The organism is Enteroscipio rubneri, assembly GCF_963929405.1.
GTDB classification, from domain to species: domain Bacteria; phylum Actinomycetota; class Coriobacteriia; order Coriobacteriales; family Eggerthellaceae; genus Enteroscipio; species Enteroscipio rubneri.
In genome coordinates, this window is sequence record NZ_CAWVIN010000003.1 from 1,422,717 (window position 1) to 1,480,387 (window position 57,671).

A 57,671-nucleotide genomic window follows, 5' to 3' on the forward strand; every position below is an offset into this window, starting at 1 on the left:
CTGGGCCGCCGCTCAAGGCTGGCAGGGTCCGCGAGACGAGTCCGGGCGCGGCTCGCGGCGCTTCGGGCTCAACCTGGGCTACGGCTTCGGTGACACGACGGCAGCCTCGGAGAACATGGCGTTCGTGGACGGTATTGCGCACAAGCTGCACCGCGTGAGCTTCGGCATTCCCGAAAAGCCGGGCGCGGCGCATGCGAAGAAGCTGGGCGATCGTTACGACCTTATGCAGCCCTGGCGCATAACCGACGACGAGGGCCGTCTCGACCTCGCGTTCAGGCCGCTCCTCGATCGGTCCGATTGGATGGATTACAAACTGGTTCGCACCGATCAGCACCAGGTGTTCGGCACGTACGACGGCACCGTCGTGCTGGACGGCCATCAGCCGTTCGCCGTGACGAACCTGCTCGGCTTTGCCGAGGTTGTCCACAACGTGTATTAGGCTCCGACGGCCCGCCGCCTTTCGGCGGCATGTTGGCCGTCGGGATTCTTACAGGCCTGCGGCTGCAAAGCGCTTCTCAAGCGCTTCCTGGTGGATGGCGTACTGCATCGCCATGTTCTTGCCTACGCGGCCGCTCTTCACGAGCTCGAACAGACTCTGGTCCATCGTGCGCATGCCCTCGGCGCTTCCGGAGGCGATGACGCTGTCGATCTGGTGCGTCTTCTCCTCCCGGATGAGGTTGCGGATGGCCGTGTTCGCGAACATGATTTCGAAGGCAGGCACCACACCTCCGTCGCGGGAAGGAACCAGCTGCTGGCTCACAATGGCCTGCAGCACCATGGAGAGCTGGATGCGAATCTGGCGCTGTTGCGAAGCGGGGAATGCGTCGATGATGCGGTCGACGGTTCCGGCGGCGCCCGTCGTGTGCAGCGTCGAGAACAGCAGTTGCGCCATCTCGGCGGCGGTAACGGCCGTGCCGATGGTATCGTAGTCGCGCATCTCGCCCAGCAGGACCACATCGGGGCTCTCGCGCATGGCCGAGCGCAGCGCTTCGCCGTAGGTGGCGATGTCTGTGGGCACCTCGCGCTGCGTCACGATGCAGCTGCCATGCTTGTGGATGTACTCGATCGGATCCTCCATGGTGATAATATGGCCCGTGCGCTGGTGGTTCAAGCGATCGATGATGCAGGCGAGCGTCGTGGATTTGCCCGAGCCTGCCGGACCCGTGACCAACACGAGGCCCTTCTTGAACTGGGCGAGCCGGAGCACTTCGTCAGGGATGTTGAACTCGGCCGGATTCGGCAGCCCAAAGGGGATCACGCGGATGACCGCACCGTACGAGCCGCGCTGGCGAAACACGTTCGCGCGGAAGCGGCCGATGCCGGGCAGGGCGAACGAGAAATCGTCGTCATGGTTGCCGTTCGCAATGAAGCGCTCCATGCTGCGGTCGGATACCTCGTAGATGGCGCGCACGAACATTTCGGTATCGGCGGGCGTGAACGGCGCCGATTCCAGCCGGATCTGACGACCGCCCACCTCGTACGTCAGGGGGAGCCCGGCGATGATGAAGACGTCGGACGCCTTCGCGTCGACCATCTCCTGCAGCAGTTCTTCAAGTTTCATCTTCGTTGCTCCTATCGTGTCTGCGCAGCGCCCGACCACAGCGTTTCGCCTGCGCCGTTCTCCGTCCAATTCGTAGTCGTTTTCCACGAGGTCACGCGGTATGTCGCATCGTCGAGAATCTCCAATTCGATGGCGAGGGAGCGCCCGCTGTCCGAGGCGAACTCTGCCTCGATCTTCGTCCCGTCGATGACGCCGCCTCCTGGCAGCGCGCGCTCGACCGCCGAGATCGCCTCGTCCAGGCCGCCTCCCGCCGCGCGAACGGGGGCGAGTGCGGCGTCCACCTCGGCCGTGAACTCCTGGGCGGCGCGTTCGTTGGCGTACGTATCAGCCGTGAATGCCCCCTGTTTCTCGGCGGCTGCGAACGTGGCCTGCGCCGTCGTCACCGAGAGCACAGCCATGACGGCCAGGCATACGATGATGACGAGCGTGAACAGGCTGATAGGCCCGATGCGCACCGATCCTCGTCCGCGCGCGGTCATGCGCCATCGCCTCCTCGGCCTCCGTCGCTCAGGTAGCGCGCCGTCTCCAGCTCGTAGATGGCCTCGCCTTCGCAGGACACGATGATGCTCGCGCGGTACAGCGTGCCCCCCGGCATCTGTTCGGAGGCCGTCTCCCGTTCCACGACGAACGTATCCGCTTGCTCGCTGCCGCCGGTTGCCACCGCGTTTCCCTCGGCATCGTACAGCGCAGCGCCGTATCCGGCTTGGGGGTCGGCGGCGAACCGTTCGGCTTCGTTCGACGCCAGGAGCACGGCTTGCGTCAGCTGGCGCTCCTCCACGCTGCGCGCGTGCGCCGAGCCGAACAGCTGCATGAACACCGCGAGGGAGAACGCCAGGAAGGCGAGCAGCAGAAGCGCCTCTACGATGAACGCGGTGCCGTGCCAGGCGGTGTCCTCGCTGCGCCGCGCTGCGAGCAGGGTGTTCGCACGTCTCTCCGCCATGCTAAGCGCCTCCTCTCACGCTGCGCAACGCCACCTGCACCGTGCCGTCATCGGTGTACACGGTGAGCAGCCCGTTCTCGTAGGAGAATGAGAAGCGCACGGAATCAACGATACGTGCGGCCTTCTCCGGCGTGTACGCTGCATCGGCGGGCGCGTACTCCTCCACGATGACGCCCTCGTACGAGTAGATGCGCGTCTCGAACGTGCCGCCGTCCAGGCGTTCTGTCAGCACGAGCGAGCGCCCTTCGGGCCCCTGACCCGTGCCGATGGCGTCGACCGCGTCGGCGGCGCGCACGCTGTTCGCAATGAGCCCGGTAGCTATGCGGGACGTATCGGCCTGGTCGCGCACATCGCCGAGCGTGCGGTAGAGATTCGTGCCAGCCGAAAGGGCAATGAGCAGCGCGATCAAGAACAGTGCGAACAGAAGCGCGGTGAATAGGCGTCCGAAACCGTGCTCGCTTTCGGCGCGCCGCGCGATCCGTCTGCTCGTCAGAGCATCCATAACCGCATCCTCGTCCAGATCATCGGGTTGTCCGCCCCTCATCGTGGCACCACCACCACGCTTGGCAGGATATTCTCAGCGAACACCTCGTAGGTGATCACGTAATCGTCGCGGTTCACCCGCAGCCCGTAGTCGCTTTCCAGATGTTCGAGCGAAGCGGGGTACGAGCCCTCGATGGCGCAGCATTGCTTCGCGCTGTTGAGGATGGCGTTGCGTACCGAGACGGCGCCCTGCTCGCGCAGGTTCGCCTCGACAGCTCCCGCTGCGAGCCAGCCGCCCGCGATAAGCGCGAGCGCCAACGCGAGCGCGACCATCCTCCTGCCGCGCCGTCGTTTCAGCTGCGATGTCGTCTGCTCGCGATACATGCGCCTCCCTAGCCGATCGATCCCATGATGCCGATGAGCGGCAGCATGACCGACACGAGCGTGGCGCCCACGGCAATGGTGAGGAACGCTGCAAGCGCGGGCTCTACGCCGTCCACGAGGCGATCCATCTTGACGACGGCGTCGTCGAAGAACGTGAGCGACAGGCGTCCCAGCACGCTTTCAACGCTGCCGGAGCGTGCACCGATGGTGAGCATGCGCGCGTATACGGGTTCGAACACGCCGCTGGCCGACACGGCCTGGGTCAAGCTCTTGGGTGCAGACACGTCGAGCATCGTCGCGCGAGCCTCTTCGAGCTGGCTTTTGAGAGAGCGGTGGTCGACCAATGCCACGGCCTCCTTCATGGCCGTGTCGGTATCGACGCCGGAGGCCACGTAGATGGCGAGCGCCGAAGTGAAGCGACTCAGGGCGAGCTGGCGCATGGTGCTGCGCGTGAACGGCAGCTTCTCGGCCAGTCGCATGAAACCGCGCCGCCCGCCTTCGCTGCGCATGGCCGCCGCCATGACGAGCACCGCGGCCGTGCATACGAGCGTGACGGCAAGCGCCGCCCAGCCGATGCCGATGGCCGCGCCTACCGTGGCGAACGATCCGGTGGCAAGCTCGCCCGACAGGCTTTCGTACACGTTTACGAACACGGGCAGGATAACGGCTACCGTGAACGCGAGGATCACCGACATCACGCACAAGAGCGCGGCAGGATAGACGACGCTCGAGCGCATCTTTGCGAATAGGCGTGCTTCTTCGTCGTAGTACATGGCCAGCGTGCGCAGCGTGGGCTCCAGGCGCCCCGATACCTCGCCCGCCCGCACCATGTCCACCGCATGGCGGGGGAAGGCGCCCGTTCGTTCCAGGGCGGCCGCGAGCGGTTCGCCTCCGGCAAGCCGCGCGTACACGGCATCGCATGTGCGCTTAAACGCGCCGTCCTCCATGTCGTCGCCCAACAGGCTTACAGCCTCGTCGGTTTGGATGCCAGCGGCCAGCATGATGGCGACGCTTTCGCAAAACGCGCTCACGGCGCTGCTCTCGAGCACGGATGTGGCCATATTCGCTCCTTGTCCTCAAAGCGCGTACGATCGTCGTCGTTCGTCCGTGCACGTCGGCTTCTAGTAGATGAACCGGTCGGTGTACTCTGTTGCATCGCCCACGTAGCGCTCCGATCCCCCCGCAGCGGCGAATGTCAGGTCGATGCGCGTCCAGGAGCCGGCCTCCACGCTTACCTGTACGCTCCTCCAGCTTCCATCAAGATATACCAAATTCCAGGCATGGTAAATATTATCTGGGGAAACATATCCGGTTACGATCTTCGTGGGTATGCCCTGGCTGCGCAGCATGGCCGCGCCCAAGCTTACGTAGTCGAAGCAGATGCCCGTGCCCTCGGCCAGCGTAGCGTCCGGATCCGGCACATAGCCCGTCGCGTCGGCCAGGTGCTCGGCTTTCTCGGTGTCGTAGCGCACGTTATCGGCGATCCACGTGTAAACGGCGCGCAGCACGTCGCCTTCGTTCTGGGCGCCGGAGGCGAGCTCGTTCGCCTTTGCCACGCAGGCGCTGTTCGCATCGTAGTCGCAGAATACGTTGGGGCGCAGGAAGGGTTCGAACTCGGTGTCGAGCGCCACGTCGACGGCTATGGCGTTGATGGATGCATAGCGGTCTCCCTCTGTGTTCTGCATGACCTGCACCTCGTAGGCGCCGTCACCCAGATTGAGAGGGGCCACCACCGGCGTCCCGTCGCCGGGAAGGTCGTAGTGGTACTTCATGCCGTCCTTTTCCACAAGGAATTTGAGGCGGCTTGCATTCTGGGCGGACGCAGCCACGTAGCCCTGCGAAGCATGCGAGACATCGATCAGACTGTCGTGGCTAGACGTTGCCGCATCGGCATCGAACTGCGCAACGGCGAGCTCGGGGCGTTCGAAGGCGGGCCCGCTCGTGGAGCCTTCCGCCGTTTCGCCGGCGGTCGTGCCGGGGCCGGAGCTGCCCGAGACCGTGCCGCCATCGAAGCCGTCGCATCCCGCCAGCGGGGACAGCGTGGCAGCGAGCAGAAACGCGAGCGCGGCTGCAGAGGCGCGGCGCAACGCCGTCGCCGGGCGGATCCTGCATGCGCCGGGACGTTTCACGGACGATCCTTCGTGTTCGGGTTCGGCAGGGCCCAGCGCGACAGGCAGGACCCTGGAATGTGTTCATTATAGCGTGTCCGAAACCGGGTCCTTCACGCGTTCCATACGTCCACAAACGTCCCGGCGCTGTCTCTTGCGAAGGTGAGTGCGGCGATGCGAACGGTCGCTCGTCGCCCGTGAGCGGTATTCGACAGGGGGGTGAGCGGTAAATCACCCTTCGACATACGGGTGGAGGAGGCGAGTTTCGTCGACCTGATCTCCATAATTGCGTGCTTTTGGGCAGCAATTATGGAAATAACGTTGCCAATGGATGCTCGAGGAGCTTCGGGCATTCGATATGTTAGCGTATTTGTGGTAAAATTCCCTATGAGCTTTACCGTGCTTTTTCGCATGGTCGAGCCTACCACATCAAGGATGCAGAACGGCATGTCAGAAAACGTATGAGCCAGTCTAATGGTAGCGGCTGCAAGGGTGACAGGATGCCCCGGAAGTAGCGTTTTGAGGATTCGGTGATACGTATGAGCATGCTGGAGAAACTGTGCGATGCGAGGAACACGTTCGAGGGCAAGGCGCTGGCCGTCTTCATGTCCTTGGTGATGGCATTCTCCTTCATCAACCTTTCTTCCTCCGCCGATGCGGCTGAGACCGGCGCGGCGCCCGAGGCTTCTGAGGCTCAGGTCGATAATTCGTCGAGCGAGTCCGCCGAAGCTCCGGCACCCGAATCCGCCCCCGCGGCCGAGTCCGAGGCGGCCGCCCCGGTTGAGGCGCCGACGGCTTCCGAGCCTCCCGCGCAGAACGAGACGGCCGTCCCGCCGACGTCCGAGCCTGCAGCCGACCTTCCCACCGCCGAACCCGGCGTGGCCGTGGTGAGCCTGGACTTCGCGCATGCGTACATCACGTACGCTGGTCAGGACATCATGCTGCCCACGAAGTCGTTCAATTTCCCCCTGAGCAAGGAGCTGGCGTTCAAAGCCGGCGCCGATACGGGCTATGAGGTGGGCGCTGTGATGGCCGTCGTGAGCGGCGTGGAAACCGAGCTGGCCGCCGACGAGCAGACCGGCGAGTACAAGGTTCCCGCCGACCTGGTAACCAGCAACCTCACTCTCAAGGTGGAGGGCAGGGCGGTGGAAGGCGATTCCGGCACCTTCGAGGACACCGCCGCGGAACCGATAACCTCCGACACGAAGATCGAGAGCGAAGAAGCTGCCGAAAGCGAAGGCGAAGCGCCTTCCGAATACGATGACGTCGCAGGCATCGAAGCCGACGCGAGCCGTCCTGCGTTCGAAGGCTACGCTCAAGCGGGCGACGTGCTTGTGAAAGTGACCGCTCCCGAAGGAGCGCTGCCCGAGGGAACCACGGTGCAGGCGATCCAGATCACCAGTCCGGCCGTGATTGGTGCCGTCGAGGCTACGGTCGAGGATCAGGGCAAGGCGCTTGAGGACGCGCGTGCCATCGACGTGACGCTCCTCGGTCCGACGGGCAACGTCATTCAGCCGGATGCCGCCGTGAACGTCTGCTTCTTCAATGCCGGCATCGAGGGTGAGACCATGGGTGTGTACCATGTGGCCAACGATGGCTCGAGCGTCGACTTCGTTTCGGCCCGCCAAGCCGATGCCGCCGCGCAAAGCTTCGACGTGAGCCACTTCTCCATCTATGTCGTGACGGCCGAGGGGTCGCCGCGACTCGCCACCTACAACTTCTACGGCACAGATGGCACGACGCTGGTTGATCGACAGATCGTGAGGACCGGTGACACCCTGTACGAGCCCGAGCCTCCCTCCGTTGCCGATGGCGAGAGCTTCCACGGCTGGTATGCAAAGAACGGTACCGAATGGGCAGATAGATTCGAAGATTTCGGCGAGCAAACGGTTGGCGAAACGGCTACGTACAACCTGTACGCAAAGGCTTCCGAAACGTTCTACGTGCACTTTATGGACGAATCGGGAGAACGCGTTTTTGCTACCAAGTCGGGGGCTTCCGGAGACGTGGTGCCGGTTGACGTCACGCTTCCCCTTGGTCCTGATGAAAGCGTGACGGGGTGGTACGCCGATGCGGATCTCTCGCACAAGGTCGATTCCGTCGAGTTGAAAGATGCGAACGTCACGCTTTATCCCAAGGTTGAAAAAGGCACATGGTTGACCTTCGATGCCAGGGGCGGGTCGTATACGGAGCCGGAATTTGTAGGCGTGGCGGGCATTTCAACCGAACCTGCCGAGCCGACTCGCGCGGGTTACGTTTTTGCGGGTTGGTACGACAACGATTCGTGCGAAGGGGAAGCCTATTCATTCGGCGGCGTGCTTCAACGGGATACGGCGCTCTATGCGAAGTGGGAGCCGGCTGAAGCGGGTTATCGCGTCGTCGTGTGGCTGGAGGGAGCCGATTCGACGGTTGATGCGGTGCAGTACGACTATGTGACCACCCTCGACTACAAGGGCAAGACGGACGAGTCCGTCGCGCTTCCCACTGCCACGGAGATCAAGGAGGCTGTTGGGACCTTCGCAATTGCGCAGAAGCATATTCTCGACGAAGTTGACGCTTCGAGCGATATGGCGGTGACGGTCAAGGGCGATGGCTCTGCGATTGCCAACGTATACCTCAATCGCGCCGAATACACCATCGATCTGCGTTGCACGGAAAAGGAAGTCGTCGGCACCAAGGCAGACTATACGGACTCTTACCCTATCAAGGCGAATTACGGAGCTGATATCTCCACGTTGTGGGATAGCGCATCGAACGAGATTAAGGCTAAGTACGGAGATCGCGTTTGGGTTGAGAAGCTGGCGAATATTGGAACGAACGGCAATCCCGTTATCGCTCCTTTCCAGACGATGACCCAAAACAAGGTTTTCTACTACGTCCGGAATGGCGTCAAGCTGCATTATCTGGAGATCAAAGTTGAGAAGGTCGGCAATACTAAAACTATTGCAAAAACCAATCCCAACGACCCCGCCTATAACCGCGGTGGCTATCGGTATTTCAAGACCAACGACGTTTCTATGTTCGAGCTTCAAAACACGATCACGTTGAATGCGACGGGCGTGCATGCGAATCCTGCGAATTACGTAAACGCTCTCAACGGGTTCGAATGGGTTGGTGCTGATCTTGCGAACGAATACGGATTCTTCCAGCCGGGGGGCAAGTATGGGCAGAAGTTCGTTGCCCGTCAGTACTTCCAAAGGAAATCGTACACCATCACGTTCAACAACGGTAGCTCGGTAAGCCAGAGTAAACCCATCAAATACGGTTGGTCTATCGAAGGTGAGGGCGCGGAGCCGAGCGCTGCTGATGCCGGCATGCCGGAAGGCTCGAAGTTCGAGGGCTGGTACACGTCGCCGACGTACTCGGAGGAGACGAAGTACGACTTCGACGATGCTACCATGCCGGCGCAGAACCTGGTTCTGTACGCGAAGTGGAAGCTTCCGACCTACCAGGTTACCTTCTACAAAAACATGGAAGGCTCTGCGAAAGCCGTTACCAGCGATGTTGATTATGGGGAATCGGTGGTTGAAGAACCGTCTTCGATCGCCGACGTTCCCGAGGGTTACAAATGGATCGGGTGGATGACGCGCTCCGGCTCTGACGGGGATTACACGTATCTGCCCTTCAGCTTCTCATCCCGGGCCTTTGGCGCTATCGAGCTCTATCCTTACTACATTAACAACGAGAGCCGCTCGGTGCGCTACGATGCGAACGGCGGTGTCGGCGCGGTGCCGACGGACGAGCTCAAGTATGCGCAGGGCAGCTTTGCCGAAGTTGCGAAGAGCGAGCTGACGCCGCCTGCCGGTCAAGCGTTCCTCGGATGGAGCATTCATGCCGATGGCAGCGGCGTGAGGCACTACCCTGGCGACTTGGTGCAGCTTGGCGGATCGGACATCACGCTGTATGCGCAATGGGGACAGCCGGCTCCTCGCACGTCGCTGACTTACGATGTCAACGGCGGAAAGGGCGATACCGCCACCATCGCTTCTATTGCCAACAACGACGAGGTAACGCTCAAAACGGCGGAAGAGCTCGGCTTCGAGGCTCCTCGGCCCGGCGTTCATTTCGCAGGCTGGAACACCGAGCCGAACGGCACGGGGGACTCGTTTGCCGGCGGCTCTGCTGTGAGAGTCGACCTCGAAGGGAGTGCGAACGTCCTGTACGCCCAGTGGGCTCTTGACGACGATACCCCGTATGCAGTCGAGGTGTACTACGAGGTTGACGGCAGCTATGGTCAGCCTGATGTCCAGCAGGGCGTCGGCACGACCGATGCCAAAGTTTCCGTGAGCGCAGCCGACTACGCCAAGACCGGATATACCTTCGACGAGTCCGCTCCTAATAAGCTCGAGGGCGCCATCGAAGGCGACGGTTCGCTCGTGCTCAAGGTGTACTTCAAGGAGAACACGGCTTTGATTGCCTATCGAGCCACCGAGGGCGGCAGCGTGTCGCGAGAAAGCGAGACGCTGCGAGCGGTCAGCGGTGAGGCCAAAGGCTCGAATGCCCAGCCTGATCCGAAGACGGATGCTGATCTTGGCTATTACTTCGCAGGTTGGAGCGTGGGCGATTCTTCCGAGATCGTTTCATGGGAGCCTGAGCTCGACCGTGCCGCTGTCGAGCGTTTCGCGAAGCATGACGGGGCGTTCGAGTCCACCACGTTCACTGCCCATTTCGCTGCCAAGAAGGAGCTCGTGATCATCTCGAAATCAGACGAGTTCGTTTACGATGGAACCGAAAAAACCGCGAGCAATACGGTGTTCGAAGGCGACGAAGGAGTGAACGTCGCCAACGTCGATGCGCGCACGACAGAAGTGGATGTAGGCGACTATCCGGTGGAGTTCTACAACCAAGACAAAATAAGAATTTTCGAGGACAGGACCGGAAAAGACGTGACTGACCGCTATGTGGTCAAGTACGTCAAGGGCACGTTGACAATCAAGCCTGCTACTCTCAAGGTGACGACGTTCTCTGCCTCCAAGACCTATGACGGTGCCCCTCTCACGGCTTCCGGCACGATGACCGGCTTGGTGAACGGTGAAACCGCCGCTTTCACCACCACCGGCACGGCCACCGAGGTCAATGCGCCCACAGGCACGCAGAACACGTACGATATCGACTGGAGCGGCAGCGCCAAGGAATCCAACTATAAGGTTGAAGCGGATATCGGCACGCTGATGGTGACCGAGTACGACAAGCCGATCGTCGTCACCACCGTCGGCGGCATCTTCACCTACAACGGCGAACCTCATGGCGCCGACGTCACGGTTTCCGATTTGCCCGCAGGCTACTGGAAAGAGACTGCCGCTTCGAGCGCTTCGGCCACCGACGTCACGGCCAGTCCTGTCGCGGCGACCGCCGACAAATTGGTCATCCGCAATGCTTCCGGCGTCGATGTGACCGACAGGCTGAACATAAGGAGGATCGACGGACAGATCGAGGTTACGCCGGCTCCGCTCAGCGTGAGGATCGTGGGCAATTCCGCCGTTAAAACCTACACCGGCGAAACGTTCACGGTTGACGACTTCACTGCCGAGCCCCTCATTGAAGGCAAAGCCGAAATCACGCTCAAGGACGGCGCGGCCGCTCATGCCGAGGGCGTTGATGCCGGAACCTATCCCATGGGCCTCGCGCCCGACAGTTTCGAGGTGCGGTCGAAGAACTACAACGTGACGTTGACGGTGGTGGACGGCTTTTTGCGCATCGAGCCAGCGGGGAAGATGTCCGTTTCGGCCAGCGACGTGGAAAAAGTCTATGACGGAAACCGCTACGGCGTGAAGGCCGAGGCCTCGGTGGAGGGTGCGACGATCCGCTACCGCGATCCGGTTACGGGCGAGTACAACCTGGAGGATTCGCCGACGTTCCTCGATTGGACGGACGGTCCGCGAACGGTAGAGTTCCAGGCGACCCACCCGAACTACGAGACGGCGTACGGCACCGCCAGTGTCACCATCAACAAGCGTGCGGTGACGCTGACCAGCGCCGACGCGGTCAAGTCGTACGATGGGACCGCGCTGCTCGCCGAGCGCGTCGTCGGGGACGTCGATTTCGCTGCCGGCGAGGGCGCCACGTATTCCGACTTCGCGTCGCTGATCGATGCGGGCACGACGCCCAACACCTTCACCTATCGTTTTAACGAGGGTACGAAGGCTGCAAACTATATTGTGAAGAGCACCTTCGGCACGCTCGAAGTGGAGAAAGTCCCGTTGGCTGTCACGGTGACGGGCAACCAGGCTGCAGCCGCCTATGACGGCGCGAGCCACCTCGCCGAAGGCTACGTTGTCGACGGCGCCGACGGCAAGGCCGAAGTCGCGCTGCGGGACGGCGTGCTCGCCCGCGCCGAGGGCGTTGATGCCGGAACCTACCCCATGGGCCTCGTACCCGACAGTTTCGAGGTGCGGTCGAAGAACTACAACGTGACGTTGACGGTGGTGGACGGCTCGCTGTCGGTGGCGCCTGCGACGCTGCTCATCTCGGCCAACGATGCGAGCAAGAAGTACGGGCAGGTTGATCCTACGTTGACGGCATCGGTGACGGGCCTGGTTGGGGGCGACTCCTTCTCCGGTTCGTATAATGTGACGCGCGTCGCGGGCGAGTCGGTCGGCACGTACGCGATAGCCGTCGAGAACGCAATCTCGGGCGATCCGAACTACGTGGTCAAAGTGGCCCCGGGTTCCTTCGCCATCGTTTCCGCCGATGCCGTTTCTCTCGTGGTAGGCGGAGGCACGAAGGTCTACGATGGCACGCCGTTGGTGCCGACGGGCTTCACGCCATTCGGTTTGGCCGATGGCGATTACGCAGAGGTGGTGTACAGCGGTTCGCAAACCGATGCCGGCTCGAGCGTCTCAAGCCTCGCGAGCTACGTTATCCGCAACGCCGCGGGCGAGGATGTGACAGCCAACTACAGGACCGTCAACGTGGTTCCCGGCGATCTGACCGTGATGGCGGCGGCTGTCACGATCGTCGTGGCCGATGCGGCTAAGGTGGCTGGCGCGGCTGATCCGACGTTCACCGGTACGGTGACGGGCCTCGTTGACGAGGGAGACCTCGGGCAGGTTGCCTATGCCCGCTCGAACGGCGACGAGGCTCCCGGAACCTATGTCGACGTGCTCACGGCCTCCTTCACCGACAATCCGAACTACGCGGTAACGGTCGTTCTCGGCACGTTCACCATCACGGCCGCCCCGGCAGTTCCTCCTACGCCGGTCACGCCGACGCCCGGCACGCCGACAGCTCCTCCGACGCCGATAGGCACCGTTCCCGACGGTCCGCTCGCTCCGATTATCACACCCGTTGTCGAGGCTCTCGAGGACGCCGTCACACCGCTCGCAGGCCCGCAGGAAGAGACGATCGACGACAACGAGAATCCGCTTGCAGGTTTCGATACGGTGCAGTGTTGGGTGCATTACTACCTGATCCTGGGCATCATTGTCACGGTGATCTACGGAGTTGGCGTGCTCGTACGGCGCATCAACTTCACGCGTAAGCTCGAAGATTTCGAGGACGACGTGCTTGGCGTCGCAGACGATCCGGCCAACGAGCCGACGCAGGCCCCGATCGCGGCTGAAGGCAAGGAGGCCTAGCATGAGGAAGAGCAACTGGACTATTCTGGCCGTTCTGGCTGTCGCTGCGGGCTTTTTCCTGTGGCTGTGGTACTACTTGGGCTTTAACTTCGTCGACGATCCGCTCGACTTGGTGCTCGCCGTGGCGTGGTGGGCGATGGTCGTGGCGCTGGCTGTGGGCATCCATGCTGCTGAGAGCAAACGCCGACGCCGCGTGCGCACGACCTATCTCGCGCCAGATGTGCTGTTCAACAGCGAGGCTGGGTTCGTCAACCTTGGTGCGTTCGAGGAGGGAACCACCCTCGCGGACGCGCTCGAGTATACGCTTGCCGGCTTGAAGTATACGTTCGACCGCAAGGATCCGTCATCCGATGCGCTCGGTGCAACGGGAGAACCCGTGGGGGCCGCCGGCCCTGAAGCCGTCGACGGAGATGTTGCATCCAGCGAGGGGCCTGCTGAAGTCAGACCGCAAGGTCCGGTAAGGTTCGAGCGCATCGTGCGCACGGACAAGTTCGACAAAGACGACGCCGAGAAGTGGGAGGGTGAGGTCGTGGACGTGAAGACGAGGCGCGCCGTGCCTTTCAAGGGCAAAGAGGAGCTCTCCGAGCTTTTGGCGGCTCAACCGATCTGAACGCGACAGTGGCCTCGTTAGGCACTCCGGCGAACCAATCGACGCCCCCTCGACCGAGGGGGCGTCGCCCGTTATGGCGGGGTCGCAGGTTCTTGGGCGAAGCGCTTTGCGTCGACGGCAATGCGAGCGGAGCGCATCCGCTTCAAGTCGCGTCGCTTGAAATCAGGCCGACTCGGCGATCTCGCAGACTTTACCCGAATTTGACCGGCTTGCGACGGCGCTTTGATGCTTGGTGCCCATCATGTTCTCCAGTGCTCCTTCCGCTCGAAGGGGCGCGTCGAATGTATGGGAGCGCCCTGAGGGGCTGCGAGGAAGGAAGAGCATGAAGAAGCGTTTGACGATGATCGCGATGGGAGCCGTGCTTGCGCTCGGTTTGTTCGGTCTCATGGGCTGCGCAGGCGGCGGGAACGAGGGATCCGCCGACGAGCGCGGCGGAGAGTCGGGCGGAACAGCTGCTGCTCCCTCGGGCCAGATCTCGGTGTACTCGCGCGAAGACGGCTCCGGCACCCGCGGCGCGTTCATCGAGCTGTTCGGCATCGAGGAGAAGGACGCGAACGGCGACAAGGTGGATATGACCACTCCGTCTGCGGCCATCACGAACTCCACGTCGGTCATGATGACGTCGGTGTCCGGCGACGAGAACGGCATCGGCTACATCTCGCTCGGCTCGCTGAACGACACGGTGAAGGCGCTCAGCATCGACGGTGCCGAGGCGACGGCCGAGAACGTGAAGAGCGGCGAGTACAAGGTGGCCCGTCCGTTCAACATCGTGACGAAGGACGGCACCTCCGATGTGGCGCAGGACTTCATCGACTACATCATGAGCGCCGAGGGTCAGAAGGTGGTCGAGGATAACGGCTGCATCTCCGTGGCCGACAACGCGGGCTCCTACACGGCTTCCGGCAAGTCCGGCAAGATCGTCATCGCCGGCTCTTCGTCGGTAACCCCGGTCATGGAGAAGCTGTCCGAGGCGTACAAGGCCCTCAACCCCGACGTCACCATCGAGGTCAACCAGTCCGACTCGACCACCGGCGTGAACATGGCCGCCGAGGGAACCTGCGACATCGGCATGGTCTCCCGTGAGCTCAAGGACTCCGAGAGCAGCGTGAAGGCCACGGTCATCGCGCAGGACGGCATCGCCGTCATCGTGAACCCGGGCGCGTCGCTGGACAACCTGACGTCCGACCAAGTGAAGGGCATCTACACCGGCGAACTGACCACCTGGGAAGATATCGTTCCGTCCGCGTAGCAGCCGCCGGAAGCGCTCGACACTGCGAGGCGCCGATACACTCCGAATCGCCCCTTATCGCTGCGCGAAACGGGGCGATTCGGGGCCCCCGGCGCCTTTCGCTGACTTTGCCAAACCAAGGAGTTTTCATGTCCCACCCGCATATCAAGGAAGGCATCGCGAAGGCGCTGTTCGTGGGAGCCGCGGGGATTTCGATCATTGCGGTCGCCCTCATCTGCGTCTTCCTGTTCGCCAACGGCGTGCCGGCCATCGCGCAGATCGGCCTGCCGGAGTTCCTCTTCGGCACCACGTGGCGGCCGGCCAACGACATCTACGGCATCTTCCCCATGATCATCGGCAGCATCTACGTGACGGCCGGCGCCATCGTCGTGGGCGTGCCCACGGGCCTTCTGTGCGCTATCTTCCTCTCGCGATTCGCCAGCGGAAAGGTCGCAGCCGTGCTCAAGCCCGGCGTCGAGCTGCTGGCCGGCATCCCGTCGGTCGTGTACGGCTTCTTCGGCCTCGTGCTCATCGTGCCGTTCATCCGCGCGAACATGCCGGGCAACGGCCTGTCGCTGCTGGCGGCAGCCGTGCTGCTGGGCATCATGATCCTGCCCACCATCATCACCGTGGCGCAGAGCGCGCTCGATGCCGTGCCGAAGAAGTACTACGAAGGTGCGCTGGCGCTGGGAGCCGACCACGAGCGCTCGGTGTTCCGCGTCATCGTGCCCGCCGCCACCTCCGGCATCATGGCCGGCGTGGTGCTGGGCGTGGGCCGCGCCATCGGCGAGACGATGGCCGTCATCATGGTGGCCGGCAACCAGCCCCTCATCCCCGAGAGCATCTTCAACGGCGTGCGCACCATGACGGCGAACATCGTGCTGGAAATGGGCTACGCGGCCGACCTGCATCGCGGCGCCCTCGTGGCCACCGGCGTGGTGCTGTTCGTGTTCATCCTGCTTATCACCATGCTGTTCAACGTAATCAAGAAGCGAGGTGAGATGAAGTAATGAGTCCGAAGCTCACCATAGCCTACGAGGCCGGTTCCGCCCCCGCGGCGCCTGCCGATTCCGACGATCGCATCGATGCCCTGTTCGCCGTTGCGGAAACGCGCCAGCGCAAAACGCGTCGCGTCGTGTCGGCGCTGCTGCGATCGCTCGTGTACCTGGGCGCGCTGCTCACGGCTGCGGTGCTCCTGTTCATTGTGGGATACATCCTGGTCAACGGCGTGCCGTACCTCACGCCCAGCCTGTTCGCCTGGGAGTACACCTCCGACAACGTCTCGCTCATGCCGGCGCTCGTCAACACGCTGCTCATGGCGGCGCTCTCGCTGGCTCTCGCGGTGCCCGTCGGTGTGGGATCAGCCATCTACCTGGTTGAATACGCACCGCGCGGCAGCCGTTTCGTCCAGATCGTGCGCACCACCACCGAGACGCTGCAGGGCATCCCCTCCATCATCTACGGCCTGTTCGGCATGCTGTTCTTCGTGACGGCGCTGCACTGGAACCTGTCGCTCATGGCGGGCGCGTGCACGCTGGCCATCATGGTGCTGCCCGTGGTCATGCGCACCACCGAGGAAGCGCTCATCGCCGTGCCCGACGCCTACCGCGAAGGCGGTTTCGGCTTGGGCGCGGGCCGTTTGCGCACGGTGTTCCGCTGCGTGCTGCCCTCGGCGGTTCCCGGCATCCTGGGCGGCGTCATCCTGGCGCTCGGCCGCTGCGTGGGCGAGGTGGCAGCCCTCATTTTCACGGCGGGCTCCATCGCCCAGATCCCGAACTTCCTCGAGCAGGGCGGCATGGCGCTGTTCGACTCGACGCGCACCCTGGCCGTGCACATGTACGTGCTGGCCAGCGAAGGCCTGCATGTGAACGAAACGTACGCGACGGCGGTGGTGCTGCTGGTCATGGTGGTGCTGCTGAACCTCCTGGCCACGTTTGCCGCGAAGAAGATGAGCAAAGGAAACCAAGATGACTAACGCTACCGTAGAGAAGACCACGACGCGCGCCGCAGTCCCCGCGACCGCGCACACCTACCTGCCGCAGGCTCGCGTGCGCACGGTCGAGCGCAGCGGCCGGCAGGCTCCCGCCGATGCGCCTGTGAAGATGGGCGTGCGCAACCTCGACCTGTTCTACCAGGACTTCCACGCGTTGAAGGGTATCAACCTGGAGTTCCCTCAAAACCAGGTGACGGCGCTCATCGGCCCGTCGGGCTGCGGCAAGTCCACGCTGCTGAAAAGCCTCAACCGCATGAACGACCTCGTGGCGGGCTGCCGCGTCGAAGGGGAGATCACGCTCGACGGCGAGGACGCCTACCGCTCACTCGACGCGAACAGCCTGCGCCGTCGGGTGGGCATGGTGTTCCAGCAGCCCAATCCCTTCCCGATGAGCGTGTACGACAACGTGGCATTCGGCCCGCGCACGCACGGCATCAAGAACCGCGCCGACCTCGACGTCGTCGTGGAGCAGAGCCTGCGCGACGCAGCCATCTGGGACGAGCTGAAGGATCGCCTCAAGAAGAACGCGCTGGGCCTGTCCGGCGGCCAGCAGCAGCGCCTGTGCATCGCCCGCGCGCTGGCGGTGCGCCCCGAGGTGCTGCTCATGGACGAGTCCACGAGCGCGCTCGACCCTATCTCCACCGCGAAGATCGAGGATCTTGTGGGCGAGCTCAAGAGCAAGTACACGGTGATCATGGTGACGCACAACATGCTGCAGGCGCTGCGCGTATCCGACAAGACCGCGTTCTTCCTGCTGGGCGAGATGGTGGAGGCCGGCGACACCGACGATATCTTCACGAGCCCCGCCGATCCGCGCACCGCGGACTACGTCGCCGGAAGATTCGGATAGGATACTGCGAGCTGGTCGCGCGAACCCGTGCAGCGGAAGTGCGCTTGTCGTGCAGCGGAAGTGCGCTTGCGCGCGCTGTTGCACGAGCCAGGTCGTCGAAAGGACCTTTTCCGCGAGGCCTGCGGTTCTTCCCTCGTCCGATGGGTCTTTCCGGCAACAGTCATCGCGCACTTTACGCAAATTTGATCGGCGCGTTGCCCTACGTCTGCGGCGGCTGCTTTACAATGATCCGAAACGATGTGCAGTATGAAACCGAGTGGCATTGGTTGATGCTCGACCGGCGAGAGGAGCCAGGCCGTCCGGGGTTGGCGTCGGAAGTTGGCGCCCGAGGATGCCCCGCCGTGCTGCCGACGCATTTCCGTACGCGAGGGCAGTGCGAGGAGTAAGATCGGGCGCCCTGGCCGGTCGCAGCGCCAACCGTGTGCCGCTCGGAGAACAGCGGAGCCAAGCATGATCTACTATGTGGAAGACGACACGAACATTCGCGATCTGACAGTGTACGCATTGCGTCAGGCCGGGTTCGAGGCGCAGGGCTTTCCTGCGGCCAGCGGGTTCTTGGACGCTTGCAAGAAGCGCCTGCCCGAGCTTGTGCTGCTCGACATTATGCTTCCCGAAATCGACGGTCTCGAGATCCTGCACCTGCTGCGCGAGGACCCGGCCACGAAACATCTGCCCGTCATGATGCTTACCGCGAAGGGAACCGAGTTCGATACCGTAAGCGGTCTCGACGCCGGTGCCGACGACTATCTGGCCAAGCCTTTTGGCATGATGGAGTTGGTCAGTCGCGTGAATGCGCTCCTGCGCCGCGCGTCCGCGCCTGCCCTTGCGCCCGACGACGAACTCTCATGCGGGCCCATCGCGCTTGTGACATCGGCGCACACCGTCGAGGCGGGAGGCTGTCCGGTGGCATTGACGCTCAAAGAGTTCGATCTGCTGCGTACGCTCATGCAGAACCAAGGGCATGTGCTTTCGCGGCGCCAGCTACTTGAAGAGGTATGGGGCATGACCTATGTGGGCGAGACGCGCACGGTGGATGTCCACATCCAAACGCTGCGCCAGAAGCTTGCGAATGCATGCGAAGGCGCCGATTCTTGCATTCGCACCGTGCGCGGCGTGGGTTATTGCATGAAGCAGCCAGCATGAGAGCGCAGACGACAAGAGGCGGCGCACGGCATTCGCACTGCGGTCGGAAGATGCGGCCATGAGCCCGACGCACTTCAGGGTGAAAAGTCTCGCCGGCAAGATATTCTCGAGCGTGCTCGTGTTCACGCTCGGCATCATCGTGCTACTGGCCGTGGCGATGACCACCATATACTATGTGTCCTACGAGCGCGATGCCGAGGCGGAGCTGGCTGCGAGCGCCCAGGACGCCGCACGCTACCTGAACGCCACACCTTCGGCCGAGAACGCACCCGCGCTCAAATCCCAGTTCAGCGGTTTGACACGCTATACGCTCATCGCTCCTGACGGCACGGTGCTGTTCGACAGCGCGGCCGATACCGGCACCATGGACAATCACGCCGACCGTCCCGAGGTGCAGGAGGCCGCCGAGGAGGGCGAGGCTGTGACTCTGCGTTATTCCGATACGCTTGGCACCGATACGGTATACGCAGCCGTGAAGCTTGACGACGGCGGCATTGTGCGCCTGTCCGAAACGCGCCACTCGCTGTTGTCGTTCCTCGGCGATATGCTCGTGCCCGTGCTCGTGGCGCTCCTCGTGGCCGTTGCGCTCGTGTTCGTCCTCTCGAAGGTGCTCACCAATCGCATCATGAAGCCTATCGATGCGCTCGATTTCGCCAATCCGCTGGACAACGAGATCTACGAGGAAATGGATCCGCTGCTCATTCGCATCGACGAGCAGCAGCGGCAGCTGAAAGCGCAGAATCGCGAGCTGGCCGAGGCTGAGAACATGCGCCGAGACTTCTCGAGCAACGTAAGCCACGAAATGAAGACGCCCCTGCAGGTGATATCCGGCTATGCCGAACTCATGAAGAACGATATGGTGCAGCCCGCCGATCGGCAGAAGTTCGCCGCGCTCATCTATGACGAGGCGCAGACCATGCGTTCGCTCATCAACGACGTGCTCACGTTGTCGAAGCTTGACGAGTCGGCGTTCGACGACGAGGGCGCGCCGGCCATCGAGCTTCTCTCCGTCGCCGAGCGTGTGGCGGGCCGACTTTCCAGCTTCGCGTCCGACCAGGGTGTGGAGGTGCGGGTGGAAGGCGCGCCCGCCTGCATAGCGGGGAGCCGCACCCTGGCCGAGGAGATGCTGTACAACCTCATCGAGAACGGTGTGCGCTACAACCACGAGGGCGGGAGCGTGGTCATGCGCGTGGAGCCCGAAGGCGACGAGGCGGTCGTCCGCGTGAGCGATACGGGCCCCGGCATCTCGCCCGATCTGCGCGACAAGGTATTCGAGCGGTTCTTCCGCGTGGATAAGAGCCGCTCGAAGGAGACGGGCGGTACGGGCCTGGGCCTGGCCATCGTCAAGCATGCTGTCATATATCATGGCGGCACCATTGCAGTGGAGGGCGAAGAGGGCCAGGGCACCACGTTCATCCTGCGTTTTCCTGCTGCGAACTAAGGAGCGCTACTGCCATACGGACTGCGCGTTCATCGGCTTTCGGTTGGAAAGCCGATGGTTCAAAGATTTTCGAACAAGTTGCCCAGCGTCGTATCCAAGCTTATTGCTATCTTTTCGAGAAAATCCACCGTGGGATTGCGCGTTCCGACTTCGACTTTGGCAAGGTAGGATCGTCCCACGCCCGTCATGAGCGCGAGTTGCTCCTGTGTGAGGTTGCGCTGCTCGCGCAATGACCGAATGCGCTGGCCGATGCTTTTTCGGGTTTCTTGAGTCATAGGGAAAGAGTACGATTGTATCCGCTATAATCTGTGCCCTATAGGACACAAACAGTAATGCGGGCCTAACGAGTGCATGCGAACGAGGAACGAAGAGGCGCTGAAGGGAGGAGTTGAGGTTGAACGACGAAGTGCTGTTCACGCAGCAATGGGCGACCGTGGCCGACCTTCTGCACCGCGAGATCGGCCGTGCGCTGAGAAGCGCCTTCGGCGTGACGTACCTTGCATTCTGCCTCCTTGCTTCGGTGCGATCGCACGGAGGCCGTATGGCGCTTTCGGCGTTCCCGCGCGATGCGCTTGCCAACGCCAATACGGTTACGGTTGCGGCAGCGAAGGCGACGAAGCAGGGCTACCTTGAAAAGCGCCGCTGCGCGAACGACCGCCGTGCTCTCGAAGTCGCGGAGACGCCAAGGGGCGCGCGCATCGTCGAGAGCGGGTTCGAAGCGATCTATGCGCGCCTGTGCGTCACCGTGTGGAAGAACCATGCGCGCCGCGATATCGACGAGACCATGCACGAATTCGCGAGCGTCGCTTCGAAGCTGGGCATCGATTCTGTCGAGATCAACCACCGTTGCCATCCCGTGCTCACGCCGTCCTATCTCATGTGCGTCGCCGGTCTGTTGCGCCAGTGGGAGTCGCGCACCGCGCGTTTCGCCGGGCTGACTTTCTCCGAATACCGCTGTCTGGCTCTGCTTGAACATCGGCTCGGATCCCTATCGTGCGCCGCCATCGCTGACGAGCTCGTGCTTGACCGGAGCACCGTGTCGCCCATCGTCACACGGCTTGCGGATGCGGGATACACGGTGGTCGAAGTCGGCCTCGATCGTCGATGCCGCTGCGTATCGCTCACCGGCAAGGGCAGGGTCGTGGCCGCCCTTGTCACGTCCGAGCTCGAGAATATCACGGCAGAGCTGTTTTCCGATGCGTCCCCGTCCGTGAAGGCTCGGGCGAATGAGCTGCATATGCGTATGTACGCCTCCTGCATCTTGTGAGCGGATGCTTCACTGATAAGCAAAAACCCTGGTAGAAACGTCGTTCAGGGTTTTTCCTCGAAAGATAAGCGTGATGGGCCCCATCATGCTTCATAATTTGCCCCTGTTCGAGCTTGCTTCCTACAATCGAAGGGAGGGACGCTGGGTCCCTTGCAGGGGAAGGTGGCCCGAGGGCGCTCCGTCGCACAGAATGCGCGGCCACCGTCGACGAACGGAGGAATTGGGATGCCGAATTCAAGCGAGGGACTATCCCGGAGGGACTTCTTGAAGGGAACAGGCGTCGCGGCCACGGCCGTGGCCGCCGTGGGGCTTGCCGGATGCGCGAGCTCGGGATCGGGGGCCGGTGCGCAAAGCGCGTCTTCGATTGCATGGGATCGCGAGACCGAGGTGCTCGTGCTCGGCTTCGGGGGAGCGGGGGCGGTTTCTGCCGCTGCCGCCCACGAAGAAGGGGCCGAGGTGCTCATTCTGGAAAAGGCCCCGAAGGAGGGCGGCGGCACGACGCGCATCTCGACCGGCTATTCCTCCATCGTGCTCGATCCCGACGGCGCGCTCGAATACCTGCATCATCAGGTGAAGGGCCTCACGCCCGACGAAGTGTTTGAAGCGTACGTGCAGGAGGGGGCGACGCTCGTCGACTGGCTCGACGACCATGGGCTCACCTATACCGACGTCAGCAGCGTGCTGGGTTCCGACTACAAAAACTGGCCCGGCTCCGACGCGTTCGGTGCGGTCGGATTCACCGACGAGGACGGGGTCAACAGCGGCACGGCGGTGTTCGACTGGGCTACGGCCTACATGCAGGACAACGGCATCGAAATCCTGTTCGACTCGCAGGCGTACCAGCTGGTGCAGGACCCTGAGACGAAGGAAGTCGTCGGCGTCCGCGCGCGGCATTCCGACGGTTCCGAAATCGCGGTTCGTGCGAAGAAGGCCGTCATCATGTGCACGGGCGGCTTCGAGTGCAACGATCAGATGATCGGCAACTACCTGGTGCCCTCTCCGCTCGCGCGCGAAGGGTGGATGTTCAACACCGGCGACGGCATCAGGATGGGGCAGGAGATCGGCGCCGATATGTGGCATATGAACATGCTCGATGCGTACGGCGTTACGTTCACGGAGCCGGGCGCCATCACGGGCCGCTTCGGGTTGAACGGGGCTACGTGCGCGACGGGAAGCTTCATGTGGATCAACCGCACCGGCAAGCGCTTCATGTGCGAGAATCCTTCGAACATCGGCACGCCGCTCGCGCACCGAAGTGTGAACCGCTTCTCGCTGTTCGACGACATCCCCGGATCGTTGCCGCTCGGCTACGACTCCTCCTATCGAGACATCCCGTTCTATCTGCTCATCGACCAAAAGCAATTCGATGCCGCGCCGCTGTACGATAACAATCAGAACGCCGGATGTGGCCTTATCGACAAGGAGTTGGGCGGGGTCGAACCCTGGAGCGAGGACAATCATGCGGAGCTCGAGAAGGGCTGGATCCTCAAGGGCGACACCATCGAGGAGATCGTCCAGAAGATGAACGAGAACAGCAAGGACGAGGGGTACCACATGGACCCGGCCGACTTGCAGGCCACCGTCGACGCATACAACGCCGATTGCGCAGCTGGCATCGACTCCCAGTTCGGCCGTCCGGCCGTAGCGAACGACGTGCCGAACCTCGTGCCGCTCGACACGCCGCCGTACTATGCGCTGCGGCTTATGCCCTGCATGAACACGACGAAGGGCGGTCCGGTGAAGAACGCGAAGGCCCAGATCCTCGACACGCACGGAGAGGTTATCCCGCGCCTGTACGAAGCGGGTACGCTCGGGCATACCGCCGCGCAGGTGTACTGCATCTTCGGTGCCAACTTGGCCGAATGCTTCAACTTCGGGCGTATCGCCGGGCGAAATGCAGCCGCCGAGACGCCCCTCGAGGCGTAAAACCTCCCCGCGCCGCCGCCCGCGAAGACGGACGGCGGCGCCCCCTCCCCCTCGAAAGGGCGTGAAACGACACGATGAGAAACCGAATTGTACGGACCCGCATCGTGGCGGGCATGATTGCGGCTGTCGCAGCGCTTGCCGTCATGTTCGCGACAGGATGCGCGCCTCGAGAATCTTCGCTGTCGCAGGGCGGCGGAAACGAGGGCGGCGACGATACCCTTCAGATTTCCTGGAGCGTTACGTCCGACTGCGAAAGCTGCCATACGCGGGAGGCAGCCGCGCCCGCCGATGCGACGAGCCTGCATGCCGTCCATGCGAGCTCCTCCTGCCTATCGTGCCATGATGACGAGCAGGGCCTGGCCAAGGCTCATGAGGGCTACGAAGAGAAGGATCCCGCGTCCAAATTGAAGAAGACCGATGTCGCCGACGAGTCGTGCCTGGCTTCCGGCTGCCATGATCAGACGGTGCTTGCGGAGGCGACCGCGGGCGAGACCGTATTGACCGACACGAAAGGCACGGTGGTGAATCCGCATGATCTTCCCATCCACGAAGATCATGCGAAGGGCGTGCGATGCGCTTCCTGCCACAAGATGCATGGTGAAGGCTCGATCGAGGCCGATGCCGTCTACCAAGCGTCGAAGGCGACCTGCCTCTCTTGTCATCACAACGAGGTGTACGAATGCCATACGTGTCACACGTGATGAGTTCGGACATCGTTTAAGGGCGCTGAAAGCGTGAAAGCGGCCCATGGCCGCTTTCACGAAAAGCCCCGCCCCCGGCCAGAAGGATGAACCCACCTCAAAAGGTGGGTGCTCGCAGCCCGCTTCCTGGCTTTCGCATCAACGGATGCGAATCTCCATTTCACGCGCTATCTTGAGCTCCCTCATGTCATAGCATCGGTCCATCGCAAAGTATGGCTTCGAGGGCAGGACCTTCTTTGAGTATATGGGTCGTGCTGTCAAAATAAAGTCTTGACATCTAAGTTGTTGCGCGGTTTACACAATCGCGTCTCCATCCTTCCATCTGCTATGATAGGAAACCGGAGCCACGCGAGGGAGGATGCATATGGAACCGCTCGTCATCAAAGGCATGCCGATCGGGCAGGGAAGGCCCAAAATCATCATCTCGCTCATGCACGCCGAAGCTGCAGACGCATGCGCCACGGCAAAGCGCGGCAGGCAGGCTGGCGTCGATTGCTTCGAATGGCGCGGGGATTTCTGCCGCAACGTCCACGACATACCAAACATGATCGAGGATGCGTGCCTGGTGGCGGATTGTCTGCCGCACAACCCCCTGCTGTTCACGTTTCGCTCGGTCGACCAGGGCGGGCAGATGGATCTGCCCGTAGACGCATACGTGGCGCTCAACGAAGCGCTCATCGAAACGGGCTGCATCGATATGGTGGACATCGAAACATGGATTGGCGATGCCGCGGTATCCGACCTGATCGCACACGCGCATGCGCACGGTGTTGCAACGGTCGTCTCGTACCACAACTTCGCAGGCACTCCCCAGACCGACTGGATGGTATCGCTGCTCACCCACATGGCCGACCTGGGAGCCGACATTCCCAAGATCGCCGTCATGGCGCACACGGCAGCCGATACCCTGCGGCTGTTGGCCGCAACCGAGGAAGTGGCGCGCGTCCACACGGACAAGCCTCTTCTCACAATGGCCATGGGAACGCAGGGCAGCATATCGCGCCTTTCCGGCGAGTTGTTCGGCTCGGCCCTGACGTTCTGCGCGCTCGAGGCATCCTCGGCTCCGGGGCAAGTGGACGTGGCGCGCGCTCGCCTCATCATGGACGCGTTCCACGACGTGCTGGCATGAGCGCGATGCCGAGGCGCTGATCGTCTTTGCCCGAATGCTCGACGTAAGCACCTGCACGCACAAAGGTGCAGGTGCTGTGAATGATGCTATGCAAACAGGCGTTCGCATGATACTATGGCTTTCATGGACTCATTATTCACCGATATGGAAAACGAGCGCAAATCGGAGGTTGCGCCTCTTGCGGTGCGCATGCGGCCGCGCTCGCTCGAGGAGGTCGTCGGCCAGGCCGAGGCCGTAGGCCCTGGAAGCTGGTTGCGTACCGCTATCGAGCAGGATCGGCTGAGCTCGGTCATCCTGTTCGGCCCGGCAGGTACGGGCAAGACCTCGCTCGCCCACGTGATCGCCGAGACGACTCGGGCCACGTTCGTGGAGGTGTCCGCCATCGGCGGTACCGTGTCGGATCTGCGGCGCGAGATCGACGCGGCCGAGAAGCGCCTGACCGCGTTCGGCTTGCGCACCATCCTGTTCGTCGACGAGATACATCGCTTCAATCGCAGCCAGCAGGATACGCTCTTGCACGCGGTGGAGGATCGCGTGGTCGTACTCGTGGGCGCCACTACGGAAAACCCTTTCTTCGAGGTGAACTCGGCCCTCATCAGCCGCTCCCGCGTGGTCGAGCTGCACGGCCTGTCCGATGGCGAGATCGGGGAGCTCGTTGGCCGCGCGCTTTCCGACGAGCGGGGCCTTGGCGGGCGCTACGGGCTGGACGACGGGGCGCGTGACGCCATCGTGCTGCTCGCGGGCGGCGATGGCCGCACGGCCCTCACCACGCTCGAGCTAGCCGCGGGCATGGTCGATCCCGGCACGCCGCAGAAGCCCACGCGCATCTCCGAAGAGGACGTGCGCGCCGCCACGCCGCATCGCGTGCTGCCGTACGACAAGAACAAGGACATGCACTACGACGTCATCTCGGCGTTTATCAAGTCCATGCGCGGTAGCGATCCCGATGCCGCGCTGTACTGGCTCGCCCGCATGATCGACGGGGGAGAGGATCCGAAGTTCATCGCGCGCCGCATGTTCATCGCTGCGTCGGAGGATATCGGCAACGCCGATCCGCAGGCGCTGCTCGTGGCCGAAGCCGCCTTCAAATCGGCCGAGGTCATCGGCTATCCCGAATGCCGCATCAACCTGGCACAGGCTGCCGTCTACCTGGCGCTTGCGCCCAAGAGCAACGCGGCGGAAGCCGGCATCGACGCCGCGCTGGCCGAGGTGCGCAACGGACCCGCCCGCGCCGTTCCCGACCACCTGCGCGATCGGCATCGCCCCGGATCGGAGAACTACGGTGCGTACCGCTACCCCCACAGCTATCCCAGCGGCTGGGTGGAGCAGCGCTACCTGCCCGACGGCTTGGAGCGCGGCTGCTTCTACCGCTCGAGCGATCGCGGTTGGGAGGCCTATCGTGCCGACTCGTTTGCGCGCGATCGCGCATCTTCAGCAACGGCTTCGGAGGATGGTGAAAACCCCACGTCGCAGGAAAGGTAACCGCTTTCCTACTCCTATGGAAGCAGGGTGGAAACAAGAGCCAGCGTGTATAGAATCCAAGGTGATCGTGCTATAGTAATGCCCTCGAAACAGGAGGAAACGCCGTGGATGTCAACGAAATCATCAGCCTCGCTCTGCCGATCGTGTACGTGATCGTCGGCGCAGCTCTCGTGTGGTTCGTCATCGAGCTCGTCATGACGGTGCGCAAGACGCGCAAGACGGTCGATGATCTTCAGAAGCAGGTGCAGCCGACGCTCGCCAGCGTGGAACGTATCACCGCATCGCTCGAGCCGGTGGTTGCGAAGGTGGATCCGCTCGTCGAGCGCGTGTCGCTCACCGTTGACGCGGCGAATCTCGAAATCATGCGCGTCGACCAGATACTCGAGGACGTCAACGAGATCACCGATTCCGTCTCGTCGGCGGTGGAAGCGGTCGACACGGTGACCAACGCGCCGCTCGAACTGGTGAGCAGCGTATCGACGAGGGTGCGCAACGCGTTCAAGCCCCGCCGTGCGAGCGAGGAGTCGGTTGCGCTCGGCCAGGCGAAGGCCGAGGAGGAGGCTGCGCAAGCGGGTTCTTCCGCTGTCGCGCCTGCGCCGCGTCCTGCCGTGAGCGCCGATAACGGCCCCAAGCATGCATCCCCCTCTGCGCCCGCCTGCGATTCCCCCCGTTCCGCAACCGCGTCGAAGAACACCGAGGTGCCGGTGTCCACGGTGGTCAAGGAAGCTGTTTCGACTTCGGTGAAGGCGGCGCAGGAAGCCGTGGCCGATCAGCGAGAGCAGCGCGCCGAGCAGCGTGTCGAGCGCGAGGAGCGAGCCGAGGCCAAGCGCGCGGCGGCGGACAAAACATCGGAAGCCGCGGCGCATATGGCCCATGCCGTAACGACGGCGGCCAACGTTGATGCTGATGCCGCTCAGAAGTACTTCACCTACGACGGTTCCGAGCCTTCGGCGCCTGCGGGCAGTGCGTCCGCCCCCGATTCGCGCGACAACGAAGCGCAGCGCGAAGGGGCATAGCTCGGTGGATGAGGCTAATCGCGAATCCGGTAAAACCGAAAAGGCACGGCGCGGGTTTCTGACCGTATGGACGATCGTCGGAGCCATTCTGCTCACCGGCGTTTTTATCTACCTTGTGAACATTTTGAGCGTGCCCGTGGGCATCGTGCTGTGGGCCACCATTATCGTCTTCTGCTTGCGGGGTCCTGTCAACAAGCTCGAGAAGCTCGGCGTGTCTCGCGTTGTGGGAACGACGGTGGCCTATCTTGCCATGTTCGTGGTGCTGCTCCTTATCGGCCTGCTCATGTTCTCGCCGGTTTTCGGCATCGGCGATCAGTTCACGAGCCTGATCGAGAGCGTGCCCGGCTACGTGCAGACAATTATGGGCTGGACGGGCTCCCTGTACGACCGATACGCCGATGTGCTCCAGAACGATACGGTCCAACAATGGACCAACGACGCTCTGACGGCCATCGGAACGTGGGCATCGTCGTTCGCGAGCGAGAGTGCAGCCGGCGTCGTGGCGCTCGGCACCGGCGTTCTCAACAGCTTCGTTGCCATTGGCTTCGCGCTTGTCGTGGCATTTTGGATCCTCATGGACCTGCCTGCGCTCGGCCGCGAATGCATGCGCCTCGTCGGTCCGAAGCGCCGTGAAGATATGGAGATGCTCCACGTCACCTTCACGCGCGTGATGGGAGGCTACATCAAGGGCACGCTTTTGCAGTGCGCCGTCATCGGCATCGGATGCGCCGTGCTGTTCGGCATCATCGGCATCCCCAACTCGGCGGCACTCGGAGGCATTGCCGGCCTGCTCAACATCATCCCCATCGTGGGCCCATGGCTCGGCGGCGCCCTCGCAGCGGTGGTTGGCGTGTTCGCGAGCCCCTGGATAGCCATCATCGCCCTCGTGGGCACGATCATCATCCAGCAAATTGTCTACACGTTCGTGTCGCCGAAGATCATGGCGAATTCTGTCGACGTGCATCCGGCGCTCACGCTCATTGCATTGATGGCCGGCTCCGCCATCGGCGGCGCAATGAGCGGATTCATTGGCTCGCTCGTGGGCATGCTCGCCTCTATTCCCGCCGTCGCCGTGGCGAAGGCGGTTTTCGTGTATTATTTCGAGAAGCGTACGGGTCGTCAGCTCGTGTCGGGCGATGGCGTGTTCTTCAAGGGGACGCCCGCTTCCGGCGGCGTGCCCGATCCCATAGCCGATGCGACATCGCCTCATCCCGACGTATCGGCTGCGTTCGAACGAGTCAAGGAGCGCAAGGCGGAGGCCGATCGCAGGGCGCGGCATCGCAAGAAGCGCTGATCGCCCTGCCGGCCGATCAGCCGGCGGTTGCGGGCGGTCGCAACTGCGTGGGGGTGCGCGGATGCCGAGGCGTCCGCGTTGTCGATAGTGGAGCAGCGGGCCGTGCAACGCGGCCCCCGAGGAGATAGAAAGACACAACTATGAAGTACATGACCAGCGCGGAGATCCGCGAGAAGTACCTGAGCTTTTTCGAGGAGAAGGGCTGCAAGCGCTGGCCCTCGTCCTCGCTCATCCCCGACGACCCGTCGCTTTTGCTCACGAGCGCCGGCATGGTGCAGTTCAAGCCGTACTTCCTGCAGCAGAAGCACCTCGAGGCCCCCTACATCGGCACGACGACGGTACAGAAGTGCGTGCGCACGAACGACATCGATATCATCGGCACCACGGGCCGTCACCAGAGCTTCTTCGAGATGCTGGGCAACTTCAGCTTCGGCGCGTACTTCAAGGAGGAGATGTGCGCGTGGGCGTACGAGTTCTCCACCGAGGTGCTGGGTCTGCCGGCCGAGCGCCTGTACTTCACCGTGTACCTCGACGATGACGAGACCATCGAGATCTGGAAGAAGCTCGGCGTGCCCGACAACCACATCTCGCGTCTCGGCGAGGAGGACAACTTCTGGCGCGCCGGGCCCACCGGCCCGTGCGGCCCGTGCTCGGAGATCTACTTCGACCAGGGCGAGAGCTTCGGCTGCGGCAGCCCCGACTGCGCGCCGGGCTGCGACTGCGACCGCTTCCTGGAGTACTGGAACCTCGTGTTCACCCAGTACGACGGCCAGGAGGACGGTTCGTTCGTGCCGTTGCCGAAGAAGAACATCGACACCGGCATGGGCCTCGAGCGCATCGCCGCCATCCTGCAGGGCGTCCAGTCCAACTATGAGACCGACGTGCTGCGCAGCCTCGTGGCAGTGGGCGAGCGCTTGAGCGGCGCCGTGTACGGCAGCGACCCGGCCACCGATCTCAGCTTGCGCATCATGGCCGATCACAGCCGCGCCGTGGCGTTCATGATCGCCGACGGCATCCTGCCGTCCAACGAAGGCCGCGGCTACGTGCTGCGCCGTCTGCTGCGCCGCGCCGTGATGAAGGGCCACCTGCTGGGCCTCGACAAGCCGTTCCTCAACGAGTATGTTGACGAGATCGTGAACCTCATGGGCCACGTGTACCCCGAGATCGTGGAGAATCGCGAGCTCATGCGCCGCGTCATCCTGTCCGAGGAGGAGCGCTTCGGCGCGAACCTGCGCCAGGGCCGCGCCTTCCTCGACGAGGCGCTGGCCGAGCTCGAGGGCGTCGTGCTGCCGGGCGACCGCGCCTTCACGCTGCACGACACGTACGGCTTTCCCGTGGAAGTCACGCGCGAGCTGTGCGACGAGCGCGGCATCGAGGTGGACATGGAGGGCTTCGGCCGCTGCATGGACGAGCAGCGCGAGCGCGCCCGCGCGGCCAACACGAAGGACGCTGAGGCGGCCTGGTCCACGTACGGCGGCGTGATGAACGAGATCCTCGAGGCCGTGGGCCCCACCGAGTTCCTCGGCTACGCGAAGAACGACGCCGATGCGCGCGTACTGGCGCTTGTGAAGGACGGCCAGCAGGTCGACGCGCTGGAGGCCGGCGACGAGGGCCGCATCGTGCTGGACGCCACGCCGTTCTACGCCGAGAAGGGCGGCCAGATCGGCGACACGGGCGCCATGACGAAGGACGACGCCGCCGTGCGCGTGCTGGACACGAAAGAACCCGAGAAGGGCCTGATCGCTCATACCGTGCAGGTGGAGAACGGGCGCGTGAGCGTGGGCGACACCGTGCACGCCGCCATCGACGTGCCGCGCCGCGAGCGCATCCGCCGCAACCACACGGCCACGCACATCCTGCATTGGGCGCTGCGCCAGGTGCTGGGTGACCACGTGAAGCAGGCCGGCAGCTACGTTGCCGACAACCGTCTGCGCTTCGACTTCACGCACTTCGAGGCCATGACGGCCGAGCAGATCGCCGAGGTGGAGCGCCTGGCGAACGAGAAGATCATGGAGAACCATCCCGTGCGCGCCTACGAGACGTCGCTCGCGTCGGCGCGTGAAGCCGGCGTCATGGCGCTGTTCGGCGAGAAGTACGGCGAGTTCGTGCGCGTGCTCGACATCGAAGGATTCTCGCAGGAGCTGTGCGGCGGCACGCATGTGTCGGCCACGAGCGAGATCGGCTTCGTGAAGATCACGTCCGAGACGAGCGTCGGCGCGAACCTGCGCCGCGTGGAGGCGGTGACCAGCTTCGACGCGCTGGCGTACATGAACCGCGTGGAAGCCGAGCTCAAGGAGGCGGCCGAGGAGCTGCGCGTGCCGCTGTTCGACGTGAGCGAGCGCACCCAGGCGAACGTGAAGCAGCTCAAGGAGCTGCAGACGAAGATGAAGCGCAACCGCCAGACCATCGCCGACGACGGCATCACCGCGCTGCTGGAGAGCGCCGTTGACGCGAAGGCCGGCTACCCGGTGGTCTTCGGGCGTTTGCCCGAGGCCGACGCAGGTCAGATGCGCAACGCATGGGACGTGCTGCGCGCGCGCCTCGGCAAGCCGGGCGCCGCGGTGCTGGCCACCGAGAAGGAGGGCAAGCCCACGCTGCTTGCCGCCGGCACGCCGGAGGCGGTGGAGGCGGGCTTCGACGCCGGAGCCATCATCAAGGCGATCTCTCCGAACATCAAGGGCGGCGGCGGCGGAAAGGCCGCCATGGCGCAGGCCGGCGGCAAGGACGCCTCGGGCATCGACGCCGCTCTTCAGGCTGCGCGCGAACTGCTGCTGTAGGGTTGCCGGCTGGGTGCCGCGCCGAGGGGCGCGGCGCTCGGGCAGTCCTGAGCTCGCGCGAAACGTCCACTGGACGTTTCGGCTCGTGCGGAATCTCGCGGCGCACCCCTCGGCGCGGCACCCGAGGCGCGTCTGCCGCTGGTTGCGCCGGCTCTGCGAGTGGCGCTTTCAACCAGGGGGAGGGATCCTTGCCGACGGCTTCTCCATGAATCGGAGAAGCCCTTTTTCTACGGGGGAGGCTTTCATCATGCGAATCATGGCGTTGGATATCGGCGAGACGCGCGTGGGGGTTGCGGTGAGCGACCCTGGGGAGCGGGTGTCGTCTCCGGTGTCGGTTCTGCCCGCGGCTGACGTGCTCGCGCATGCGAAGCCGTTTCAACGTCTGCTTGAGGATTGGGAGCCGGAGCTTTTGCTTTGCGGACTGCCCATCACCTTGGCGGGCGAGGAGGGGCCGCAGGCTGCACGCATACGAGCTGCGGCGAAGGCCATTTCCGACGCCTGCGGTATTCCATGCGAATTCGCTGATGAGCGCTTGAGCTCGCAGGAAGCTAAACGGAGTTTGCGTGAAAAGGGTCTGACTGAGAAGGCCATGCGCGGCAAAATCGATATGATAGCGGCGAGTTTGTTTTTGCAGGCATGGCTCGACGCGCGCCGTGAGCGGGAAAGGTGAAGGATTCGACGATGCCTCCACGCAGAAAGCAGGTAACCTACTCGCGGCGGCCGACCCATGCCGCACGTGCCGCGCATGCTCGCGGGGAGCGCCAGTTCAGGAAGTACGATACAAGCTACATCCGTCCCAAGCGCAGCGCAGCTCCCATCGTATTCACTGTCATCCTGGCCATCGTTGTGCTCGGTGGTTTGGGCTTCGGAGCCTTCTACCTATTCAATAGCTGCTCGTCCTCTTCGGTGGAGCTTCTCGCAGAAGGCGAGGAGGCGACGGTGGTGGTGGAAGAAGGCGCAGGCGCGCGCGATATCGGCCAGCGTCTTGTCGAGGCGAGACTCGTTCCCACTTCGGCTGAGTTCACGAAGCGCGTGAACGAGCTCGGCGTTGACGGCGGGCTTAAGCCGGGTACCTATACCTTCTCGGGCGGCACCAGCCTCGACGACATCATCCGCACCTTGCAGGCCGGCCCTGCGGCCGGCCATACGCTTACCGTCCCCGAAGGTTTCACGCTCGGCCAGATCGCTTCCAGCGTTGCCGAAGCAACCGGGGGCCGCATCACGGCGGAGGCGTTCCAGACCGCCGCTTCCGATGCGAGCGTCTATGCCGCGGACTTTGCGTTTCTGGCCGATGCGGGACAGAACAGCCTCGAAGGCTTCCTGTTCCCGAAAACTTACGAGGTCGATGACGATGCCACGGCAGACTCGATCATCCGCATGATGCTGAGCCAGTTCCAGGCCGAGACTGCGAATCTCGATTGGGCGTATGCGACCGATCGCGGGTTCTCCGTGTACGACGCCGTGAAGCTGGCTTCCATCGTGGAAAAGGAGTCGAGCGGCGAGGACGATATTCGCAAGAAGGTAGCGGCTGTGTTCTACAACCGCTTGACGACCGAAGGCGAGCCTGCCTATGGCATGATTGGCAGCGATGCGACGACGGCCTACGAGATAGGCGGAGATCCTTCCGATTACGATTGGAATATCGACAGCCCCTACAACACGCGCAAGAATCCCGGGCTTCCTCCCACGCCCATCTGCTCGCCCAGCCTCTCGTGCCTTCAGGCTGTGTGCGCTCCAGTCCCGGATTTCGGAGACTACTACTTCTTCTCGTTCTGGCCTAACGAAAGTGGCGGCACGGATTACTTCTTCGACAAGACCTACGACGACCATCTGGCCACCGTTGCTGCGCATTCATGATGACGCCGTCTGCAGTGAGAGCCGCCTGAGGAGCCTATGCCATTCCTGGAACCCGACCGCTACTTTGCGCGCATCTCGCGCATAGACATCGAGCGCGACCTGTTGGCGCTGGGGTACCGATACGTGCTGCTCGACGTCGACAACACCATTCTCACCCGCGATACGCACGAAGTGCCGCGCGACGTAGGGGCATGGCTTGCCCGAGCGCGCGACGCCGGCATTGCGTTCTGCCTCGTTTCGAACAACTGGCACGAAGGCGTATACCGCCTTGCGCGGCGGCTTTCTCTGCCCATCGTAGCCAAGGCCGTAAAGCCATTGCCGCCGGCGTTTCTCATAGCGCTCAAAAAACTCGAGGCGAAGCGCTCGGAGACCGTGGTGGTGGGTGATCAGTTGGTGACCGACGTGATGGGTGCTCATCTGCTCGGTATGAAGGCGTATCTTCTGGCCCCGCTCGTGGAACAGGATTTGCCCCACACGCTGCTTCTGCGCAACGTCGAGCACGCCATCATGGGCGAGCGCCAGCCGGAAGGCGCTACGACCATGCGCGAGGACGAAGGCTCCGAGCTTCCGTCGGGGCCCGTCGGCGCATCTTCGCCCCGCTGCACGTCCCATGCGGACGCGACGCAGCAGCCTGCATCGGAAGGCGACCTCGCGCACGAGCGCTAGCCGATCGGGCAGCGGGCGCGATGAGCCTCGCCATCCGGCTGCAATCCCATCGACCTCGCCAAAGCGGTGAGGTACAATAGCCAGCATCACCTAACCCGAGAAAGCAGCACGATATGCACTACATCACAGCGGGCGAGAGCCATGGACCGTGCCTCACGGCCATAGTCGACGGCGTCCCTGCGGGGCTGAAGCTGTCCGACACGCAGATCAACGCCGATCTGGCGCGGCGGCAAGCGGGATACGGCCGCGGCGGCCGCCAGCGCATCGAGCGCGATACTGTGGAGGTGACCTCCGGCGTTCGCTTCGGACGCACGCTCGGCACCCCGGTTTCGCTCGTTGTGCGCAACCGCGACTGGCAGAACTGGACCGATCGTATGGCGCCCTTCGGCGACGCCCCCGCCGACCTTTTGCGCGAGGTGACCCCGCGGCCGGGGCATGCCGACCTCGTGGGCGCGCTCAAGATCGACACCGACGACTGTCGCAACATCCTCGAGCGCGCAAGTGCCCGCGAAACCGCAGCCCGCGTAGCTGCGGCGGGCGTGGCACGCGAATTTTTGGCAGATCTGGGCGTCGAGGTGTTCTCGTACGTCGTCTCCATCGGAGAAGCGCGTTTCGAGGAAGAGGATCCCTTTATGACGGCCCCCGACTATAAGCCGCTGGCCATTGAGATGAGCGACGTGCGCTGCCCCGACGAGGAAGCCACCGAGGCCATGAAGGCCGCTATCGACCGCGCAAAAGAGGCCGGGGAGAGTCTCGGCGGCACGTTCCGCGTGGTGGCGACGGGTCTGCTGCCCGGGGTGGGTGGCTATGCGACGGCGGACGATCGACTGACGTCACGTTTGGGAGGAGCGCTGTTCTCAATCCCCGCCGTCAAGGGCGTCGAGTTCGGCCTTGGGTTCGAGGTCGCGCGGCGGCCCGGTTCTCAGGTGCATGATCCCATCGTGCTCGACGAGCAGGCAGGTTTTGTCCGTTCGTCCAATAACGCCGGAGGCCTAGAAGGCGGCATGACCACGGGCATGCCGCTAATCGTGACGGCGGCCATGAAGCCCATCCCCACGCTCATGGCCCCCCTCGGCACGGTGAACCTCGATACGCTTGAGGCGGAAAAGGCATCGAAGGAACGCAGCGATGTCTGCGCCGTGCCCGCCTGCGCGGTCGTTGCCGAGAGCGAAGTGGCGTTCGTCTTGGCCGAGGCCTATCTCCAGAAGTTCGGGCGCGATAACATGGCCGATATCAAAGCGGCGGTGAAGGCCTACCGCCAGCGCCTGAAAACGATGGCGCGCTGACACGACGACAGGAGACCAGCTATGGAACAATCCAACAAGGCGTCGGGCCGCACGGTCGAGGAAGCTGCCGCGCCCTCGCCGTCCGCGGCCGAGAACGAAGTGCTCATACCGAAATCCGATCGGCCTACCTACGAGCTTGCCCGACCGGTATTCTTTGTGGGCTTTATGGTGGCCGGCAAGACGTCGGTATCGCGCAGGCTCGCGCGCAGCTGCGGCGTCGCATCGGTCGACCTCGACGGCTTCATAGAGCGCCGCGAAGGCAAGCCCATCAACCAGATGTTCGTCGAGATCGGCGAAGACGGCTTTCGCGCGATGGAGACTGCGGCACTCGATGAGTTCGCCGAAAAAGACCCGATGCTCATATCGTGCGGTGGCGGCATCGTACTGCGCCCCGAGAACCGCGAGATTCTCAAGAGCAAGGGCTTCGTGGTGTATCTGCAGGTGACGGCTGAGCAGGCTTACGAGCGCATCGGCGACGTCTCGACGCGCCCGAACTTCCGCGATCTGCCGACGGCGCGCAAGACCATCCAGGCGCGCCTGCCCATGTACGAGGACGTGGCCGACGTTATGGTCGATACGGTGGGCAAGAACATTCCGACGGTCGCACACGAAGTGCGCCGCGCGCTTGAGCGAGAGGGTGTTCTGTGCCAACGAAGGTGATCGTCGACATTCCGGGTGAGGCGCCCTATGACGTGCGCATCGGGTCGGGTGTGCTCGCGCGTCTCGGTTCCCATCTGCGCGCAATGAGCGCGTTTGAAAACGTGGAGCGCGTGCTTGTGGTGACGGACGAGGAGGTGGCCCGGCTCTACCGCGCCGACGCGAAGGATTCGCTCGCGCAGGCGGGATTCCGTGTGAGCGACATAGCGGTCCCGCCGGGGGAACGTTCGAAGTCCCTCGACGTGATTGGCGAGATCTGGGAAGCCATGGCCGGCATCGGCCTCGGGCGGGACTGCGCCGTGGCGGCTCTCGGCGGCGGCGTTGTGGGTGATCTGGCTGGATTCGCCGCTGCCGCCTACATGCGCGGCGTGCCCGTGGTGCAGGTTCCCACCACGTTGCTCTCTATGGTGGACTCCTCTGTCGGCGGGAAGACCGGCGTGAATCTGGCGGCGGGCAAGAATCTCGTCGGCGCGTTCAAGCAGCCAGCCTATGTCTGCGCCGACACGGCGACGCTGGCTACGCTGCCCGATCGCGAATGGACCTGCGGCTGCGCCGAGATAGCCAAGTCTGCCGTCATCGACTCCGACGAGTTCTTCTTCTGGCTTGCCGAAGCCGCAGAGAGGCTTGCTGCACGAGATGAAGACGTGACGGCCGAGGCCATCGCGCGCTCGGTGGTATTCAAGGCCGATGTCGTCGCCGCCGACAAGGCCGAAAGCAACGGGGTGCGCGAGTGCTTGAACTACGGCCACACGCTCGGCCATGCCGTGGAGGCCCTGGCAGGTTATGGCACGTTCTCGCATGGGGCAGCCGTGGCGGAGGGCATGAGGTTTGCGGCACGCTTGGCTGCGGCGCTCGTCGGAGCGTCCCTTGACTTTGTGCGGGCGCAGGACGATCTGCTCGACGCGCTCGGGCTGCCAGTGCTCGATTGGTTGGCCGAACCGGCGGACATGCTGGATGCAATGAAGCGGGACAAGAAGGCGCGCGGCGGGCGCATTCGCTTCGTGCTGCCGCGCGACGTGGGTTCATGGGAGGTTTCGGACGTCGATGACGAAATCCTTCTCGAGCACCTTGATGCATGGAGACGATCGAAGGAGTAGACGAGTCCATGGACGAACAGGATCTGGACGGGCTGGAAATCAGCGAGTTCGGTGCGGCCTCGCATCGAATCGAGAACGTTCGCGCGGCGTGCGCCGAGGAAGGCATGGATGCGTTCCTCGTGTGCGGCACATCGAACATTGCGTACTTGACCGCCTTCGACGACGTGTTCGACGATGAGGAAGCGCATGCGATGCTCGTCACTCCCGATGAGGCGCTGCTCCACACCGATTCGCGCTACAGCGAAGCGGCGCGCTCTGCGGCGGTGGACGGCCCGGTGGCGGTTGACGATTCGCGCGTCTCTTTTGCGGCGTTCGCCGTCGGCGCGCCGATCGGTCGCGCGAGGCTGGCGGTTGCGGGCGAAGGGGGAGCCGAAGGTGTGGCTGATCCGGCAGTTTGCGGCGGGGAAGTCGTGCTGGGCATCGAGGACACGATGACGCTCAGAGATTACCGCGCGCTGGAGCGGGCGGCCGAGGAAGCGCCGCGGCCCTTCCGGCTTGCGGAGACGACGGGCCTCGTGCTGGGGCTGCGCGCTGTCAAATCGCCCTCCGAGCTCGCGCGCATGAAGGCCGCCCAAGTCATTACCGATGCAGCGTATTCCCATATCGTCGGATTCATGCGTCCCGGCATGACCGAGCGTGCGGTGCAGATCGAGCTTGAGGATTTCATGCTTCGCCATGGTGCGGAGGGTCTTGCATTCCCGTCCATCGTGGCCGCTGGCGCCAACGGCGCCAGCCCTCACGCCATCCCCGGCGAGACGAGGCTCGAGGCGGGACAATGTGTCGTGCTCGACTTCGGCGCCCGTGCGTTCGGCTACTGCTCCGATATGACGCGCACGGTGTTCATGGGTATGCCCGATGCGCGCATGCGCGCCGCCTACGAGGCCATCCGAGCGGCGAACGAGCAGGTGGAAGCTGCGCTTAGGCCCGGTGTGACCGGAAGGGCCATGCACGAGCTGGCCGAGCAGGTGCTCGCCGATCACGGTTTTGGGGGCGCGATGGGCCACGGGCTGGGACACGGCGTGGGCATGGACGTCCACGAGGAGCCGTCGCTCTCGCCTCGCAACGAATGCGCGCTTGCCGTCGGCAACGTGGTCACGGTGGAGCCGGGCGTCTATCTGTCGGGCGCGTTCGGCATGCGCCTGGAGGATTTCGGCGTGCTCGTCGAGGATGGATTCAAGGTGTTCACGCAATCGACTCACGACATGGTGATCCTTTAGGGAAACATCCCCGCCGATGCAGGAGAGCGCAAGCGCGTCGCTCCCTGGTTTTTTTCTGTGAGCGCTTTGGCTTGTTTTCAGGGATGCGTTCGATGAGTATAATGAAACGGTTTGAACGCCGATCGGGACCGTGCAGTACGCAGAGGGCCCGTGAACGAAAGGAATTTCCAGTATGGCTATCTCCACCGCCGATTTCAAGAACGGCATGTGCATTGAGTACAATGGCAAGCTCTGCACGATCGTCGAGTTCCAGCACGTCAAGCCTGGCAAGGGCGGCGCGTTCGTCAGAACGAAGCTGCGCGATATCCGCTCGGGCCGCGTTGTGGACTACACCTTCAACGCGGGCACGAAGTTCGACTCCGTGCGCTTGGAGACGAAGAAGTTGCAGTACCTCTACAACGACGGCGTCGACTTCAACTTCATGGACAACGACACCTTCGAGCAGATGGCCATTCCGGCCGACACCGTGGGTGATGCCGCGAAGTGGCTCAAGGAGAACGACGAGGCCAGCCTGCTGTACGCCGGCGACGAGCTGATCAGCATCGAGCCTCAGATGTTCGTGGAGCTCGAAGTGACCGAGACCGATCCCGGCTTCAAGGGCGATACGGTGCAGGGCGGCTCCAAGCCCGCAACGCTGGAGACCGGCGCGACCGTGCAGGTTCCCATGTTCGTGGAGCCCGGCGACGTGTTGCAGATCGATACGCGCGACGGCCGCTTCATCAAGCGCGTGTAGCTCGGGCCGCTATCGAATACTGTGCGAAGACGCTGCGTCCCGCCGGGGGCGCAGCGTCTTTTTTGTTCGCAGGCGATGCGTTCGGACAGGCCTGACCGCCAGGATACTCGGAAGGCTCGCGCCGAACGCGACGGCGCTTGCTTGAACCTCGCACGTTGGCGTTAAAGTCGAGCGTGGTCGATGGGGTTGGCGATTTGATAGTCGGATGGATCGAAGGCGCTGAGGTCGATGATGTCCTCGAGCCTGACGTTGAACGCATCGGCGAGCTTGACGATGTCGGAAAGCCGCGCCACTACCAGCCCCCGTTCGATGTCGCTGATGCGCGCATGCTTCGTACCGATCATGTAGCCGAGGCGCTCTTGGGTCAGGTTCTGGCTCTTGCGCAGGGCGCGGACGTTTTCGCCCAGCTTTCGCGCAAGCTTCTGCACGAGCGGATCCTCGTGCGCCATGCGTTCCATTTTGCTCTCCGCGCCCATGCTGTATAGCGTAACGGCGCGGATACGCAATGCTGTAACCGAGCGGATACAAACCGACGCTTTTCAATGGACGACCATGGCTGTCCCGCGTGCCATGCCGTCCTATCGTGCCTAAGAACGTTCCGCCGTCACGGTCGATTCCCAATGCGAGGCTCCCGACGATGCGGATCGACGCGAACCGCCGCCCTGCGGCATCTTGCCAAGCTCAGTCGTCCAGGAACTTCGGAGGGAGAGGATCGAAGCCCATCTCGCGCACGGCCATGGAAATAGGCTGAAGCGTGGGGCTGAGATACTGCTTCGACAGGCAGTGCACGAGCAGCCGTCCCCGCTCGTCGCGCGCTTCCGCTTCGGTCAGGCAGATGGACCCGCCGCGTTTGACCACGCCGCTTTCGATGGTGACTACGCCCTCGCCGGACGAGGCGCGCAGGTTGTTGATGGTGAGGTCGAGCGTGATGAACCCGGCGTCTTCCTCGAGCTCGCAGTACAGCGCCCAGTAGGCGGCGCAGTCCACGAACGACGCATAGGCGCCCCCATGAACGCCGCCGAATGCGTTTTGGTGCTTGCGGTCGAGATCGGCCACCGCCCGGCTGTAGCCCTCGCGCATCTCGACAAGCCTCGTGTTGATCAGCGCGAAGTACGGCGATTGATTGACGAGCTCGATCACGCGCTCGACATGGTCGGGGTTGAGACGGCGCATGGGCATCCTCCTTCGTGGCAGCTAAATCGCTCTCATTGTAGAGCCGTACAGGTTGATTTGCTCCGGCCAAGGTTCCGCGTCCGTCCGAAACGAGATTCTGCCTGCCGTTCGTATGTTCTGGCGCTTTTCGTCCTCCGACCTCCGTCCACCTGCTCCCATATGTTGCTTGTCGGTGAAATTCGCTCGGTACATGCAACCATCGCCCTCGTTCATCTATAATTCGTGTTTCGATCTTTGACTACTTGTAAACCGAAGGGGGTGTGAGTTCATGCCGAGGCTTCAGATCATGGATACCACCATCCGCGACGGCCAGCAAAGCCTGTGGGCCACGCGCATGCAGATAGGCGACATGCTGCCGATCCTGCCGAAAATGGACCGCGTCGGGTACTGGGCCATCGAGGCATGGGGCGGCGCTACGTTCGACACCTGCCTGCGCTTTCTCGACGAGAACCCTTGGGAGCGCCTGCGCTCCATCAAAGCACAGACGCCGAACACGCCGCTCGCCATGCTGTCCCGCGGGCAGAACCTGGTAGGGTACAAACACTATTCGCGCGAGATCTGCAACCGTTTCATCAAGGCGGCCAAGCGCAACGGCGTGCACGTTTTCCGGGTGTTCGACGCCCTCAACGACATCCGCAACGTCGTGGACAACGCCGAGGCCATCAAGGAATGCGGCGGCCACTTCGAAGGCGCCATTTCCTACACCATGTCTCCGGTCCACACGCTGGACAGCTACTTGGAATACGGCCAGAAGATGAAGGATCTGGGCGCCGACTCCATTGCCATCAAGGATATGGCCGGCATGCTGACACCCTACCGCACCGAGCGCATGGTGAAGGCGTTCAACGCCGAGATCGGCCTGCCGCTGCACATCCACTGCCACTACGTGGGCGGCATGGCGCCCGCCAACATCATCAAGGCTGCCGAGGCCGGTGCCGCCATCGCGGACACGGCCCACGCGCCGCTCGCCTTCGGCAACTCGCACCCCGCGGTGGAGATGATCGTAGCCGCCCTCCAGGAGAGCCGCTACGACACGGGGCTCGACCTCGACCTGCTGTTCGAGATCGCCGAGTACTGGGAAGAGGTGCGCAAGCGCGGCCACTACAAGCGCGGCGTGTCCTCGCTCACGCACATGAAGGTGTACTCGCACCAGGTGCCTGGCGGCATGATGTCGAACCTGGTGTCCCAGCTGGAGATACAGAACGCCGGCGACCGCCTGCCCGAGGTCATGCAGGAGATCCCGAAGGTGCGCGCCGAGGTGGGCTACCCGCCGCTCGTCACGCCCATGTCGCAGATCGTGGGTACCCAAGCCGTGTTCAACGTGCTCACCGGCAAGCGCTGGAGCGTCGTGTCCAAGGAGATGAAGGACTACATCTGCGGCTACTACGGCAAGGCGCCGGGCCGCATGGACAAGGACATCGTAGCCAAGGTGGTGGGCAACTCCGAGATGCTGCCGCCCGACGTGGCCCCCGGCTCGCTCGTAACCACCACGTACTCCCAGGTGGAGGACGAGATCGGCGACCTCGCGAAGAGCGAGGAGGACGTGCTCATGTACGCCCTGTTCCCGAACGAGGCGCGCACGTACCTGAGCAAGCACCGCACATCGGAGAAGGTCGACTTCCTCATGGAGCAGGAGTCGAGCCATACCAAGGAGGACGATTACGTGGACATCAATCAGATTCGCGAGCTGGTTCGCGTCGCCGAGGAGAGCGGCGTCGGCGAGATCGTAGTCGAGGAGGAGGGCACGCGCATCGCCGTGCGCATGCCGGGCACGCTGTCGTCGGACGCTGTCGCCGCGGCCGCCCCCGTTGCCGCCATTGCGCCCGCGCCTGCCGCACCGGCTTCGGCCCCTGCAGCCGACGAACCCGATCGTCCGGCCAACTGGTATGCCGTTACCGCGCCCATGGTGGGTACGTTCTACACGTCCCCCGGACCCGGCGAGCCGCCGTTCGTGCAGGTGGGCGACGAAGTGGCCGCCAACCAGACGCTGTGTATCGTGGAAGCCATGAAGCTCATGAACGAGATAGCCGCCGAGGAGATGGGTACGGTGCGCGAGGTATGCCTCGAGGATGCTTCGCCCGTTGAGTTCGGCACGGTGCTGTTCTACATCGAGCCTCATGGTGCACCCGCCCCGGCGCCGGAGACGGCATAATGTTTAGCAAGATCCTGGTTGCCAACCGAGGCGAGGTGGCGCTGCGCGTCATGCGCGCGGCCAAGGAGTTGGGCGTGAAGACGGTTGCGGTCTACTCGACTGAGGATGCCGACACCTATCCCGTGCGCTATGCGGACGAGGCGGTGTGCATTGGGCCCGCTCAGGCAAACCAGAGCTACCTTGTCATGTCCAATATCATCGCGGCGGCAAAGACCACCGGCGCGGAAGCCGTCCATCCCGGTTACGGCTTCCTCGCGGAGAACGCCGCGTTCGCACGCGCCTGCGCCGACAACGACCTCGTGTTCATCGGGCCTAGCCCCGACTGCATCGAGCGCATGGGCGACAAGAGTATGGCCCGAGAGACCATGAAGGCTTGCGGTGTGCCGACGGTGCCCGGTTCCGACGGCTGCATCGATACGGCGTCCGAAGCCAAGGCGTTCGCCGACACGGTGGGCTATCCGGTGCTCATCAAGGCCACGGCGGGTGGCGGCGGCAAGGGCATGCGCGAGGTGCACGACCCGACCGACCTCGAGTCGCAATACCAAGCAGCGCGCACCGAGGCGGGCGCTGCATTTGGCAACGACGGCGTATACCTGGAGAAACTTGTGCTGCGCCCGCGTCATGTGGAGGTGCAGGTGCTCGCTGACGACTTTGGCAACAGCATCGCGCTCTGCGAGCGCGACTGCTCCGTGCAACGCCGTCATCAGAAGCTTATCGAGGAAGCGCCGTCCCCGGCCCTCGACGAGGAGTTGCGCCGTGCTATGGGCGTGGCCGCCATCAAGGCCGTCCGCGCGGTGGACTACCGCAATGCTGGCACCATCGAGTTCCTCCTCGATGAGCGCGGGCACTTCTACTTCATGGAGATGAACACGCGCGTGCAGGTGGAGCACCCGGTGACTGAGCAGATCACCGGTACCGACATCATCAAGGAGCAGCTGCGCATCGCCGCCGGCGAGCCCATGAGCTGCGCGGATCGCGCTCCGTTCACGCCCTTCGGCCACGCGATGGAGTTCCGCATCAATGCGGAGGACCCCGCGCACGGGTTCCGCCCGTGCCCCGGCACTATCACGAAGTTCGAGACTCCGGCGGGACCCGGCGTACGCGTGGAAAGCTATGTGCGCACGGGTTCGCGCATCTCGCCCTACTACGATTCTCTGGTGGCGAAGCTCGTGGTGTACGGCCAGGATCGCGACGAGGCGCTCGCGCGCGGCCGACGCGCGCTCGACGAGTTCGTGATCGAGGGCATCGCCACCACCATCTCGTTCCATCGCCGCGTACTCGACAATGCGGTGTTCTGCGCAGGCGAGGCCACAACCGATTTCATTGAAACCCAGATGGGAGATGTGCTATGACAGATTTGAACGTCGATGGTATGGCGCTTGCGCCTGGCGTCGTCGAAACGATCGTATCCATCGCCGTGGGCGAGGTGGAAGGCGTCGCCTCGGTCGGTTCCTCGGCGGCAGGCGGTTTGCGCTCGGTGTTCGCTGCCAAGCCGTCCACGCAGGGCATCGACATCACGGTGGACGACGAAGACAAGCTGCATGTGGCCATCCGCGTCGATGTGTACTATGGCTACGCGCTGCCCGACATTGCCGCCAAGTTGCGCCAGGCTGTTGCCGATGCGGTTTCCAGCCAGGTGGGCGCACAGGTCGGCTCTGTTGACGTGTACATCGACGGCATGCAGTTCGCCCGCTAGGCGACGGCCGGAAAGACGCATATGACAGCTAAACGACACGAGCGCACGCGCGCTCGGCGCGCCGCGCTCCAGGTTCTATACACGAGCGAGATCACCGAGGCCTCGCCTACGGCCATCGCCGAGTCCGGCGAAGGCCGTCTTGCCGAGGACGGCCCGCTACCCGACTACGCTCTTACGCTCGTGCGCGGTATCGAAGCGCATCGATGCGCTATCGACGACCAGCTGGTCGTCACATCCGAGAATTGGTCGCTCGTTCGCATGCCCATCGTCGATCGATCCATTCTCCGCTTGGCTGCCTACGAGATGATGTACGTCGACGACGTGCCTGTGTCCGTGTCCATTAACGAAGCGGTCGAGCTGGCGAAGGATTTCGGCGGCGAAGATGAGTCTCCGCGGTTCGTGAACGGCGTGCTGGGGCGCATCGCGAAGCGTTTGGAGGACGCCGCGGCTGCTTCCGACTCCGAAGAAGGAGGCGAAGCGCGTGGCGTCTGATTCGTACGACACGTTCGAGGCTGTGAAAAGCCGGCTCGACGAGATCGTCGATGCGGTGAGCGATGATTCGTTGTCGCTTGACGAGGCCCTCGCCCTCTACGAAGAGGCGGTCGGGCTCGGCCTGCGCGCGGGCGATTTGCTGGAGGAGCGGATCGAGCTGCAGGACGCCGATGAAGAGATCGCAGACGATGCGGAAGCCCTTGGCGTTGATGCATGCGACTCCGGTCGAAAGACCGGTTCCGCTCAGTTCGACGATGCCGAGGGAGCGGCCGACGGGGCAGCGGCCGAGCCGGCGCTTGACGCCGGATACCAGACGGGCACGCCGGCTTCGGCGTAGCCCTGTAAAGGACGTCTCATGAACGATTCTCGTATTCTGGACATCGTGTCCTCGCCGGCCGATCTCAAACTGCTCGACGATGAGGAGCTCTCCATCCTCGCGCAGGAGATTCGGGAGGAGATCGTCACGGCGACCTCCCAGACGGGCGGGCATGTGGCCTCGTCTCTCGGCGCTGTGGAGATCATTCTGGCCGCCCATGCAGTGCTCGATTGCCCGCATGATAAGCTCGTGTTCGATGTGGGCCACCAGGCCTACGCCCACAAGCTCGTCACGGGTCGCCTGGACGAGTTCAGGACGCTGCGCACCTACGGCGGGCTGTCGGGTTTCCCCAAGCCGGGGGAAAGCCCCTACGACGTGCATCCGTCTGGTCATGCGTCGGACTCCCTTTCGGTGGCCCTCGGCCTTGCTAAGGCGCGCGACTTAACCGGAGACGACCAGCGGGTTGTAGCCATCATCGGCGATGCGGCGCTGTCGGGCGGGATGGCTTTCGAGGCGCTCAACCACATAGGCCAGGCGCAGACGCCGCTCGTCGTCATCCTCAACGACAATGAGATGTCCATATCGCGCAATGTGGGCGCGCTCATGAAGCATCTTGGGTACATGCGGGCGTCCACGCAGTACCGTCAGACGCGCGACTCCTTGCAGGAGGCGCTCGAGAGCAGCGGCGCCGTGGGCAACGCGCTCGCGAATTTCGGGCGCAACGTGAAGGAATCGATGAAACAGTTCATCATTCCGCGCTCGATGATTTTCGAGCAGCTGGGCATCCTGTGCACCGCCCCCATCGACGGCCACGACATCAAAGCGCTGCGGGAGACGTTGGCCGCCGTGCTCGAGACGGATGGGCCGGTGCTCATGCACGTGGTCACGCGCAAGGGCGCAGGCTACGAGCCGGCGGTTCGCAACCCCGAGAAGTTCCACGGCATCGCGCCGTTCGACATTGCGACAGGCGAAGTGAAAAAGAAGCCGTGCAGCGCGCCTTCGTACACGAGCGTGTTCGGCCGGGCTCTCGTGGAAGAGGCGCGTCGCGACGAGCGCATCGTCGCCATCACGGCTGCCATGAAGGACGGCACGGGCCTGAGCCCCTTTGCCGAAGAGTTCCCCGACCGTTTCGTCGACGCCGGCATTGCCGAGGAACATGCAGTGGGTATGGCCTCGGGGTTGGCTATCGGTGGCAGAAAGCCGGTTGTGGCCATCTATTCGACGTTTCTGCAGCGCGCCATCGACCAGATGGCCATCAACAATGCGCTGGCCGATCTCGATGTGGTGTTCGCCATCGATCGTGCGGGCGTCGTGGGGGAGGACGGTCCGACGCACCACGGCATGTACGATCTCGTGTACACGCGGATGGTGCCGAACATGCGCGTGCTCGCGCCGTCCGACGAGGCCGAGCTCGTGCACGCGCTGCACACGGCACTCGCGCTCGGAGGACCCTTCGCCATCCGCTACCCGCGCGGAGCGGCCGAAGGTGTTCCGCTCCCTGAGCAGCCGCGCGTGCTGGAGGAGGGCAAGGCCCGCGTCATGCGCGAAGGAGACGATGCGGCTATTCTCGCGTTCGGGCGGATGGTGCCCCGGGCGCTCGGCGCGGCGGAGCTTCTAGCCGAACGCGGCATCGAGGCGCGTGTCGTGGACATGCGGTGGGCCAAGCCTCTCGATGCTCACGAGATTGCGCGTGCTGCGCAGACGAAGCTACTCGTCACGGTCGAAGGCGGCGTCATCGAAGGCGGCGTGGGCGAAGGCGTGCTCGGAGAGCTGGCGCGTCAGGGACTTTCAGCCCCCGCGTTGACGCTCGGCATTCCCGACCGCTTCGTTCCCCAAGGCAAGTCGGATGATCTTCTGTGTGACTTGGGCCTCGATGCTGAAGGCATCGCTGCTTCCGTGGAGCGTCGCCTCGCTTCGTCCAATCCATTCTGAGCGGCTCACTTTACCAAAACTTGATCTTGCCGTTGCCTGGTTCTGACAGAGTCCGCGTATCATAGACGCGTTTGCTCCGTCATGTCTGCGAGGGGCGGGAATGTACGCGGTCGCGATCGGCCGACATCTTCCTGCGACGAAAGGGCTCCTGCATGAACTACGATCTCGGAACGGTCGCCGCCGCGTTATCGGGCGATCCGATCCTCGCGCTCATCATCGTGCTCACGCTGGGCGCCACCGTGGTGAACGGGGCGACCGACGCGCCCAACGCCATCGCCACCGTCGTGGGCACGAAGGCCATGAAGCCCACGCCCGCCATCGCCATGGCGGCCGTGTGCAACTTCGTCGGCCTTGCCGGCATCACCATGGTCTCGTCGGCCGTTGCCGCCACCATCTTCAAAATGGTTGACTTCGGCGGCGACAACCACGCCGCCCTCGTCGCGTTGGCGGCAGCCATGGTGGCCATCATCGTATGGGGCGTGGCGGCATGGTACTTCGGCATACCCACGTCGCAGAGCCATTCGCTCATTGCTGGCATCACCGGCGCGGCCATCGCCCTGCAGGGGGGTCTGGGCGGCGTGAATGGTGGCGAGTGGATGAAGGTGGTATACGGCCTGGTCATTTCTACGGTGCTTGGGTTCGGCACCGGATGGCTGTTCACACGCCTCATAAAGAAGGCGTGCCGGGGCGCCGAGCGCTCCAAGGCGAACTCGTTCTTCAAGTGGGCGCAGATCGTGTCGGGCGCCGGCGTGGCCGTGCTGCACGGCGCGCAGGACGGCCAGAAGTTCCTCTCGCTGTGCATGCTGGGCATCATGCTAGCCATGAGCGGACAGTCGGGCGGTGACGTGTCGTTCCCGTTCTGGCTCATCATCATGGTGTCGGCCGTCATGGCGCTGGGCACCGCCGTGGGCGGCAAGAAGATCATTAAGTCCGTGGGCATGAACATGGTGAAGATGGAGCAGTACCAGGGCTTCGCCGCCTGCCTGTCCGCCTGCTTCTGCATCGGCCTGGCCACGTTCACGGGCCTGCCGGTGTCCACCACGCATACCAAGACCACCGCCATCATGGGCGTGGGCGCCGAGAAGAGCCTGCGCAACGTGAAATGGGGCCTTGCCGGCCGCATGGTGGGCACCTGGGTGCTCACGTTTCCCGGCTGCGGCCTGCTGGCGTTTGCGTTCACGCACCTGTTCCTGATGTTCTTCTAGGAGGCGTGCCGATCAGACCTCGTTCGCCCGCTTTTCCATGATGTAGTCGTCCATGACGAAGCCCTGTCCAATGTCGGTCTCCACCGAGTCGATGGTTTCGAAACCCTTGGCCAGATAGGCTCGGATGGCCAGATCGTTGTGCTTGTTCACGGTCAGGTACATGGTCGTGAGGCCGCGGGTGCGGCACAGGTCCTCATAGAAGCGGATGGTCTGACCGGCGAATCCGCGTCCGCGCTCCTCGGCGCGCAGGTAGATTTTCGAGATGAAGAAGCGGTTAGTCGCAGACTCGACATGTCCGCCCGTGTACCCCACGATGCGGTCGTCGTCTGCTGCGCGCAAAAACCAGTACTCGTAGGCGTGCTCGGCTATATCGCGCTCGATAGCCGGAAGGCTCTGGAACTGCTCCACCATGTAGTCGGTCTGCGCCTCGCCGATAAGAGCGGGCCAGTATTCATGCCAGATTTCGCTGGCGAGCGCTGCCAGCGCGGCGCGGTCCTCGGGCGTCTTTACAGGAATGAACTCAATGGTCATACGGTAGTCCTTTCGTGCGGGGGATCGTTCGATACTGTACCGCACATCGATGATCGTTTCGAGAAGAGACGCCTTCACATGCTCACCTCGCGGGTTTTCTGCTGGTAAGGCGGATGTTTCCCGCATGTTAAAAGTCCTTTCCAAGCGCGTAAACACTGGTCGATCAGGCGGATCGTCCGTTGGAAGGGTGCGATCATCGGTTGCGAGCACAGGAAGAAATCGTATCGAAGGAGGTAGATGCAGTATGTTCGACACAGGATCGACGGGCTTCATGATCGTTTGTGCGATGCTCGTCCTGCTGATGACGCCGGGTCTGGCGTTCTTTTACGGGGGCTTGGGCCGCCGCAAGAACGTCGTGAACACGATGGTCATGTCGTTTGCGGTGCTCGGCATCGTCGGCATCACGTGGACGGTGTGCGGCTGGTCGTTCGCGTACGGTGGCGATGGCTCGATTCCGTTCTTCGGGGGCTTCGATCAGATCGGCCTGCAAGGGCTCGTGGCCAACATCACGAGCGAGGCGCCCGAAGCGCTGAGTCACGACGCGTATCCTACGATGGCCGACGTGGTGTTTCAGCTGGCGTTCTGCATGATCACCACGGCCATCATCACGGGCGCGGTGGCCGGTCGCGTGAAGTTCGGCGCGGTGTGCGCGTTCGTGGCCGTGTGGACCGTGGTGGTGTACCCGCCGCTCGCGCACATGGTGTGGGGCGGCGAGGGCAGCCTCGTGGGCGACACCATCGGGGCGCTCGACTTCGCGGGCGGCGACGTGGTGCACATCTCGTCCGGCCTCACGGGTCTCATCCTTTGCCTGATCGCCGGCAAGCGGCGCGGGTTCGGCCTGGTGAGCTACCGTCCCCACAACGTGCCGTTCGTCGCGTTGGGCGCCACGCTTTTGTGGTTCGGTTGGTTCGGCTTCAACGCGGGCTCCGAGTTCGCTCCCGACGGTGTAGCGGCGCTTGCGCTGGTGAACACCGTGGTGGCGTCGGGCGCGGCGCTCGTGTCGTGGATGCTCATCGAGCGCGTGCGTGCGGGCAAGCCCACGCTCGTGGGCGCGGCGACGGGGCTGGTGGCGGGTCTTGTGGTCATCACGCCGGCGGCGGGCTTCGTGGAGCCGTGGGCCGCGGTGGTCATGGGCCTCATCGTGTCGCCCGTGTGCTACGTCGCCGTGTCGTTCCTCAAGCGGAAGCTCGGCTACGACGACGCGCTCGACGCGTTCGGCATCCATGCGGTCGGCGGCGTCACAGGAGGCGTCCTCACCGGCCTGTTCTGCGTGCCCGAGCTCTCGTGGACCGACTTCGGCGGCCTGTTCTACACGGGCGATCCCACGCTGTTAGGTGCGCAGGTGCTCGGCATCCTCGTGACGGTCGTGTTCGTGGGCGTGCTCGACGTGGTGCTGGGCTTCATCATCAAGGCGTGCTTCAGGGGCAGCTTGCGCGTGAGCGAGGCCGAGGAAGCGCAGGGCCTCGACGTGGCCACCCACGGCGAGAGCGCCTATCCAGCCTACGTGGGCCTCGACTGACGACGATTGCTGTCGAGGTGCCGCCCGGGCGGCACCTCGACTAACGGAAGGAGCACTGTTATGAAGAAGATCACGGCCATCGTGCGGCCCGAGAAGCTTGAGCCGCTCAAGGAGGCGCTGTTCGCTGCGCAGGTGTCGGGCATGACCATCTCACAGGTGCAGGGCTGCGGCAAGCAACACGGGTGGAAGGAATACTACCGCGGCACCGAGGTCATGTTGAACACGATTCCCAAGGTGAAGTTCGAGCTCGTGGTGGACGACGCGGAGGCGGGCCCGCTCGTCGACCTCATCCGCGCCACGGCGCGCACCGGCGAGGTGGGGGACGGAAAGATATTTGTCTTCCCGGTGGACGAGGTCATCCGCATCCGTACCGGCGAGACGGGGGAAGCTGCGGTGTAGAATGGTCATGGCGGAAACCGCCATGCAGAGTCGTCAGAGCTGCTGCGTGCGAGGTTCGGTTGACGGGGTCTCGCACGCACGGCTCTGTCCCTCGCGCAAGAGGGGTTCTGCGGTAGCTGATCGCGTGAAGACGGTTTGCTGTGCGATCGGACAAGCGGAAGGATGTGTGGATTCCGCGGCCCGCAGGACTTGGTTGCAGGGGGTGTTTCGTGTCTGCCGCTAATGATATACAATACTATTTGGTTTGCAGTACAGTTAGTGTCAGGATAGGATGCGACATGGCGACCACGGCGAAGCAGGACCGCGCGGCGACGCGCAACACCATACAGCGGACGCTCGTTCTGGAGGCAGTGCGATCATTGCACAACCATCCAACGTCGGCCGACGTATACGACGTCGTGCGCGAGCGCCATCCGAACATATCGCGTGCGACGGTGTACCGCAACCTCGGGGTGCTAGCGCAGAGGGGCGAGGTGCTTCGTGTCGAAGTGCCCAACGGCGCCGATCGCTACGATTTCCACAACAAGCCGCATTACCATGCGAAGTGCCGCGTGTGCGGCGGCGTGTACGACATCGATATGCCCTACCAACACGACATCGCGTCGCATGTTTCCGACGCTCACGGCTTCACCATCGAGCACCACGAGATCATCTTCGAAGGCGTATGCGCACGCTGTAAGAAAAGCGCTGAAAACTAGGGGTTCAACCCGTTTCGATACCGAGGAACCGCGGTAGCAAACGCTGAAAGAAAAAGCTACTATAGACGAAAGCGGCGTTCGCCGAATGAGTCGATTGAGATGGCGAGGTACCGCGTGTTCGAATACATGGATGATATATCCGAGATCGTATACGTTGCCGATATTGAGACTCACGAGCTGCTGTACCTCAACGACTCCGGGCGTCGCCTGTTCGGCGTGGAGGATATCGCGGGGCGCACATGCCACGCAGTGCTGCAGGGATCCAACACTCCGTGTTGTTTCTGCACGAACACCCGGCTCCGGCACGAGGAGAACTACACGTGGGAGCGTATCAACCCGCTGACGAACCATCGCTACCTGCTGAAAGATCGACTCATCGATTGGCAGGGTCGCACGGCGCGGCTCGAAGTCGCGTTCGACATGACGGCAAGCTCGAACGGGCAGGCCGATTTCCGCATTGCGCTCGATGCCGAGAGCATGGTGCTGCAGTGTGCTCGCGATCTGAATGCGGCGCACGAACTTGCCAGCGCGACGGACGGCATGTTGCGCCGGTTGGGGGCTTTTCTGCGTGCCGATCGTGCGCACATGTTCGGCGTGCGGGGCGACCGCATTTTCGGCGTGCGCGAGTGGTGTGCTATCGGAGGGCCTTCTCGCTTGCGCAACCTCGAAACCATCAAGGAAGCTACGCTTCGCAGATGGGAGCGCTTCTTCTCGCGAGGCGAATGCGTGGTGATCGACGATATCGAAGAGCTCCGTGAAGCTCAGCCCGTCGAGTACGCGTTCCTGAAAGACCACGGTATCGATGCGGTGGCGGCCGTTGCGTTGGGGCGGTTGAGCGGGGTCTCGGGGTTTCTTGTGATCGAGAACCCGCAGAAAAGCCTCATCAAGAACACCCGATCTTCGCTGCAAACGCTCTGCTACTTCTACATGAGCACGGTGCACCGCATCGAGAACGAGAAGAAGCTCACTTTGCTGAGCTTTCACGATGCGCTGACCGGACTGTACAACCGCAACCGCTATATGAGCGATATCGCTTTCCTCGGCGCGCGCGAAGGCTCGCTCGGTGTTGTGTTCATGGATGTCAACGACCTCAAACTGGTGAACGACCGCTACGGCCACGGGCGCGGAGACGAGGCCTTGCGCATTTGCGCGGCGAAGATGAGGGCGGCGCTTGGCGGAGCCGACCTGTACCGCATTGGGGGCGACGAGTTCGTGGCGCTCGCTGTCGATGTCGAGGAGGATGTGTTCGTCGCTATGGTGGACCGCCTCGAGCAGACACTGAAGGTCGAGGAAGGCGAAGCGGGCCTCTTCGTCTCGGTGGGTGCGAGATGGTCGCCGGACTGCAGCAGTGTGGAGGCGTTGTTGACCGCAGCCGATCAGGATATGTACGAGAAGAAGCGCTCGTTCCATGCCGAACGAGCGCTGGCGAACGCGCTGCCTTACGAAGACGCGGATCGGTTGGGGCGCGAAGCGCTTGAGGACGATATCGTGCGCGCGCGGGAGAGCGCGTTGTTGCGCGAGTACAACATGTTGATGAGCGCGCTGCATGTCTCGGTGAGCAAGCATCTGTTCACCGAGCGGTTCGAGGTGGTGTGGGCGAACGACTACTACTACGCCATGACCGGGTACACGCGTGAGGAGTACGAGGACCTGTTCGACAACTGCTGCGCCGCGTATTTCGCGAGCGAGCCCGACGAGTACACCGCCTTGAGCAAGGCGGTCGTGGAAGCGTACGAGGCGGGGGAACCGGGTTACGAGCTTCTCATGCACATGCCCTGCAAAGGAGGCGTGTACACGTGGATTCGCGTGGTAGGCATGTTCACGAACGAGATTATCGACGGCGCGCCGGTCATCTACGCCACGTTTGTGAACGTTGACGACGTGGTGCAGATGGAACGCGAGCGCTCCATAACCTATGACAACATTCCCGGGTTCGTGGCGCGTTATCGCGTGGCGCGAGACGGGCTCATGCTGCTGTACGGCAACAAGCGATTCGTCGATTTCTTCGGTCCGATCGGCGACGTTTCGTCAAACTCGCTGCTGCAAGAGAATCTCCAGATCAACGACGCGGTAATTGGCGCTCAATACGAGCGTATGCGCAACGGCGAGCCCGTATCGTTCGATGCGGAGGCGTTGAGCGTTCAAGGGAATCGCGCCGCATTCAAGATCTACGCCGAATGCGTCAACCGCATCGAAGGCGATCCGGTGTACCTCGTGCTGTATCTCGACATGACGGAGATTGTCGAGCAGCGGCACTTGACGGAACGGGCGATGGCCCAGCTGCGGGAGCTCGCATACGTGGATCCAGTGACCGGCGGGCGGAATCGCGTGAGCTTCGAGTCGGATGCGACCTCCGTGCTGAAAAGTGCATCTGAGGGCGCGTACGCGTTCGTCTCCCTCGATGTCGACAAGTTCAAGGTGATCAACGATCAATTCGGGCTTGAGCAGGGCGATGCGGTGCTCAAGGTGCTGTACGACAGCATCGCGGGGCAGCTCGACGCGGGCGAGTTCGTCGGGCGCATTTCCGCCGATCTGTTCAACCTGCTGCTCAAGACGAACGCTTCCCAGCGCCTCGAAGCGCGACTCGAGGAGATGATCGCCGAGGCGAATCGCGCGCTCGTGTTCGACGGCGTGAACACCTACCTGCTGACCGCCACCGCAGGCGTGTACGTGGTGGACGATCCTGCGCTGCCGATGATCCGCATTCGCGATCGCGCGAACGTGGCGCGCAAGAAAGCCGGCGCGCGGCGCGCGGGACGCCTGTGCTCGTGTCGTCTGTACAGCAACGAGGACCGCGTGCGCCTTGCGAACGAGAAGGATATCGAGAATCGTATGCGCGAAGCGCTCGGGGCGGGCGAGTTCGTCGTGCACCTTCAGCCGAAGCTCGATCTGCGCAGCGGCAAGGTGGGGGGCGCCGAGGCACTCGTGCGATGGCAGGATCCTTCGAAGGGCCTTGTACCGCCAAACGACTTCATTCCGCTCTTCGAGCGCAACGGATTCGTCGTTGACCTCGATCTGCACGTGTTCGAACAGGTGTGCGGGTTGCAGCGCGCGTGGGCCGATGCCGGCATGCGACCGATTCCCGTGTCGGTGAACCTGTCGCGCATGCATCTGCGCGATCCGCGCTTTCTCGATCGGTTCGAAGCCATCCGCATCGCCCACGGCGTTCCTGCTGCGCTCATCGAGTTCGAGCTCACCGAGACGCTCGTGTTCGAGGACCCGCAGATGCTGTCCGGCGTTATCGATCGCATCCATCAAGCGGGATACACCTGTTCCATGGACGATTTCGGCAGCGGCTACTCGTCGCTCAACGTGCTGAAGAACCTCGAGGTGGACGTGCTCAAGCTCGACCGGGTGTTCTTCGACGCGTCGGAGGCGGGTGATGCGCGTGCAACCGACATCATCGCCGTCGTCATTGAGCTGGCGAAGCGCCTTGGCATGAAGACGGTTGCCGAGGGCGTGGAGACCGAGGCGCAGCGTCGCTTTCTCGCCGAAGAGGGATGCGACATGATCCAGGGTTTCCTGTTCTCTCGGCCGGTGCCGCCGGACGAATTCGAACACCGAGCATTCGGCCGATCATGCGATGACGCACGGTCGGAATTATCGTGAGGGTTCGTTAAAAAGAGTGCGGAGCTCTGGTACCTCTGTGCTATACTACTATGGCTTATAACGCACAAGCTGTAAGCGCATTGTAATGTAGGCCCCCGAGACATGTTTGTTACGCCGCTGCACGGGCAAGTTTCTTGCACAAGCGAACATGGTGAAGTAGCAAGTAATCATGACGAAGGGTCCCCGATTGGTAGGAATTGAAAGGGGTCCGTTTTGACCGACATCAAAAACACGTCCGTCATCGACTTCGAAGACATCTCCGACGCTCAAATGAACGAGATGATCGACGGTACGCTGACCGATTTCGACGAGGGCGATCTCGTCGACGGCACGGTCGTCAAGATCGAGCACGACGAGGTGCTCGTGGACATCGGCTTCAAGAGCGAGGGCGTCATCCCCTCCCGCGAGCTGTCCATCCGCAAGGACGCTGATCCGTCCGACATCGTGAACCTGGGCGACGAGATTGAAGCTCTCGTGCTCCAGAAGGAGGACAAGGACGGTCGTCTGATCCTGTCCAAGAAGCGTGCCGAGTACGAGCGTGCTTGGATTCGCGTCGAAGAGAAGTTCAAGGCCGGCGAAGTGGTCACGGGCGAGGTTATCGAAGTCGTCAAGGGTGGCCTCATCCTCGACATCGGCCTGCGCGGCTTCCTGCCGGCGTCGCTGGTCGACCTCCGTCGCGTCAAGGACCTCGACATGTACTTGGGCACCGAGATCGAAGCTCGCGTCATCGAGATGGACCGCAACCGCAACAACGTCGTGCTGTCCCGTCGCGTGCTGCTCGAGGAAGGCCGCAAGAACGAGCGCGCCGAGATCCTCGCGAAGCTTTCCAAGGGCATGCGCCTCAAGGGAACCGTTTCCTCGATCGTCGACTTCGGCGCGTTCGTCGACCTCGGCGGCATCGACGGCCTGGTGCATATCTCCGAGCTGTCGTGGAACCATGTCAATCATCCCTCCGAGGTCGTCAAGGTGGGCGACGAGGTGGAGGTCGAGGTCTTGGACGTCGACTTGCAGCGCGAGCGCATCTCGCTCGGCCTCAAGCAGACGACGGAGGATCCGTGGATCAAGCTCGTCGAGAGCTACCCGGTGGGCACCATCGTCGACGGCAAGGTGACGAAGATTGTGCCGTTCGGCGCGTTCATCGAGCTCGGCCAGTCCATCGAGGGCCTCGTGCACATTTCCGAGATGGCCATGCGCCACATCGACACCCCGGCCCAGGTCGTCAAGGCCGGCGACGAGGTGAAGGTGAAGGTCATGGAGATCAACCCGGATCGTCGTCGCATCTCCCTGTCCATGAAGGCCGCCGCGGCTGAGCTGGGCTACGAGATCGAGGTCGACGAGACCATCCAGGCTGAGGAGCGTCCGGCCAAGAAGAAGGCCGAGAAGAAGGAAGCTCCTGCCGAGGAGGCCGCAGCGGAATAGCACGCATCTGCTTAGTTTAGATTGTTCGATTGGCGGGGCCGATGCGTAAGCGTCGGCCCCGTTTTCTCCAGGAGGAGGAATCGGGTGTCTCAAAGGCGCAGCGTCGGGCGTATCGCGCTCGGCATGAGCGGGGGCGTCGACAGTGCGGTTTCGGCTGCGCTGCTGCTTCGTGCCGGATACGAGGTGATCGGCGTCACGTGCCGGTTCCGAGACGACGCGGCGAACGCGCAGGCAGCGGCTGATGCGGCAGCGGTCTGCGCGCACCTGGGCATCGAGCATATAGAGCGCGATTGCGTCGAGATGTTTGAGCGCGTCGTGATCTGCCCGTTCGTCTCGGCCTACGTTGAAGGCCTCACGCCGAGTCCTTGCGTGGGCTGCAACGCGCTGTGCAAGGTGCCCGCTCTCCTGGAAGCGGGCGATGCGTGCGGATGCGATCGCGTGGCTACGGGGCATTACGCGCGCATTGTGCGCATGCGGGCGAGTGGCCGCTTCGCTGTGAAGACGGCGCTCGACATACGCAAGGACCAAAGCTACATGCTCGCTCTGCTCTCGCAGGATCAGCTTGCGCGCCTCGTGTTGCCGCTCGGCGGCACGACGAAGGTGGACGTGCGCTTGACGGCGGCTGATCTGGATCTACCAGTGGCCGAGAAGCCCGAGAGCCAGGATGTGTGCTTCGTTGAGGGCGACTATCGGGATTTTCTCCGCGAGCGAGGCGTCGTGGATGCGCCGGGCGCTATCGTGGATCGTACGGGGCGGGAGCTTGGCCGACACGGGGGACTTGCGAATTATACGGTCGGGCAACGCAAAGGCATCGGCGTGGCGGCGGAGGAGCCGTACTATGTGGTGGGCAAGCATGTCGAAACGGGAGAGCTTGTGGTCGGTTTTGCCGAAGATGCGCAGATCGGCGCAGTACGCGTGCGCGGGCTGCAGTGGCAAGCCGTTAGTCGTCCTCCTGAGCCGCGCGCAGTGTTCGTGAAACTGCGGTACCGCAGCCGAGCGGTTCCGTGTATCATTAAACCGGAAGGTTCGTGCGGCGCGCGCATCGCGCTGAGAAGCCCGCAGCCAACAACGGCGCCGGGGCAGTATGCGGTCCTCTACGAGGGTGAC

General features: G+C 63.2%; 49 protein-coding genes and 1 other RNA gene (2 of these 50 cut by a window edge). 38 read left to right on the forward strand and 12 right to left on the reverse strand.

From position 1 onward, the window contains the following. Positions 1–439, forward strand: partial view of a DUF2804 domain-containing protein gene (locus ABGT83_RS12870; RefSeq protein WP_239926202.1) — the 3' end only. It extends 848 nt beyond the left edge of the window; the window shows 439 of its 1,287 coding nt (coding positions 849–1,287); its start codon lies beyond the left edge, outside the window; it ends in the stop codon at positions 437–439. Between the two features lie 48 nt (positions 440–487). On the opposite strand, the gene ABGT83_RS12875 is transcribed toward ABGT83_RS12870, so the two are convergent. The 7 genes from ABGT83_RS12875 to ABGT83_RS12905 are packed head-to-tail and all read right to left on the reverse strand — an operon-like array spanning position 488 to position 5,497. Further along, positions 488–1,561 carry a type IV pilus twitching motility protein PilT gene (locus ABGT83_RS12875; protein ID WP_346687960.1) on the reverse strand — a complete coding sequence of 358 codons (1,074 nt, stop codon included), beginning with the start codon at positions 1,559–1,561 and terminating at the stop codon, positions 488–490. An 11-nt stretch (positions 1,562–1,572) separates the two neighbouring features. Then, positions 1,573–2,040, reverse strand: coding sequence for a S4A5 electrogenic sodium bicarbonate cotransporter 4 (locus ABGT83_RS12880; protein WP_346687961.1), 468 nt, complete (start codon positions 2,038–2,040; stop codon positions 1,573–1,575). Next, positions 2,037–2,501: a hypothetical protein gene (locus tag ABGT83_RS12885; RefSeq protein ID WP_346687962.1), complete on the reverse strand. Its 465-nt coding sequence runs from the start codon at positions 2,499–2,501 to the stop codon at positions 2,037–2,039. The genes ABGT83_RS12880 and ABGT83_RS12885 overlap by 4 nt, the downstream gene beginning before the upstream one ends. Position 2,502: 1 nt before the next feature. Further along, positions 2,503–3,045: a DUF4860 domain-containing protein gene (locus ABGT83_RS12890; protein WP_346687963.1), complete on the reverse strand. Its 543-nt coding sequence runs from the start codon at positions 3,043–3,045 to the stop codon at positions 2,503–2,505. After that, positions 3,042–3,368 carry a hypothetical protein gene (locus ABGT83_RS12895; RefSeq protein ID WP_346687964.1) on the reverse strand — a complete coding sequence of 109 codons (327 nt, stop codon included), beginning with the start codon at positions 3,366–3,368 and terminating at the stop codon, positions 3,042–3,044. The genes ABGT83_RS12890 and ABGT83_RS12895 overlap by 4 nt, the downstream gene beginning before the upstream one ends. Positions 3,369–3,376: 8 nt before the next feature. Continuing rightward, a complete protein-coding gene (locus tag ABGT83_RS12900) occupies positions 3,377–4,429 on the reverse strand; it encodes a type II secretion system F family protein (RefSeq protein ID WP_103263951.1) in 1,053 nt (350 codons plus the stop codon). 60 nt (positions 4,430–4,489) lie between these two features. After that, positions 4,490–5,497 (reverse strand): transglutaminase-like domain-containing protein, encoded by a 1,008-nt coding sequence (locus ABGT83_RS12905; protein ID WP_103263952.1) that lies wholly within the window; start codon positions 5,495–5,497, stop codon positions 4,490–4,492. Positions 5,498–6,015: 518 nt separating this feature from the next. Here ABGT83_RS12905 and ABGT83_RS12910 point away from each other — a divergent pair. The 8 genes from ABGT83_RS12910 (at position 6,016) to ABGT83_RS12945 (ending at position 20,318) form a co-directional block, all read left to right on the forward strand. Beyond that, positions 6,016–13,053, forward strand: a complete 7,038-nt coding sequence (locus ABGT83_RS12910) for an InlB B-repeat-containing protein (RefSeq protein ID WP_346687965.1) — start codon at positions 6,016–6,018, stop codon at positions 13,051–13,053. 1 nt (position 13,054) lies between these two features. Continuing rightward, on the forward strand, positions 13,055–13,663 hold the full coding sequence (locus ABGT83_RS12915; protein ID WP_346687966.1) for a hypothetical protein: 609 nt from the start codon (positions 13,055–13,057) through the stop codon (positions 13,661–13,663). 322 nt (positions 13,664–13,985) lie between these two features. Continuing rightward, the gene (locus ABGT83_RS12920) at positions 13,986–14,912 is read left to right on the forward strand and encodes a substrate-binding domain-containing protein (protein WP_346687967.1); all 927 of its coding nucleotides are present in this window, start codon (positions 13,986–13,988) and stop codon (positions 14,910–14,912) included. Between the two features lie 128 nt (positions 14,913–15,040). Then, a complete protein-coding gene (gene pstC / locus ABGT83_RS12925; protein WP_346687968.1) occupies positions 15,041–15,901 on the forward strand; it encodes a phosphate ABC transporter permease subunit PstC in 861 nt (286 codons plus the stop codon). Next, entirely contained in the window at positions 15,901–16,866 is a 966-nt protein-coding gene (pstA, locus tag ABGT83_RS12930) for a phosphate ABC transporter permease PstA (protein WP_346687969.1), read from the forward strand. The genes pstC and pstA overlap by 1 nt, the downstream gene beginning before the upstream one ends. Beyond that, on the forward strand, positions 16,859–17,734 hold the full coding sequence (pstB, locus tag ABGT83_RS12935) for a phosphate ABC transporter ATP-binding protein PstB (protein WP_428994610.1): 876 nt from the start codon (positions 16,859–16,861) through the stop codon (positions 17,732–17,734). The genes pstA and pstB overlap by 8 nt, the downstream gene beginning before the upstream one ends. Before the next feature lie 450 nt (positions 17,735–18,184). Next, entirely contained in the window at positions 18,185–18,877 is a 693-nt protein-coding gene (locus tag ABGT83_RS12940; RefSeq protein ID WP_103263959.1) for a response regulator transcription factor, read from the forward strand. 58 nt (positions 18,878–18,935) lie between these two features. Further along, a complete protein-coding gene (locus ABGT83_RS12945; RefSeq protein WP_346687970.1) occupies positions 18,936–20,318 on the forward strand; it encodes a sensor histidine kinase in 1,383 nt (460 codons plus the stop codon). A 59-nt stretch (positions 20,319–20,377) separates the two neighbouring features. Here ABGT83_RS12945 and ABGT83_RS12950 read toward each other — a convergent pair whose 3' ends face one another. Next, positions 20,378–20,593, reverse strand: coding sequence for a helix-turn-helix domain-containing protein (locus tag ABGT83_RS12950; RefSeq protein WP_103263961.1), 216 nt, complete (start codon positions 20,591–20,593; stop codon positions 20,378–20,380). Positions 20,594–20,712: 119 nt separating this feature from the next. Between ABGT83_RS12950 and ABGT83_RS12955 the strand changes: the two genes are divergently transcribed. From ABGT83_RS12955 to ABGT83_RS12965, 3 genes are all read left to right on the forward strand, one after another. Then, on the forward strand, positions 20,713–21,585 hold the full coding sequence (locus tag ABGT83_RS12955; protein ID WP_103263962.1) for a MarR family transcriptional regulator: 873 nt from the start codon (positions 20,713–20,715) through the stop codon (positions 21,583–21,585). Between the two features lie 225 nt (positions 21,586–21,810). After that, the gene (locus ABGT83_RS12960; RefSeq protein WP_346687971.1) at positions 21,811–23,511 is read left to right on the forward strand and encodes an FAD-dependent oxidoreductase; all 1,701 of its coding nucleotides are present in this window, start codon (positions 21,811–21,813) and stop codon (positions 23,509–23,511) included. 74 nt (positions 23,512–23,585) lie between these two features. Beyond that, the gene (locus tag ABGT83_RS12965) at positions 23,586–24,212 is read left to right on the forward strand and encodes a hypothetical protein (protein ID WP_129588456.1); all 627 of its coding nucleotides are present in this window, start codon (positions 23,586–23,588) and stop codon (positions 24,210–24,212) included. 61 nt (positions 24,213–24,273) lie between these two features. Here the strand turns inward: ABGT83_RS12965 and ssrS are convergent. Then, a non-coding RNA gene (gene ssrS, locus ABGT83_RS12970) (6S RNA) lies at positions 24,274–24,446 on the reverse strand. Positions 24,447–24,576: 130 nt separating this feature from the next. Between ssrS and aroD the strand changes: the two genes are divergently transcribed. The 13 genes from aroD (at position 24,577) to efp (ending at position 39,423) form a co-directional block, all read left to right on the forward strand. Beyond that, positions 24,577–25,341: a type I 3-dehydroquinate dehydratase gene (aroD, locus tag ABGT83_RS12975; RefSeq protein ID WP_346687972.1), complete on the forward strand. Its 765-nt coding sequence runs from the start codon at positions 24,577–24,579 to the stop codon at positions 25,339–25,341. Positions 25,342–25,464: 123 nt separating this feature from the next. After that, positions 25,465–26,823, forward strand: coding sequence for a replication-associated recombination protein A (locus ABGT83_RS12980; protein ID WP_103264238.1), 1,359 nt, complete (start codon positions 25,465–25,467; stop codon positions 26,821–26,823). 104 nt (positions 26,824–26,927) lie between these two features. Beyond that, on the forward strand, positions 26,928–27,839 hold the full coding sequence (locus ABGT83_RS12985) for a DUF948 domain-containing protein (protein WP_129588457.1): 912 nt from the start codon (positions 26,928–26,930) through the stop codon (positions 27,837–27,839). Positions 27,840–27,843: 4 nt separating this feature from the next. Continuing rightward, on the forward strand, positions 27,844–29,133 hold the full coding sequence (locus ABGT83_RS12990) for an AI-2E family transporter (protein ID WP_103263966.1): 1,290 nt from the start codon (positions 27,844–27,846) through the stop codon (positions 29,131–29,133). Positions 29,134–29,273: 140 nt separating this feature from the next. Beyond that, positions 29,274–31,910 carry an alanine--tRNA ligase gene (alaS, locus tag ABGT83_RS12995; RefSeq protein WP_346687973.1) on the forward strand — a complete coding sequence of 879 codons (2,637 nt, stop codon included), beginning with the start codon at positions 29,274–29,276 and terminating at the stop codon, positions 31,908–31,910. 247 nt (positions 31,911–32,157) lie between these two features. Next, entirely contained in the window at positions 32,158–32,580 is a 423-nt protein-coding gene (gene ruvX, locus ABGT83_RS13000; protein ID WP_346687974.1) for a Holliday junction resolvase RuvX, read from the forward strand. 11 nt (positions 32,581–32,591) lie between these two features. Continuing rightward, the gene (gene mltG, locus ABGT83_RS13005; RefSeq protein WP_346687975.1) at positions 32,592–33,767 is read left to right on the forward strand and encodes an endolytic transglycosylase MltG; all 1,176 of its coding nucleotides are present in this window, start codon (positions 32,592–32,594) and stop codon (positions 33,765–33,767) included. A gap of 36 nt (positions 33,768–33,803) precedes the next feature. Next, complete coding sequence (locus ABGT83_RS13010; RefSeq protein ID WP_103263970.1) at positions 33,804–34,433, forward strand: YqeG family HAD IIIA-type phosphatase; 630 nt, start codon at positions 33,804–33,806, stop codon at positions 34,431–34,433. Positions 34,434–34,546: 113 nt separating this feature from the next. Continuing rightward, positions 34,547–35,719 carry a chorismate synthase gene (gene aroC / locus ABGT83_RS13015; protein WP_103263971.1) on the forward strand — a complete coding sequence of 391 codons (1,173 nt, stop codon included), beginning with the start codon at positions 34,547–34,549 and terminating at the stop codon, positions 35,717–35,719. A 21-nt stretch (positions 35,720–35,740) separates the two neighbouring features. Next, positions 35,741–36,379 carry a shikimate kinase gene (locus tag ABGT83_RS13020; RefSeq protein ID WP_346687976.1) on the forward strand — a complete coding sequence of 213 codons (639 nt, stop codon included), beginning with the start codon at positions 35,741–35,743 and terminating at the stop codon, positions 36,377–36,379. Beyond that, positions 36,364–37,473 carry a 3-dehydroquinate synthase gene (aroB, locus tag ABGT83_RS13025; RefSeq protein WP_103263973.1) on the forward strand — a complete coding sequence of 370 codons (1,110 nt, stop codon included), beginning with the start codon at positions 36,364–36,366 and terminating at the stop codon, positions 37,471–37,473. The genes ABGT83_RS13020 and aroB overlap by 16 nt, the downstream gene beginning before the upstream one ends. Positions 37,474–37,577: 104 nt before the next feature. Next, positions 37,578–38,690, forward strand: a complete 1,113-nt coding sequence (locus ABGT83_RS13030) for a M24 family metallopeptidase (RefSeq protein ID WP_418763023.1) — start codon at positions 37,578–37,580, stop codon at positions 38,688–38,690. Positions 38,691–38,862: 172 nt separating this feature from the next. Beyond that, entirely contained in the window at positions 38,863–39,423 is a 561-nt protein-coding gene (gene efp / locus ABGT83_RS13035) for an elongation factor P (protein ID WP_103263975.1), read from the forward strand. 161 nt (positions 39,424–39,584) lie between these two features. Here the strand turns inward: efp and ABGT83_RS13040 are convergent, their stop codons facing one another. Together ABGT83_RS13040 and ABGT83_RS13045 are read right to left on the reverse strand one after the other, a co-directional pair. Next, positions 39,585–39,881, reverse strand: a complete 297-nt coding sequence (locus tag ABGT83_RS13040; protein WP_157938912.1) for a helix-turn-helix domain-containing protein — start codon at positions 39,879–39,881, stop codon at positions 39,585–39,587. 223 nt (positions 39,882–40,104) lie between these two features. Then, positions 40,105–40,596: a PaaI family thioesterase gene (locus ABGT83_RS13045; RefSeq protein WP_346687978.1), complete on the reverse strand. Its 492-nt coding sequence runs from the start codon at positions 40,594–40,596 to the stop codon at positions 40,105–40,107. 268 nt (positions 40,597–40,864) lie between these two features. Here ABGT83_RS13045 and accB point away from each other — a divergent pair, with 268 nt between their 5' ends. From accB to ABGT83_RS13080, 7 genes are all read left to right on the forward strand, one after another. Beyond that, the gene (gene accB, locus ABGT83_RS13050) at positions 40,865–42,748 is read left to right on the forward strand and encodes an acetyl-CoA carboxylase biotin carboxyl carrier protein (RefSeq protein ID WP_103263978.1); all 1,884 of its coding nucleotides are present in this window, start codon (positions 40,865–40,867) and stop codon (positions 42,746–42,748) included. Beyond that, positions 42,748–44,100, forward strand: coding sequence for an acetyl-CoA carboxylase biotin carboxylase subunit (gene accC, locus ABGT83_RS13055; protein WP_103263979.1), 1,353 nt, complete (start codon positions 42,748–42,750; stop codon positions 44,098–44,100). The genes accB and accC overlap by 1 nt, the downstream gene beginning before the upstream one ends. Further along, on the forward strand, positions 44,097–44,444 hold the full coding sequence (locus ABGT83_RS13060; protein ID WP_103263980.1) for an Asp23/Gls24 family envelope stress response protein: 348 nt from the start codon (positions 44,097–44,099) through the stop codon (positions 44,442–44,444). Before accC ends, ABGT83_RS13060 begins: the two co-directional genes overlap by 4 nt. Positions 44,445–44,465: 21 nt before the next feature. Further along, positions 44,466–44,936 carry a transcription antitermination factor NusB gene (gene nusB, locus ABGT83_RS13065; protein WP_103263981.1) on the forward strand — a complete coding sequence of 157 codons (471 nt, stop codon included), beginning with the start codon at positions 44,466–44,468 and terminating at the stop codon, positions 44,934–44,936. Further along, positions 44,926–45,273 carry an exodeoxyribonuclease VII small subunit gene (locus tag ABGT83_RS13070; RefSeq protein ID WP_103263982.1) on the forward strand — a complete coding sequence of 116 codons (348 nt, stop codon included), beginning with the start codon at positions 44,926–44,928 and terminating at the stop codon, positions 45,271–45,273. Before nusB ends, ABGT83_RS13070 begins: the two co-directional genes overlap by 11 nt. 18 nt (positions 45,274–45,291) lie before the next feature. After that, a complete protein-coding gene (gene dxs, locus ABGT83_RS13075) occupies positions 45,292–47,184 on the forward strand; it encodes a 1-deoxy-D-xylulose-5-phosphate synthase (protein ID WP_103263983.1) in 1,893 nt (630 codons plus the stop codon). A 152-nt stretch (positions 47,185–47,336) separates the two neighbouring features. Beyond that, a complete protein-coding gene (locus tag ABGT83_RS13080) occupies positions 47,337–48,389 on the forward strand; it encodes an inorganic phosphate transporter (protein ID WP_103263984.1) in 1,053 nt (350 codons plus the stop codon). Between the two features lie 12 nt (positions 48,390–48,401). Here ABGT83_RS13080 and ABGT83_RS13085 read toward each other — a convergent pair whose 3' ends face one another. Continuing rightward, positions 48,402–48,920, reverse strand: a complete 519-nt coding sequence (locus ABGT83_RS13085) for a GNAT family N-acetyltransferase (RefSeq protein ID WP_346687979.1) — start codon at positions 48,918–48,920, stop codon at positions 48,402–48,404. Between the two features lie 244 nt (positions 48,921–49,164). On the opposite strand from ABGT83_RS13085, the gene ABGT83_RS13090 reads away from it, so the two are divergent. The 6 genes from ABGT83_RS13090 to mnmA all read left to right on the forward strand — a co-directional run. Next, complete coding sequence (locus ABGT83_RS13090; protein ID WP_103263986.1) at positions 49,165–50,439, forward strand: ammonium transporter; 1,275 nt, start codon at positions 49,165–49,167, stop codon at positions 50,437–50,439. A gap of 60 nt (positions 50,440–50,499) precedes the next feature. Next, a complete protein-coding gene (locus tag ABGT83_RS13095; protein WP_103263987.1) occupies positions 50,500–50,838 on the forward strand; it encodes a P-II family nitrogen regulator in 339 nt (112 codons plus the stop codon). A 278-nt stretch (positions 50,839–51,116) separates the two neighbouring features. Continuing rightward, complete coding sequence (locus ABGT83_RS13100; protein ID WP_103263988.1) at positions 51,117–51,536, forward strand: Fur family transcriptional regulator; 420 nt, start codon at positions 51,117–51,119, stop codon at positions 51,534–51,536. A gap of 99 nt (positions 51,537–51,635) precedes the next feature. Further along, positions 51,636–55,145 (forward strand): EAL domain-containing protein, encoded by a 3,510-nt coding sequence (locus ABGT83_RS13105; protein ID WP_346687980.1) that lies wholly within the window; start codon positions 51,636–51,638, stop codon positions 55,143–55,145. A 213-nt stretch (positions 55,146–55,358) separates the two neighbouring features. Continuing rightward, the gene (gene rpsA / locus ABGT83_RS13110) at positions 55,359–56,564 is read left to right on the forward strand and encodes a 30S ribosomal protein S1 (protein ID WP_346687981.1); all 1,206 of its coding nucleotides are present in this window, start codon (positions 55,359–55,361) and stop codon (positions 56,562–56,564) included. An 84-nt stretch (positions 56,565–56,648) separates the two neighbouring features. After that, on the forward strand, positions 56,649–57,671 hold the 5' portion of the coding sequence (gene mnmA, locus ABGT83_RS13115) for a tRNA 2-thiouridine(34) synthase MnmA (protein WP_346687982.1). 45 nt of this gene lie beyond the right edge of the window; only the first 1,023 of its 1,068 coding nucleotides appear in the window; it begins with the start codon at positions 56,649–56,651; its stop codon lies off the right edge, out of view.

Excerpts from the sequence above, each read along its gene's own strand:
- ABGT83_RS12875 (WP_346687960.1), bottom strand. The coding sequence starts at position 1,561 with ATGAAACTTGAAGAACTGCTGCAGGAGATGGTCGACGCGAAGGCGTCC.
- ABGT83_RS12880 (WP_346687961.1), bottom strand. The coding sequence starts at position 2,040 with ATGACCGCGCGCGGACGAGGATCGGTGCGCATCGGGCCTATCAGCCTG.
- ABGT83_RS12885 (WP_346687962.1), bottom strand. The coding sequence starts at position 2,501 with ATGGCGGAGAGACGTGCGAACACCCTGCTCGCAGCGCGGCGCAGCGAG.
- ABGT83_RS12890 (WP_346687963.1), bottom strand. The coding sequence starts at position 3,045 with ATGAGGGGCGGACAACCCGATGATCTGGACGAGGATGCGGTTATGGAT.
- ABGT83_RS12895 (WP_346687964.1), bottom strand. The coding sequence starts at position 3,368 with ATGTATCGCGAGCAGACGACATCGCAGCTGAAACGACGGCGCGGCAGG.
- ABGT83_RS12900 (WP_103263951.1), bottom strand. The coding sequence starts at position 4,429 with ATGGCCACATCCGTGCTCGAGAGCAGCGCCGTGAGCGCGTTTTGCGAA.
- ABGT83_RS12910 (WP_346687965.1), top strand. The coding sequence starts at position 6,016 with ATGAGCATGCTGGAGAAACTGTGCGATGCGAGGAACACGTTCGAGGGC.
- ABGT83_RS12915 (WP_346687966.1), top strand. The coding sequence starts at position 13,055 with ATGAGGAAGAGCAACTGGACTATTCTGGCCGTTCTGGCTGTCGCTGCG.
- ABGT83_RS12920 (WP_346687967.1), top strand. The coding sequence starts at position 13,986 with ATGAAGAAGCGTTTGACGATGATCGCGATGGGAGCCGTGCTTGCGCTC.
- pstC (WP_346687968.1), top strand. The coding sequence starts at position 15,041 with ATGTCCCACCCGCATATCAAGGAAGGCATCGCGAAGGCGCTGTTCGTG.
- pstA (WP_346687969.1), top strand. The coding sequence starts at position 15,901 with ATGAGTCCGAAGCTCACCATAGCCTACGAGGCCGGTTCCGCCCCCGCG.
- pstB (WP_428994610.1), top strand. The coding sequence starts at position 16,859 with ATGACTAACGCTACCGTAGAGAAGACCACGACGCGCGCCGCAGTCCCC.
- ABGT83_RS12940 (WP_103263959.1), top strand. The coding sequence starts at position 18,185 with ATGATCTACTATGTGGAAGACGACACGAACATTCGCGATCTGACAGTG.
- ABGT83_RS12945 (WP_346687970.1), top strand. The coding sequence starts at position 18,936 with ATGAGCCCGACGCACTTCAGGGTGAAAAGTCTCGCCGGCAAGATATTC.
- ABGT83_RS12950 (WP_103263961.1), bottom strand. The coding sequence starts at position 20,593 with ATGACTCAAGAAACCCGAAAAAGCATCGGCCAGCGCATTCGGTCATTG.
- ABGT83_RS12960 (WP_346687971.1), top strand. The coding sequence starts at position 21,811 with ATGCCGAATTCAAGCGAGGGACTATCCCGGAGGGACTTCTTGAAGGGA.
- ABGT83_RS12965 (WP_129588456.1), top strand. The coding sequence starts at position 23,586 with ATGAGAAACCGAATTGTACGGACCCGCATCGTGGCGGGCATGATTGCG.
- aroD (WP_346687972.1), top strand. The coding sequence starts at position 24,577 with ATGGAACCGCTCGTCATCAAAGGCATGCCGATCGGGCAGGGAAGGCCC.
- ABGT83_RS12980 (WP_103264238.1), top strand. The coding sequence starts at position 25,465 with ATGGACTCATTATTCACCGATATGGAAAACGAGCGCAAATCGGAGGTT.
- alaS (WP_346687973.1), top strand. The coding sequence starts at position 29,274 with ATGAAGTACATGACCAGCGCGGAGATCCGCGAGAAGTACCTGAGCTTT.
- ruvX (WP_346687974.1), top strand. The coding sequence starts at position 32,158 with ATGCGAATCATGGCGTTGGATATCGGCGAGACGCGCGTGGGGGTTGCG.
- mltG (WP_346687975.1), top strand. The coding sequence starts at position 32,592 with ATGCCTCCACGCAGAAAGCAGGTAACCTACTCGCGGCGGCCGACCCAT.
- ABGT83_RS13010 (WP_103263970.1), top strand. The coding sequence starts at position 33,804 with ATGCCATTCCTGGAACCCGACCGCTACTTTGCGCGCATCTCGCGCATA.
- aroC (WP_103263971.1), top strand. The coding sequence starts at position 34,547 with ATGCACTACATCACAGCGGGCGAGAGCCATGGACCGTGCCTCACGGCC.
- ABGT83_RS13020 (WP_346687976.1), top strand. The coding sequence starts at position 35,741 with ATGGAACAATCCAACAAGGCGTCGGGCCGCACGGTCGAGGAAGCTGCC.
- ABGT83_RS13030 (WP_418763023.1), top strand. The coding sequence starts at position 37,578 with ATGGATGCGTTCCTCGTGTGCGGCACATCGAACATTGCGTACTTGACC.
- efp (WP_103263975.1), top strand. The coding sequence starts at position 38,863 with ATGGCTATCTCCACCGCCGATTTCAAGAACGGCATGTGCATTGAGTAC.
- ABGT83_RS13040 (WP_157938912.1), bottom strand. The coding sequence starts at position 39,881 with ATGGAACGCATGGCGCACGAGGATCCGCTCGTGCAGAAGCTTGCGCGA.
- ABGT83_RS13045 (WP_346687978.1), bottom strand. The coding sequence starts at position 40,596 with ATGCGCCGTCTCAACCCCGACCATGTCGAGCGCGTGATCGAGCTCGTC.
- accB (WP_103263978.1), top strand. The coding sequence starts at position 40,865 with ATGCCGAGGCTTCAGATCATGGATACCACCATCCGCGACGGCCAGCAA.
- accC (WP_103263979.1), top strand. The coding sequence starts at position 42,748 with ATGTTTAGCAAGATCCTGGTTGCCAACCGAGGCGAGGTGGCGCTGCGC.
- ABGT83_RS13060 (WP_103263980.1), top strand. The coding sequence starts at position 44,097 with ATGACAGATTTGAACGTCGATGGTATGGCGCTTGCGCCTGGCGTCGTC.
- nusB (WP_103263981.1), top strand. The coding sequence starts at position 44,466 with ATGACAGCTAAACGACACGAGCGCACGCGCGCTCGGCGCGCCGCGCTC.
- dxs (WP_103263983.1), top strand. The coding sequence starts at position 45,292 with ATGAACGATTCTCGTATTCTGGACATCGTGTCCTCGCCGGCCGATCTC.
- ABGT83_RS13080 (WP_103263984.1), top strand. The coding sequence starts at position 47,337 with ATGAACTACGATCTCGGAACGGTCGCCGCCGCGTTATCGGGCGATCCG.
- ABGT83_RS13085 (WP_346687979.1), bottom strand. The coding sequence starts at position 48,920 with ATGACCATTGAGTTCATTCCTGTAAAGACGCCCGAGGACCGCGCCGCG.
- ABGT83_RS13090 (WP_103263986.1), top strand. The coding sequence starts at position 49,165 with ATGTTCGACACAGGATCGACGGGCTTCATGATCGTTTGTGCGATGCTC.
- ABGT83_RS13095 (WP_103263987.1), top strand. The coding sequence starts at position 50,500 with ATGAAGAAGATCACGGCCATCGTGCGGCCCGAGAAGCTTGAGCCGCTC.
- ABGT83_RS13100 (WP_103263988.1), top strand. The coding sequence starts at position 51,117 with ATGGCGACCACGGCGAAGCAGGACCGCGCGGCGACGCGCAACACCATA.
- ABGT83_RS13105 (WP_346687980.1), top strand. The coding sequence starts at position 51,636 with ATGGCGAGGTACCGCGTGTTCGAATACATGGATGATATATCCGAGATC.